50 protein-coding genes (2 of these 50 running past the window's edge) are annotated in these 57,291 nt (G+C 73.4%); 27 read left to right on the forward strand and 23 right to left on the reverse strand.

Annotation, left to right across the window (positions count from 1 at the left end; translation table 11 throughout):
• The 7 genes from ACIBCT_RS18940 to ACIBCT_RS18970 all read left to right on the forward strand — a co-directional run.
• Positions 1–88, forward strand: the final stretch of a protein-coding gene (locus ACIBCT_RS18940; protein WP_399190136.1) for a hypothetical protein. Its footprint begins 1,139 nt before the window's first position; only the last 88 of its 1,227 coding nucleotides appear in the window; its start codon lies beyond the left edge, outside the window; the stop codon is at positions 86–88.
• A gap of 62 nt (positions 89–150) precedes the next feature.
• A complete protein-coding gene (locus ACIBCT_RS18945) occupies positions 151–2,160 on the forward strand; it encodes a hypothetical protein (protein ID WP_399190138.1) in 2,010 nt (669 codons plus the stop codon).
• Complete coding sequence (locus tag ACIBCT_RS18950; protein WP_399190140.1) at positions 2,157–4,403, forward strand: hypothetical protein; 2,247 nt, start codon at positions 2,157–2,159, stop codon at positions 4,401–4,403. The genes ACIBCT_RS18945 and ACIBCT_RS18950 overlap by 4 nt, the downstream gene beginning before the upstream one ends.
• A 43-nt stretch (positions 4,404–4,446) precedes the next feature.
• Complete coding sequence (locus ACIBCT_RS18955; protein ID WP_399190142.1) at positions 4,447–5,439, forward strand: AAA family ATPase; 993 nt, start codon at positions 4,447–4,449, stop codon at positions 5,437–5,439.
• A 77-nt stretch (positions 5,440–5,516) separates the two neighbouring features.
• Positions 5,517–6,233, forward strand: a complete 717-nt coding sequence (locus tag ACIBCT_RS18960) for a hypothetical protein (protein ID WP_399190144.1) — start codon at positions 5,517–5,519, stop codon at positions 6,231–6,233.
• A gap of 19 nt (positions 6,234–6,252) precedes the next feature.
• Positions 6,253–7,929: a hypothetical protein gene (locus ACIBCT_RS18965; RefSeq protein ID WP_399190146.1), complete on the forward strand. Its 1,677-nt coding sequence runs from the start codon at positions 6,253–6,255 to the stop codon at positions 7,927–7,929.
• Positions 7,930–7,931: 2 nt separating this feature from the next.
• The gene (locus tag ACIBCT_RS18970) at positions 7,932–8,711 is read left to right on the forward strand and encodes a glycoside hydrolase family 16 protein (RefSeq protein WP_399190149.1); all 780 of its coding nucleotides are present in this window, start codon (positions 7,932–7,934) and stop codon (positions 8,709–8,711) included.
• A gap of 19 nt (positions 8,712–8,730) precedes the next feature.
• On the opposite strand, the gene ACIBCT_RS18975 is transcribed toward ACIBCT_RS18970, so the two are convergent.
• Positions 8,731–9,519 (reverse strand): alpha/beta fold hydrolase, encoded by a 789-nt coding sequence (locus ACIBCT_RS18975; RefSeq protein WP_399190151.1) that lies wholly within the window; start codon positions 9,517–9,519, stop codon positions 8,731–8,733.
• A 57-nt stretch (positions 9,520–9,576) separates the two neighbouring features.
• Here ACIBCT_RS18975 and ACIBCT_RS18980 point away from each other — a divergent pair, with 57 nt between their 5' ends.
• Positions 9,577–10,050, forward strand: coding sequence for a MarR family winged helix-turn-helix transcriptional regulator (locus ACIBCT_RS18980; RefSeq protein WP_399190153.1), 474 nt, complete (start codon positions 9,577–9,579; stop codon positions 10,048–10,050).
• A gap of 54 nt (positions 10,051–10,104) precedes the next feature.
• A complete protein-coding gene (locus tag ACIBCT_RS18985; RefSeq protein ID WP_399190155.1) occupies positions 10,105–11,070 on the forward strand; it encodes a GlxA family transcriptional regulator in 966 nt (321 codons plus the stop codon).
• A gap of 12 nt (positions 11,071–11,082) precedes the next feature.
• On the opposite strand, the gene ACIBCT_RS18990 is transcribed toward ACIBCT_RS18985, so the two are convergent.
• The 3 genes from ACIBCT_RS18990 to ACIBCT_RS19000 form a co-directional block, all read right to left on the reverse strand.
• Entirely contained in the window at positions 11,083–12,429 is a 1,347-nt protein-coding gene (locus ACIBCT_RS18990; protein WP_399190158.1) for an ABC transporter substrate-binding protein, read from the reverse strand.
• A gap of 259 nt (positions 12,430–12,688) precedes the next feature.
• The gene (locus ACIBCT_RS18995; RefSeq protein ID WP_399190160.1) at positions 12,689–13,069 is read right to left on the reverse strand and encodes an ArsR/SmtB family transcription factor; all 381 of its coding nucleotides are present in this window, start codon (positions 13,067–13,069) and stop codon (positions 12,689–12,691) included.
• A gap of 74 nt (positions 13,070–13,143) precedes the next feature.
• Positions 13,144–14,595: an MFS transporter gene (locus tag ACIBCT_RS19000; protein WP_399190162.1), complete on the reverse strand. Its 1,452-nt coding sequence runs from the start codon at positions 14,593–14,595 to the stop codon at positions 13,144–13,146.
• A 170-nt stretch (positions 14,596–14,765) separates the two neighbouring features.
• On the opposite strand from ACIBCT_RS19000, the gene ACIBCT_RS19005 reads away from it, so the two are divergent.
• From ACIBCT_RS19005 to ACIBCT_RS19025, 5 genes are all read left to right on the forward strand, one after another.
• On the forward strand, positions 14,766–15,725 hold the full coding sequence (locus ACIBCT_RS19005) for a 3-oxoacyl-ACP synthase III family protein (RefSeq protein ID WP_399190164.1): 960 nt from the start codon (positions 14,766–14,768) through the stop codon (positions 15,723–15,725).
• Positions 15,725–16,456 (forward strand): glycosyltransferase, encoded by a 732-nt coding sequence (locus ACIBCT_RS19010; protein ID WP_399190166.1) that lies wholly within the window; start codon positions 15,725–15,727, stop codon positions 16,454–16,456. Before ACIBCT_RS19005 ends, ACIBCT_RS19010 begins: the two co-directional genes overlap by 1 nt.
• Positions 16,453–17,655 (forward strand): cytochrome P450, encoded by a 1,203-nt coding sequence (locus ACIBCT_RS19015; protein WP_399190168.1) that lies wholly within the window; start codon positions 16,453–16,455, stop codon positions 17,653–17,655. The genes ACIBCT_RS19010 and ACIBCT_RS19015 overlap by 4 nt, the downstream gene beginning before the upstream one ends.
• Entirely contained in the window at positions 17,652–19,439 is a 1,788-nt protein-coding gene (locus ACIBCT_RS19020) for a class I adenylate-forming enzyme family protein (RefSeq protein ID WP_399190170.1), read from the forward strand. The genes ACIBCT_RS19015 and ACIBCT_RS19020 overlap by 4 nt, the downstream gene beginning before the upstream one ends.
• Before the next feature lie 181 nt (positions 19,440–19,620).
• Positions 19,621–20,532: an NAD-dependent epimerase/dehydratase family protein gene (locus ACIBCT_RS19025; protein WP_399190172.1), complete on the forward strand. Its 912-nt coding sequence runs from the start codon at positions 19,621–19,623 to the stop codon at positions 20,530–20,532.
• Here ACIBCT_RS19025 and ACIBCT_RS19030 read toward each other — a convergent pair.
• Complete coding sequence (locus ACIBCT_RS19030; protein ID WP_399190174.1) at positions 20,487–21,542, reverse strand: hypothetical protein; 1,056 nt, start codon at positions 21,540–21,542, stop codon at positions 20,487–20,489. The genes ACIBCT_RS19025 and ACIBCT_RS19030 overlap by 46 nt on opposite strands.
• 229 nt (positions 21,543–21,771) lie before the next feature.
• On the opposite strand from ACIBCT_RS19030, the gene ACIBCT_RS19035 reads away from it, so the two are divergent.
• Positions 21,772–23,163 (forward strand): LCP family protein, encoded by a 1,392-nt coding sequence (locus ACIBCT_RS19035; protein WP_399190176.1) that lies wholly within the window; start codon positions 21,772–21,774, stop codon positions 23,161–23,163.
• Between the two features lie 96 nt (positions 23,164–23,259).
• On the opposite strand, the gene ACIBCT_RS19040 is transcribed toward ACIBCT_RS19035, so the two are convergent.
• Positions 23,260–25,359, reverse strand: coding sequence for a hypothetical protein (locus ACIBCT_RS19040; protein ID WP_399190178.1), 2,100 nt, complete (start codon positions 25,357–25,359; stop codon positions 23,260–23,262).
• 853 nt (positions 25,360–26,212) lie between these two features.
• On the opposite strand from ACIBCT_RS19040, the gene ACIBCT_RS19045 reads away from it, so the two are divergent.
• Both ACIBCT_RS19045 and ACIBCT_RS19050 read left to right on the forward strand, forming a co-directional pair.
• On the forward strand, positions 26,213–27,178 hold the full coding sequence (locus ACIBCT_RS19045) for an ATP-binding protein (protein WP_399190180.1): 966 nt from the start codon (positions 26,213–26,215) through the stop codon (positions 27,176–27,178).
• Between the two features lie 63 nt (positions 27,179–27,241).
• Entirely contained in the window at positions 27,242–27,628 is a 387-nt protein-coding gene (locus tag ACIBCT_RS19050) for an SCO5389 family protein (RefSeq protein ID WP_399190182.1), read from the forward strand.
• A 7-nt stretch (positions 27,629–27,635) separates the two neighbouring features.
• Here ACIBCT_RS19050 and ACIBCT_RS19055 read toward each other — a convergent pair whose 3' ends face one another.
• Positions 27,636–28,739 carry an LLM class flavin-dependent oxidoreductase gene (locus ACIBCT_RS19055; protein WP_399190184.1) on the reverse strand — a complete coding sequence of 368 codons (1,104 nt, stop codon included), beginning with the start codon at positions 28,737–28,739 and terminating at the stop codon, positions 27,636–27,638.
• A 315-nt stretch (positions 28,740–29,054) separates the two neighbouring features.
• Positions 29,055–29,720 carry a ribonuclease HII gene (locus ACIBCT_RS19060; RefSeq protein WP_399190186.1) on the reverse strand — a complete coding sequence of 222 codons (666 nt, stop codon included), beginning with the start codon at positions 29,718–29,720 and terminating at the stop codon, positions 29,055–29,057.
• 581 nt (positions 29,721–30,301) lie between these two features.
• On the opposite strand from ACIBCT_RS19060, the gene ACIBCT_RS19065 reads away from it, so the two are divergent.
• Positions 30,302–33,583 (forward strand): AfsR/SARP family transcriptional regulator, encoded by a 3,282-nt coding sequence (locus ACIBCT_RS19065; RefSeq protein ID WP_399190188.1) that lies wholly within the window; start codon positions 30,302–30,304, stop codon positions 33,581–33,583.
• 317 nt (positions 33,584–33,900) lie between these two features.
• Here ACIBCT_RS19065 and ACIBCT_RS19070 read toward each other — a convergent pair whose 3' ends face one another.
• Positions 33,901–35,352 carry a methyltransferase gene (locus ACIBCT_RS19070; protein WP_399190190.1) on the reverse strand — a complete coding sequence of 484 codons (1,452 nt, stop codon included), beginning with the start codon at positions 35,350–35,352 and terminating at the stop codon, positions 33,901–33,903.
• Positions 35,353–35,488: 136 nt separating this feature from the next.
• On the opposite strand from ACIBCT_RS19070, the gene ACIBCT_RS19075 reads away from it, so the two are divergent.
• Positions 35,489–35,803, forward strand: coding sequence for a hypothetical protein (locus ACIBCT_RS19075; protein ID WP_399190192.1), 315 nt, complete (start codon positions 35,489–35,491; stop codon positions 35,801–35,803).
• A gap of 33 nt (positions 35,804–35,836) precedes the next feature.
• Here ACIBCT_RS19075 and ACIBCT_RS19080 read toward each other — a convergent pair whose 3' ends face one another.
• Positions 35,837–36,433, reverse strand: a complete 597-nt coding sequence (locus ACIBCT_RS19080) for a TetR/AcrR family transcriptional regulator (protein WP_399190194.1) — start codon at positions 36,431–36,433, stop codon at positions 35,837–35,839.
• Positions 36,434–36,654: 221 nt separating this feature from the next.
• Positions 36,655–37,338 (reverse strand): GNAT family N-acetyltransferase, encoded by a 684-nt coding sequence (locus tag ACIBCT_RS19085; protein WP_399190196.1) that lies wholly within the window; start codon positions 37,336–37,338, stop codon positions 36,655–36,657.
• Positions 37,339–37,424: 86 nt separating this feature from the next.
• Here ACIBCT_RS19085 and ACIBCT_RS19090 point away from each other — a divergent pair, with 86 nt between their 5' ends.
• Positions 37,425–37,940 (forward strand): winged helix-turn-helix transcriptional regulator, encoded by a 516-nt coding sequence (locus ACIBCT_RS19090; protein ID WP_399190198.1) that lies wholly within the window; start codon positions 37,425–37,427, stop codon positions 37,938–37,940.
• Between the two features lie 136 nt (positions 37,941–38,076).
• Here the strand turns inward: ACIBCT_RS19090 and ACIBCT_RS19095 are convergent, their stop codons facing one another.
• Entirely contained in the window at positions 38,077–38,742 is a 666-nt protein-coding gene (locus ACIBCT_RS19095) for a VC0807 family protein (protein ID WP_399190200.1), read from the reverse strand.
• 217 nt (positions 38,743–38,959) lie between these two features.
• Here ACIBCT_RS19095 and ACIBCT_RS19100 point away from each other — a divergent pair, with 217 nt between their 5' ends.
• Positions 38,960–39,949 (forward strand): SURF1 family protein, encoded by a 990-nt coding sequence (locus ACIBCT_RS19100; RefSeq protein ID WP_399190202.1) that lies wholly within the window; start codon positions 38,960–38,962, stop codon positions 39,947–39,949.
• A gap of 148 nt (positions 39,950–40,097) precedes the next feature.
• Positions 40,098–40,379 carry a hypothetical protein gene (locus ACIBCT_RS19105; protein ID WP_399190204.1) on the forward strand — a complete coding sequence of 94 codons (282 nt, stop codon included), beginning with the start codon at positions 40,098–40,100 and terminating at the stop codon, positions 40,377–40,379.
• A 185-nt stretch (positions 40,380–40,564) separates the two neighbouring features.
• On the opposite strand, the gene ACIBCT_RS19110 is transcribed toward ACIBCT_RS19105, so the two are convergent.
• A complete protein-coding gene (locus ACIBCT_RS19110; RefSeq protein WP_399190206.1) occupies positions 40,565–41,263 on the reverse strand; it encodes a hypothetical protein in 699 nt (232 codons plus the stop codon).
• Positions 41,264–41,309: 46 nt separating this feature from the next.
• Here ACIBCT_RS19110 and ACIBCT_RS19115 point away from each other — a divergent pair, with 46 nt between their 5' ends.
• Both ACIBCT_RS19115 and ACIBCT_RS19120 read left to right on the forward strand, forming a co-directional pair.
• Positions 41,310–42,050: a tyrosine-protein phosphatase gene (locus ACIBCT_RS19115; protein WP_399190208.1), complete on the forward strand. Its 741-nt coding sequence runs from the start codon at positions 41,310–41,312 to the stop codon at positions 42,048–42,050.
• Between the two features lie 234 nt (positions 42,051–42,284).
• A complete protein-coding gene (locus tag ACIBCT_RS19120; protein WP_399190210.1) occupies positions 42,285–43,481 on the forward strand; it encodes an amidohydrolase family protein in 1,197 nt (398 codons plus the stop codon).
• Here the strand turns inward: ACIBCT_RS19120 and ACIBCT_RS19125 are convergent.
• The 3 genes from ACIBCT_RS19125 to ACIBCT_RS19135 form a co-directional block, all read right to left on the reverse strand.
• Positions 43,462–43,812 carry a YkvA family protein gene (locus ACIBCT_RS19125; RefSeq protein WP_399190212.1) on the reverse strand — a complete coding sequence of 117 codons (351 nt, stop codon included), beginning with the start codon at positions 43,810–43,812 and terminating at the stop codon, positions 43,462–43,464. The genes ACIBCT_RS19120 and ACIBCT_RS19125 overlap by 20 nt on opposite strands.
• Before the next feature lie 238 nt (positions 43,813–44,050).
• Positions 44,051–45,457: an amidase gene (locus ACIBCT_RS19130; protein ID WP_399190616.1), complete on the reverse strand. Its 1,407-nt coding sequence runs from the start codon at positions 45,455–45,457 to the stop codon at positions 44,051–44,053.
• Between the two features lie 13 nt (positions 45,458–45,470).
• Entirely contained in the window at positions 45,471–46,439 is a 969-nt protein-coding gene (locus tag ACIBCT_RS19135) for an LLM class F420-dependent oxidoreductase (RefSeq protein ID WP_399190214.1), read from the reverse strand.
• A 1,273-nt stretch (positions 46,440–47,712) separates the two neighbouring features.
• Between ACIBCT_RS19135 and ACIBCT_RS19140 the strand changes: the two genes are divergently transcribed.
• Positions 47,713–47,973: a hypothetical protein gene (locus ACIBCT_RS19140; protein ID WP_399190216.1), complete on the forward strand. Its 261-nt coding sequence runs from the start codon at positions 47,713–47,715 to the stop codon at positions 47,971–47,973.
• Positions 47,974–48,039: 66 nt separating this feature from the next.
• Here the strand turns inward: ACIBCT_RS19140 and ACIBCT_RS19145 are convergent, their stop codons facing one another.
• The gene (locus ACIBCT_RS19145; protein ID WP_399190218.1) at positions 48,040–48,807 is read right to left on the reverse strand and encodes a hypothetical protein; all 768 of its coding nucleotides are present in this window, start codon (positions 48,805–48,807) and stop codon (positions 48,040–48,042) included.
• Positions 48,808–48,887: 80 nt separating this feature from the next.
• Entirely contained in the window at positions 48,888–49,562 is a 675-nt protein-coding gene (locus tag ACIBCT_RS19150; RefSeq protein WP_399190220.1) for a TetR family transcriptional regulator, read from the reverse strand.
• Positions 49,563–50,330: 768 nt separating this feature from the next.
• Here ACIBCT_RS19150 and ACIBCT_RS19155 point away from each other — a divergent pair.
• Positions 50,331–51,464 (forward strand): hypothetical protein, encoded by a 1,134-nt coding sequence (locus ACIBCT_RS19155; RefSeq protein ID WP_399190222.1) that lies wholly within the window; start codon positions 50,331–50,333, stop codon positions 51,462–51,464.
• An 84-nt stretch (positions 51,465–51,548) separates the two neighbouring features.
• Here ACIBCT_RS19155 and ACIBCT_RS19160 read toward each other — a convergent pair whose 3' ends face one another.
• The 5 genes from ACIBCT_RS19160 to ACIBCT_RS19180 form a co-directional block, all read right to left on the reverse strand.
• On the reverse strand, positions 51,549–52,616 hold the full coding sequence (locus ACIBCT_RS19160; protein WP_399190224.1) for an aspartate-semialdehyde dehydrogenase: 1,068 nt from the start codon (positions 52,614–52,616) through the stop codon (positions 51,549–51,551).
• Complete coding sequence (locus tag ACIBCT_RS19165) at positions 52,613–53,887, reverse strand: aspartate kinase (protein ID WP_399190226.1); 1,275 nt, start codon at positions 53,885–53,887, stop codon at positions 52,613–52,615. The genes ACIBCT_RS19160 and ACIBCT_RS19165 overlap by 4 nt, the downstream gene beginning before the upstream one ends.
• A 91-nt stretch (positions 53,888–53,978) precedes the next feature.
• The gene (locus tag ACIBCT_RS19170) at positions 53,979–54,512 is read right to left on the reverse strand and encodes a DUF5063 domain-containing protein (protein ID WP_344892581.1); all 534 of its coding nucleotides are present in this window, start codon (positions 54,510–54,512) and stop codon (positions 53,979–53,981) included.
• Positions 54,505–55,104 (reverse strand): recombination mediator RecR, encoded by a 600-nt coding sequence (gene recR, locus ACIBCT_RS19175; RefSeq protein WP_399190228.1) that lies wholly within the window; start codon positions 55,102–55,104, stop codon positions 54,505–54,507. The genes ACIBCT_RS19170 and recR overlap by 8 nt, the downstream gene beginning before the upstream one ends.
• Positions 55,105–55,107: 3 nt before the next feature.
• Positions 55,108–55,461 carry a YbaB/EbfC family nucleoid-associated protein gene (locus tag ACIBCT_RS19180; RefSeq protein WP_344892575.1) on the reverse strand — a complete coding sequence of 118 codons (354 nt, stop codon included), beginning with the start codon at positions 55,459–55,461 and terminating at the stop codon, positions 55,108–55,110.
• Positions 55,462–55,809: 348 nt separating this feature from the next.
• Here ACIBCT_RS19180 and ACIBCT_RS19185 point away from each other — a divergent pair, with 348 nt between their 5' ends.
• Positions 55,810–57,291, forward strand: partial view of a GAF domain-containing protein gene (locus ACIBCT_RS19185; protein ID WP_399190230.1) — the 5' portion only. The gene runs 54 nt beyond the window's last position; 1,482 of the gene's 1,536 nt are visible here — the first part of the coding sequence; its start codon is at positions 55,810–55,812; its stop codon lies off the right edge, out of view.

Consider the following 57,291-nt stretch of genomic DNA (forward strand, 5'->3'; position numbering starts at 1 on the left):
CGTGACACATGTCCCCCCCGCCGGTTCGAACGAGCCCGCTCGCGTACTCGGCGAGTGGAGCGACGTCCTGGAAAGCCACGGCGACTGACGTTTCACCGGAAGAAAAGGAACCTTCAGATGACGCCCTCACGTAAGCCATCACGTGCGACGGTGATCACTGCGAGTGTCGCGATCGGCGTCTTCGGCGCCGGCGCCGGACTGGGAACCGTCGTCGCCCTCCGCCCCGACACCGGTGAGGGGCAGGTGATGCGGCTGGCGGCGGGGACGTACCTTCTGGACGACCAGGCGGGAGCCTGGACGTCCAGCGCGTCGCCCGGGGGTGATCAACCGCTCCCGCTCTCCGGCGCGGACGCGGGCAGCACGATCTCGAAGGGCTCGGCCGCGGGCGACGCCGCGGGCCAGCGGGTCTGCCTGACGACCACCGTCGACGGGCACGCGGTCGGGACCGCCGCGGAGGGCTGCGTCGCCCTGCCGGTCCTGGCGGCGGCCGCGGCCGCGCCGCTCGCGCAGCGGCCGGGCAACCCCAAGAGCACCCCGGCACCGCCCGCCAAGTCCTCGGCCCCGGAGAAGGAGAAACCGAAGGAGAAGCCGAAGGCGGCCCCGGCCAAGCCGTCCGCGGCCCCCAGGTCGAACGCCCAGGCGGCCAGGCGCACCTCGGCGCCGCTGCAGCCCGCTCCCGATCCGGCTCCCGTGGCACGGCCCCCGGTCGCGCCCCCGGTGGTGAACGAGCGGCCCGCCAAGCCGGCCCCGACCCCGACCAAGAAGGTCAGCGGCGACATCACGCAGAACGAGAAGCAGAGCGAGAAGGAGAGCGGCAGCGTCATCGAGCGCCCGGCGGAGACCGTGGTCGCGCCGCCCAAGCCCGCTCCCGAGACCGGCGGGACGAGATCGTCGGATCCCTCCCGGCCGTCCGAGCCCCGGCCCACCGCCGACCGGCCCTCGCAGCCCCGGCCCGGCCCCACCGCCGACCGGCCCTCCCGGCCTCAGCCCGGCCCGACCGCCGACCGGCCCTCGCAGCCGACCGGCGACCCGCAGCCGCAGCCTCGCCCCACCGGCGACGGCCGGCCGTCCCAGCCCCGGCCCACCACCGGTGACCGGCCCTCGCAGCCGGGCGAGGGTCCCCGGCACTCCCGGCCGACCGGCACGCTGAAGCCCGCGATCCGATCCGGCCCCGGCGGACCGGTCGTGCCCACGGGCGAGGTCGCCCCTCCCGAGACGAGGCCGACGGACGACGCGCGCCCGCCCTCGAGGAGGGCCCGGCCCGGGGAGACGGCGGCTCCGGCCCCGGTACCCGCCCCGCCGACCGCCGAGCCCGCCGAGCCCGCGGAGCCCGGTGAGCGCTCGCAGGAACGCGACCCGTCCGGCGCGCAGCCCTCGACCGGCCCCGGTGCGAACACGTCGCAGGGCCCCGACGGGACCGTGCTCATGCCGGCCACCCCGCGGCTCCCCGGTGGCGGCCCGGACGGCGGCGTCTCGCTGCCGATCTTCGAGGACCCCGAGCTGCTGCGCCGCGCCCACGAGGCCCTCGGCCTGGACCGGGGGATGCGCTACACCGACGAGAACGGCGTGTGGGACCTCAACATCGCCCCTCCGGGCACCCCGCCGTGCCGTGACTACACCGCCGAGGAGATCGACGCGCTGAGCTCCTCCCGCGCAGAGGGCGCGGCCAAGGGACGCCAGGCGATCCCCCGCGACTCGTGCGTGTGGCCCGCCTTCGTCCGCTGGCTCTACGCCGCACCCGCCCCGGGCGAGGTGAGCAACTGGACGAAGTTCACCGGGCTGCCGCAGCGCAACCTGGAGCTCGTGGTGACCGACCCGCCGCCCGTGCCGCTCCCGCGCCCGATCCCCGGCGGGGAGGAGCCCCTGCCCGCCGAGCCCGAGCAGGACGTCCCCGGTGACTCCGGGAACGACCGGGAAGGCGCCGAGCGGTCCGGCCAGGACGAGGCGAATCCCGCTCCGCCCGCCCCCGACCGGCAGGGCCAGGACCGGCCCGACCCCGCGCAGCCGGGTCCGGTCCAGCCGGACCCCGGCCGTCCCGGTCCCGCCGAGGGTCAGCAGGCCCGGCAGGACTCCGGCTGGAACACCGGGGAGCGGGGCGCGCCCCTGCCGCCCGACCAAGGCCAGGTCGAGCCGGACCCGGACGAGTACGACGGCCGATGAGCACACCCACCGGATCCGGGCGCCCCGCGCCCGGCCCCGGCCAGGAGGCGGCCTGGGTGCGCGAGCACGGCGCGCACCTGGTGGACTACGCCGCCTCCCACCTCGAACCCGGCCGGGTCCACGCGGCGGTCGTCTCCGCGCTGGCGGCCGGCCGGGCCGGGGACGTTCCCGGGAACGTCACGGTCCGGGGGCGGGCGCTGGCCGTACTGCGCCGTGACTGCCGTACCTCCCCGGGACACCGGGAGCGGTACGTGCCGGGTTCCGGGCCCGGCATGCCCGACGCCCCTCTGATCGAGCGGGTGTGGACGATCGTCGACCCGCTGGGCACGGAGACGCTCAGGCTGATGTACCGCCACGCGCTGGGCATGGACGACCTCTCCCACGTGCTGGCGATGCCCGCCGAGGAGATCGGCAGGCTCGCCACCCGTACCCAGGACCTGATCGAGACGCTGGTGAGCGGGCTGGACGCGCTCACCCACGGGCGGCGTACCTGCCCCGAGCTGCCCCCGCTGGTGGAGGCCGTCTTCCCGGGCGCCTTCCCGGCCGGCCTGCCCGGGGGGCCTCCCGGTGGCCATGAGCCGCCCTCGGGCATCGGCTCGGAGGACGACCGGTCGGCGCTGCTCTCCCACATGATCAGGTGTTCGGTGTGCACCCGGCCGATCAACATCCGCTACACGGTCCCGCAGATGATCTCGCACCCGCCGGTCGCGCCGCTCCCGGCCGAGGAACGCCGGCGGCTCACGGACGCCCTGTCCACCGGCGCGTCCCCGGGCACGTCGCCTCCAGGCGTCGCGTCCCCCAGGGTCGCGTCCCCGGGCGCCCCGTCCACCGGTGTCGCGTCCCCCGGGGGGCGCTCCTCGGGGGGCGTCCCGTACCCGCCCCTTCCTCCGGGAGGTGGCCCGTCCACCGAGGCGCCGCCACCGGTGTCGCGTCCGCGCGGCAGGTCCCCCGTGCTGTCCGCCCCTCCCGCGGGCGGGCGGCCTCCGGCGTCCACGCTCCCGCCGCAGGAACGGTCCCTGACCCCGGCGGTCCCGCCGGGACGGGACGGCGTACCGGCACCCCCGGCGACGCCGCCCGCGCCCAGACCGGGCGCGTCCCCCTATCCGCCGGTGGCGTCCAAGGCGCCGGACACCGGAGGGCGGGAGCGGAGGCGGCCGGGCACCGGCTCCCCGGGGACGGCGTCACCCGGCACGACACCGTCCGGGACCGCCTCACCCGATGCCGCCCCGCCCGGGACGACCTCTCCGGGTGCGGTGTCACCGGCCGCGTCCTCACCGTCCTCACCGTCCTCACCGTCCTCACCGTCCTCACCGTCCTCACCGTCGCCGTCGGCGCCGACGGCGCCGTCGTCACCGGCGAGCGGGCCGGCGACGGGATCCCCCGTCTCCTCGGGGCTGCCGCCGCTGCCCGCCCTGCCGCCCCACCGGACCCGGCCGTCCCGCCCGCCGGTCGCGCCCCCGGTCACCGGGCACGACACCCCCCTCTACGACGCCCTGCTGACCCAGGCCTGGGCACGTGAGGTCCTCGCGCAGAGCGAGGAGATCACCGGCACCATCCCCCGGCAGGCCCCCGTCCCCGAGCCCCCGGTCAGGAGCGAGCCCGTCGTCATCGTCGGGCAGCACTCCGTCGAGATGCGCACCCCCGCCCGGACGCGCGACGACGACCAGATCCCGGCCCTGCGCTTCCACACCGAGCCCGACGACCGTCCCGAGGAGGAGCGGATCGGGGCGTCCGTCCAGGTGCTGGAGGCGCTCAGCTGGGCGGGGACGCGGATCAGGAACACGACCGTCAAGGTGGTCATCATCGTCGTGGCCGGCGCGGCGGGCACCCTGACGGGGATGAACTTCCTCGGCCCGGCGATCGGATCCGAGGAGCCCGCCAGGTCGCTGCAGTCCTCCACCAGCCAGGCCACCCCGGAGCCACCGGCCGCCGGGACGCCTGGGCGCCGGGACGGGCTCGCCTCCCGCCTGCGGGTGCCGCCCGTCGTGGCGCTGGACGAGTTCGGCCAGGGGAGCCTGGTCCTCACCCTGTCGGGGGAACCGCTCGGCTGGCGGATATCGGCTCCCGGCCTGGCCGTGAGCCCCTCCGAAGGCACCCTGCGGGAAGGGGTCACGCAGGTGATCAACCTACGTGCCCACAGGACCCGTAGCTGGTGCGGCAACCCGGCCTCCGTCACCGCCCCGCTGACGGTCCACGGCCCCGACGACTCGATCAGCACCACCGTGCGCTGGCGGACCTGCTGACAGCCCCCACCCGCGCTCGCTCCCTGCGAAAGGAACCTTCGCAATGACGGATACCTCCCCCCACATTCGTAAATCGCCGTCCCCCCCTCCCGACCAGTTCCAGGAGAGCGTCCCGCTCACCGCGGAGCACCTGCTCACCAACCGCCGCCCGGAACCCGCCGGAGGGTGGCGCCGGCTCGTCTGGCAGCTCTCCGGCAAGCGGATCATCCCGGCGGAGTCGGCCGCGGAGCTGGAGCGCCGCACGCTGATCGCGCAGGCCCAGACCCCCGTGGCGAGCGGGCACCACCGGATCGCGGTCATGAGCCTCAAGGGCGGGGTCGGCAAGACCACCACGACCGTGGCCCTGGGCAACACCCTGGCCTCGCTCCGCGGTGACCGGGTCATCGCGATCGACGCCAACCCCGACCGGGGGACCCTCGGCATCAAGGTCAAGTCCGAGACGGCCGCGACCATCCGCACCATGCTGGCCGAGGCCCCGCACATCGTGCGCTACGCCGACGCCCGCGCCTTCACCTCCCAGTCGCCCGCCCGCCTGGAGGTCCTGGCCTCCGACACCGACCCGGCGGTGAGCGAGGCGTTCAACGCCGAGGACTACCGTACGGTCGCCGGTCTCATCGAGCGCTACTACTCCATCTGCATCACCGACTGCGGGACCGGCCTGCTGCACGGGGCCATGGGGGCGACGCTGGAGCTGGCCGACCAGATCGTGCTGGTCAGCCTGGTCGCGGTGGACGGGGCCAGCTCGGCCGCCGCGACGCTGGACTGGCTGACCGCCCACGGCCACGCCGACCTCGTCAAGAACGCCATCGTCGTGCTGAACGCGGTGGAGCCCAAGTCCGACGTGGACCTGGACCTGCTGGAGCGCCACTTCAACTCCCGCTGCCGCGCGGTGATCCGCATCCCCTACGACCCGCACCTCAAGGAGGGCGCCGAGGTGGACCTGGTCCGCCTGCGCCCGACGACCCGGGGCGCGTACCTGCGCCTGGCCGCGGCGGCCGGGGTGGCGTTCGGCCAGCGTCCCGACCGGGGTCACTAGTGCGGCCGGCCGCCGAGGATCCCACGCTGGACTGGGATCTGGGCCCTCCGCCGAGCGCCCGGCGAAGGATGCTCATCGTGGTCGTCTCGATCGTGGGGGCGATCCTGCTGGCGGCCGGCGCATGGCAACTGCTGCGGCCCGTCTTCGATCCCGTGGACGTCTCGGCCTCGCGCGGCACCGAGAACGCCGGGACCACCGGGGACGCCGGGGAGACCGGGGACACCGTGCGTCTGGCCGCGCCGTCCGGCTACGAGGGCGCGGCCGGCTACCCCGTCGGTTTCCCGCGTAACGAGCTGGGCGCGGCCTCGGCCGCCGCCGCCGCGCTGGAGGCGGCCTGGACCCTGGACGCCGAGCAGGCCGAGCAGGCGGCGGTGCTGTACGCCCCGCCGGACCAGCACGAGGCGGCACGGGCCGGTGCCCGCGAGGCCGCCGCCGGATGGAGGGAGATCCTCGGCCTTCCCAAGGAGGGAGCGCTCCCCGACGGGGCCGCCATGCGGACCCGGACGATCGGCGTCCAGTGGCGGTCCCGCACGCGCGACCAGATACACGTCTCCGTGCTGGTCCAGGTGACCGCCACCAAGGGCGTCGGGGACACCGACCCCACCTACTCCAGCCCGTACGCCATGAGCCTGCTCATGGCCTGGCATCCCGACCTGCGCGGTACGAACCGGGGTGACTGGGTCAACGTCCCCGACCCGCTCTCCGCCTCGGTGCCGCCCGTCGCCCTGCCGGGCACCCCCGAATTCACGGCCGCGGGCTGGAAACCCGTCTCCGGCCCAGAGCCCACCCCATAGATCCAGGAAGAGCCCCCCAATGCCCCCACGCAGCTCATCCCGGCGTGTCACCCTGGTCTCCGGCCTTCTGCTGGCCGCGGTATCCGCGACGACGAGCGCGGTCATCGCCCAGCCGTGGGCCGCCGTGGCCGACCCGGGCGTGAACACCGGCGCGCCCTCGCAGGAGTACGCCGCGCCTCCCCCCGACGAACCTCCTGCCGGGCGCGAGGAGGTCGCCCCGGAGGAGGAGAGCGCCCCCGAGGCCGAGGCCCCCTCCAGACCGGACGAGAACCCGCCCGCCGAGGCCGAACCGCCGAAGAGGTCGGCCCCGAGGGCCCCCGCGGAGGAGGCCGAACCACCCGCACGATCGAACCGCAGAGCCCCCGCGGAAGAGGCCGAACCACCGGCACGATCGAACCGCCAGGCCCCTTCGGAGGAAGCCGAACCACCGGCGCGATCGAACCGCCAGGCCCCTTCGGAGGAGGCCGAACCACCCGCACGATCGAACCGCAGAGCCCCCGCGGAAGAGGCCGAACCACCCGCCAGGTCCCGTCGGAACGCCCCGCCGGAGCAGGTCCCGGACGAGCCGTCCCGGACGCCGCAGCGGAAGGAGGCCGCGCGGGAACCGGTACAGCCGAGGCGCGGCGAGACGACGGCCCCGCGTTCCGAAAGGACGCCTCCCGCCGAGGAACCGTCGCGGAACAGGGCGACGAAGGCCCCCGAGAACGGCGGACGCGAGACGCGGCCGCAGGCCGAGCCGAAGTCGTCCCAGGCGGCTCCCAAGAGCGCCGCGCCCGCGAACCCCGGTGACAGGGGACCGGAGACCAAGCCCACCCCCGGGCCGTCGTCCAGTGCCTCCACCGCCCCCGAACCGAGCACGGTCCCCACCGCCTCCACCACGCCGGGGCGGCCGGGCGCGACACCGCGTCCCGAGCCCTCCGGGACGGCCACGAAACCGGCGCCCGAACCGAGCGCCACCGGTTCGGCCAAACCGACCACGTCGACCCCGCCCAAACCCAGCCCCACCGCCACGGCCAAACCGACCGCGTCGCCCGCGCCGAGCGCGACCACCTCCGCCGAACCGACCGCGTCCACCCCACCCAAACCCAGCCCCACCGCTTCGGCCAAGCCGAGCGCGACCGCCTCGGCCAAACCGAGCACCACGGCCTCGGCCAAGCCGAGTGCCACTCCCTCACCGACCAGGACGGCCACCTCCAAGCCGGCCCCGCCGAAGCCCTCGGCGAGCTCGTCCCGTAAGCCCGCCTCGCCGTCCGTCACCCCGTCGCGGCGGCCGTCGCGCGTACAGCGGCCCGTCACCGAGCCCACCCTGCGGGCCGAGTGGACGAAGCCCGTCCGGTCCCCGATGGCGGCGCCGTCCCCGACCCCCTCGCCACGGGTCGTCGTGCCGCTCCCCCCGCTCAGGCGCTCCCTGGACCCCTGCGGTCCCGGGGATCTCGCCTCGTGCTGGAGCATGGCGCCCTGGCTGAGCCGTGGCCCGGAATCCGGTGTCCTGCTGATCGCCGGCCATGAGGCGCCCACGTCGGGGACATCGGCCGCACCGGCCGCACCGGCGGCACCGCGCTGGGTGTTCGCGCCGCCCGCCTCTCCCGCCCGGCCGTCGCCGAGCGCGGCGGCGACCCCGGCCCCGAGCCCGACGAGCGTCGGCTGCTGGAGCTTCAGTCCCTCCACGCTCTGCGCCAGATCCTGGGAGGAGTAGCCATGATCACCCGATCCCACGTGCGGGTGGCCGTACTCAGCATGGTGGCCGCGCTGGCGGTGAGCACGCTCAGCTCGGCCCAGGGAGAGGTGGCCTCGGCGGCGCCCTGCGCCCCGGCCGCGACCGGCGAGACGAGTGCCGCGCAGGCCCTCGGCTGGGGCGCGCCGTCCTGGTGCGCGGAGTTCGACGACTACCTCGACGAGTCCGACTGGGTCTTCTACGACTCCGCCGGGCACGCCGGCAACGGCCGCCGTTCTCCCGGGCAGCTCTACCTGGGCAACGGGGCGCTCTACCTGCACGGCCGCGAGGACGGGACGACGACCGGGCTGGCCGCCCGTCACGCCCAGACCTACGGGCGCTGGGAGACCCGCGTCCGGCTGTACCCGGGCGCCGGTTCCTACCACCCGGTCGCGCTGCTCTGGCCCGAGAACGGCGGCGGCAACGTGCAGAGCGCCACCGGGGAGGAGGTGGACTTCCTGGAGGTCATCGACGACCCGCAACGGCAGCGGCCGAACTTCTTCCTGCACACTCCCCAGGGGCAGGAACAGGCCCACGCCGACATCGACATGACCACCTGGCACACCTACGCCGTGGAGATCACCCCGTCCGCCGTCGTCGGGTACATCGACGGCAAGGAGTGGTTCCGCTCCGGCAACGCCACCCGCAGCTCCATGTCGGTCTGCCTGCAGCTGGACTGGTTCCCGGGCCAGGGCAGCGCGGGAGAGGCGTGGATGGAGGTGGACTGGCTCCGCATCTACCCGGCGTCGGGTGGCGCGGGCTGACCCCGTACCGGCGGTGCGGTCACAGCGGTGACCGCACCGTACGGAGGAAGTCGTCGAGGATCTCGCCGAAGACCTCCGGGCGCTCCATGTTGGGGTAGTGCGCGGCCTTGTCGATCGAGACCGCGCGGCCGTCGGCGACGACGCCGGCGAGGCGTTCGGCCATGCCGATGTGGTCGGGCGAGTCCGCGGCGCCGTTGATCGCCAGCACGGGGACGCCGATCGTGGCGGCGCGCTCCCAGGTGTCGCGCACCGGGACGAGCCGGTCGGGCTCGCCGGCGGTGTGCTTGGACATGGTGGCCCTGGCCATCCGGCGCAGCCGGTCCACGACCTCGGGATCGAGGTCGTCGAGGGTGCGGTGCGGGCCCGTGGCGAGGAGCACGAACCCCTCGACCGAGGCGTCCAGGTCACCGGCGGCCATCGCCGAGTGCCACGTGGCCAGTGCCCGGGTGGTCCAGGGGTCGGTGAAGTACGGCTCGCTGGTGCCGGCCCCGCTGACGACCACGGCGGCGACCAGCTCGGGGTGCTCCAGGGCGGTGTCGACCGCGATGCCCGCCCCCATGGAGACGCCCACCAGCGTCACGGGCCCGGTGTCCAGGTGGCGCAGCAGCGCGGCGAGGTCGTCGGTGAGCCGGTACGGCCCGGTGGCGTTGGCGGACCGGCCGTGACCGCGGGCGTCGGGTGCGATGACGCGGTGACGCGAGGCCAGGGCCGGGATCTGGTCGTCCCACATGTGGTGGTCCAGGAAGCCTCCGTGCAGCAGGACGACGGGGCGTCCGGTGCCGGAGTCGAGCCAGAAGAGATCTTTCATGACACCTAAGGTGTCATCTTTGCTCGACGATGACAACTCAGGTGTCATCATGGTCCCGTGGACGAGACAGGCCGCGGCCCGGCGACCGGAGCATCGACCGACCGCCTCACCGAGGTCTTCGACCTGGTGGGGCCGCTGTACCGGCGCGCCTGGCGCAGGGTGGAGCAGGACGTGGCCCTCGAAGGGCTCTCCGTGGGGACGCGGGCCGTGCTCGTCATGCTCCGCGGACACGGCCCGATGACCGTCCCCCAGATGGGCCGCGCCCAGGCGCTGAGCCGTCAGTTCGTGCAGCGCATGGTCAACGACGCGGCCGCGCGCCACCTGGTCGAGATCGTCCCCAACCCGGCGCACAGGAGGTCCTCGCTCATCCGGCTGACCACCGAGGGCGAGGCCGCCGCCACCGGCGTGGTGGACCAGGAGCGCGCGATGCTGCGCGAGGTCGGCGGCGACCTGACCGACGCCGAGATCACCGCCTGCCTGAAGGTGCTCTCACGCCTCCTGCGGCTCCTCGACGACGTCGACATGGACTGACCGGACCGGACCCGTGGCCCGTGGCCCGTTTCCATCGCGTGCCAGAATCGGGTCATGCACAGGGTCGTCATGTTCGCGATGGACGGTGTGATCCCCTTCGAGCTGGGCATCCCGCCACGGATCTTCGGCGGTGCCCGCGGGCCGGCCGGTGAGCGGCTCTACGAGGTGATCACCTGTAGCGTCGACGGCGGCCCGGTGCGCTCCGACGCCGACTTCTCGATCACGGTCCGGCACGGCCCCGAGGCCCTGTCGGCCGCGGACACCGTGGTGATCCCGGCCACCTACGGGCTCGGTCCCATCTCCGCCGAGGGGCGGCTGCCCGAGCCCCTGAGCGACGCGCTCGCGCGCATCCGGCCGGGCACGCGGCTGGTCTCGATCTGCACGGCCGCCTACGTGCTCGCGGCGGCCGGCCTGCTCGACGGCCGTCCCGCGACCACGCACTGGAGCAGCGCCGAGCACTTCCAGCGGCTCTTCCCCCGGGTCAGGGTCGATCCCGACGTGCTCTTCATCGACGACGGGGACGTGCTCACCTCGGCGGGGGTGGCCGCCGGCATCGACCTGTGCCTGCACATCGTCCGGCGCGACCACGGCACCGAGGTGGCCAACCGGGTGGCCAGGCGGTGCGTCGTCCCGCCGTGGCGCGACGGCGGTCAGGCCCAGTTCATCGAGCACCCGCTCCCCGCCCCGGCCGCCAGCACGACCGCCGCGACCAGGGCGTGGGCGCTGGAGCGGCTGCACCGGCCGCTCCCGCTCAGCGAGCTGGCGGCGCACGCCCGGATGAGCCGGCGCACCTTCACCAGGCGGTTCCGCGACGAGGTCGGCCTCAGCCCGGGGCAGTGGCTCGTCCTGCAGCGGGTGGAGCTGGCCAGGCGGATGCTGGAGACCAGCGACCTGCCGATCGACGGCGTCGCCCTGCGGGCCGGGTTCGGCACCGCCGCCTCGCTCCGCCAGCACCTGCAGTCGGCCATCGGGGTCTCACCGATGGCCTACCGCCGTACCTTCAGGACCGTGGACGCCTGAGCCGCGCGGGTGTCACTGGCCGCGTGCCCACTCCTTCTGCAGGCGGTCGGCGGCCTTGCGGGCGGTGAGCCGTCCGTGGGCGACGTCGAGGATGATCGCGCCCTCGGCCCGCTTCAGGAACACCTCGTCGGGGACGTTGGCCGAACCGCCGTCGCGGACGAGCTCCTCGATCGCGGCGTGGCCCTTCTTGCCCTCCGGGGTGGCGAAGACGGACGACTCCGGCCGGAAGTCCTCGCGCGCGGGGATCATCGTGAGCCTCTTCGCCCAGATCGGGACGCCGTCGCCCACGGTCAGGAACTCGACCAGCGCGGCCGCCTCGGCCACGTGCTTGGAGCTCTTGGTGACGGCCAGCCCCACCTCGGGCGTGCTGCGGACGGCCGGCTCGGCCTCGGGCAGGATGGTGGGGAACGGGCCGGCGCCGACGTTCTTGACGGAGATCTTGGCGGTCTTGCGGTGGGACGCGGACAGCATCGGGCTCTGGCCGGAGTCGTCCACCAGGAACAGCGCCTTGCCCGAGCGGAACAGCTCGGCCGGGCGGTCGCCCTTGAGCTTCAGCGCCGACCTGGCCAGCACACCCCGCTCGAAGAGCGACCTGTAGGCGGTCAGCGCGGAGACCGCGTCGGGGCCGTTCCACGCCTTCCGGCCGGCGAGCAGTTCGTCGGAGAGCGTCGGGTGGCTCTGGCCGGCGATGGTGAACAGCAGTTCCTCCTGCCCGCGCGGCTCCCCGGAGAAGACGACCGGCTGCACGTCGGACAGTTCCTTCTTGACCCGCCTGACGATGGTCTCCAGGTCGGCGGCCCGCTCCGGGAAGGACATCCCCAGCTCGGAGAGCAGCCCGGCGTTGTAGTACATGACCGCGCCGCCGCTGGAGCCCATCGGAACGGCGTAGAGCTTCCCGTTCCCGGCGGCCTTCTCGGTACGGTCGATCGCGGCCTCGTCGAGCTCGTCGATCCAGCCCGCGGAGACCTTGTCCTTCCATTCGGCGACCGGGCGGAGCAGGTCCCTGATCTCACCGGTCATCGCCGGGATCCGCAGGCCCACGACGTCGGCCGCCTTGTCCGCGGCGAGCTCCTTGGGCAGCCGCCCGTGGTAGCCGGACTCGTCGAAGGAACGCAGCTCGACCTTGACACCGGGGTGCGCCGTCTCGAAGGCGGTGATCGCCTCGCGCAGCGTCGCGTCCGGCAGGAACGAGGTCCAGTACGTGAGGGTGACCGGCTTGGCGGACTTCTGGCCGCCCGTCGGAACGGCCTGCTGGACCGGCCGGCCACCGTCGGCCGTCCCGCCGGGGCTGCAGGCCGCCAGCCCGAGGGCGAGTGCGGCGGTGGTGGTCACGGCGAACACGCGAGTCGTACCGCGCATGCATACCTCCAGCGGAATCGTGGTGCGGACGGCGACATCAAGCCCGGGGAGGCCTACCGCGAAAAACGATCTTATGGGTCCACTGCCACCACACGGGGGGATCAAACACCACGATCACCTCGGACGCCTCGTCCGTCCCGCGCGCCCCTCGCCGGGGCCGCCGTCGGCCAGGCTCCGGGTGGCCGGTTCGCACGAGGCGCGTGGACCCCGCCCGACCGGGCCCGCTGTCAGCCCGGCCGGGCCCGCCGCCGACTCGCGGTCAGCCCGCGACGATCTCGTGGCGCAGGTGCTCGCGGCTGAGGTCGAGGAGCATCCGGACGTGGGAGTCGGCCAGGCGGTAGTAGATCATCCGGCCGGAGCGGCGACCGGCCACGATGCCCGCGGTCCGCAGCAGCCTCAGGGCGTGCGACACGGCGGTGTCGCTGACCTCGACCGTCTCGGTGAGGTCGCAGACGCACATCTCCCCGGCCTCCAGCAGCGCGTACAGCAGCTGAGCCCGGGTCTGGTCGCCCAGCAGCCGGAACAGGTCGGCGAGCCGGGCGGCCTCCTCGGGGGTGACGAGCCGGTCCCGCGTCGCCGCCACCCTGCCCTCGTCCGGCTCCATGGTCACGCAGGTGTCCAGGGGGGTGACGGCTTCCATGACGACTCCTGAACAGATGCTCAATGATAACGACTATCGTACCAAGGTCATCGGGTGCCCGGACGGCGCCGTGCTCAGCTCGACGTCGTACCGGGCGCGGTGCTCAGCGGCGCGGCGATGTCCTCCAGGCCCTTGCCCTCGGCCTTGACGCCCAGGAAGACCTCCACCAGACCGGCGGCGATCATGAGGGAGGCGCCGATGGTGAAGGCCAGCGCGGTGTCGGCGGGCCTGCCGCTCTCCACGAGGTTGGCGAAGATCAGCGGACCGGCCACGCCGCCGACGAAGGTGCCGATCGCGTAGAAGAACGCGATGGCCATGGCGCGGGTCTCCATCGGGAAGATCTCGCTCACGGTCAGGTAGGCGGAACTCGCCCCGGCGGAGGCGAAGAAGAGCACCGCGCACCAGCACGCGGTCAGCGTGACCGCGGTCAGCATCCCCTGGTTGAAGAGCCAGGCCGTGCCCAGCAGGAGCACCCCGGACCCGATGTAGGTGCCGGAGATCATCGGGATGCGGCCGACCGTGTCGAACAGCCGTCCCAGCAGCAGCGGGCCCAGGAAGTTGCCGACCGCGATGACCGCGAAGTAGTAGCCGGTCTCGGTCTCGATGCCGAAGAAGGTCGACAGGATCTGCGCGTACCCGAAGGTGATGGCGTTGTAGAGGAACGCCTGGCCGATGAAGAGCGACAGGCCGAGAACCGTGCGCTTGGGGTAGCGGGCGACCATGGTGTGCGCGATCTGGCCGAACCCGATCGCCTTGCGCTGGTGGATGGTCATCGACCGCGACGGCTCGTCGAGCCGGACGCCCTTCTCCTGCTCGATCCGCTTCTCGACCTCGTCGACCAGGCCCTCGGCCTCCCGGTCGCGGCCGTGGATGAACATCCAGCGCGGGCTCTCGGGCACGTGCCTGCGGACCAGCAGGATGGCCAGGCCGAGCACCACGCCCAGGCCGAACGCCACCCGCCAGCCGATGTTCAGCGGCAGGTTGTTGAGCAGCGGCACGGTCAGCAGCGCGCCGCCCGCGGCGCCGAGCCAGTAGCTGCCGTTGATGATGATGTCGATCCTGCCCCGGTGACGGCTCGGGATGAGCTCGTCGATGGCCGAGTTGATCGCGGCGTACTCGCCGCCGATGCCGAAGCCCGTCAGGAACCGGAACAGGAAGAACCACCAGGCGGAGAACGAGAACGCCGTCGCGGCGGTGGCCACCAGGTAGACGACCATGGTGATGATGAACATCTTCTTGCGGCCGTACCTGTCGGTGAGCCAGCCGAAGAACAACGCTCCCAGGCACGCCCCGGCCACGTAGAGGGCCGCGGCCGTGCCCGCCACCTGGGTCTGCGTGATCGCAAGCCCGCTGCCCTCCTTGGCCAGGGTGGCGGAGAGGTTGCCGATGATCGTCACTTCGAGACCGTCGAGGATCCAGACGGTGCCGAGGCCGATGACGATCATCCAGTGCCAGCGTGACCATGGAAGCCGGTCCAGGCGCGCGGGGACCTTGGTGGTCACCGCCTTCGTCCGAGCGTCGTTCATGACGCACCGGATTACCCATGTGAGCCCGGCTCATGCGGCGCGGGGGACCCCTTTCCGCTCGGCCTTCCCCTGCTCGGCGGCGCCATGACGACACCCCAGATCAGGACAAATCCCAAGCTTTTAGATACATTGCGCGAACAGATGGATACGTGACCCGTTCAGGGGGATCAATGAAGGCCCGGATCACGGGCGTGGCGGCGTACCTGCCGGAACGGACCGTGTCCAGCGCGGACGTGGAGCGGCGGATCGAGGGCTACGCGCCCCATCGGGGCGTCGTCGAGCGCCTGACCGGCGTCAGGCGACGCCACGTGGCCGGTGACGACGAGCAGGCCTCCGACCTGGCCGTCCACGCGGTACGGAGGCTCGACCACTCCGAGGTCGACCTGCTGATCTTCGCGTCGGCCTCGCAGGACATGATCGAACCCGCCACCGCGCACATCGTGGCGGCCAAGCTGGGCCTGTCCTGCCCGGTGTTCGACGTCAAGAACGCCTGCAACAGCATGTTGAACGGGATCCAGATCGCCGAGGCGCTGATCCTGTCCGGCGCCCACCGCAAGGTGGTGGTCTGCGCCGGGGAGATCCCGTCGCGGGCGATCCGGTGGCGGGTCAGGGACCGCGCGCAGTTCGCCGACTCGTTCGCCGGCTACACGCTGTCGGACACCGGCGCCGCCGTGACGGTCGCCGCGGATGTGGAACGTGGCATTTTCTACCGCGACTTCGCGGCCGACTCCACGGCCTGGCCGATCGGCACCCTGCCCGGAGGCGGTTCGGCGCACCCCCGCGACCTGGAGTACTCCTACTTCCGCGGCGACGGGCGCGCCCTGAGGCGGGCCTTCGAGGCGGTGGGCCCGGACATCTTCCTCAACGCCCTCAAGCGCACCGGCCTGACCTGGGACGACTTCGCCGTCGTGGCGGTGCACCAGGTGGCCCTGCCCTACCTGCACTTCCTGGCGCGGGTGCTGGACATCCCCGAGGACAGGCTGGTGGTCAGCCTGACCGAGCACGGCAACTGCGCCTCGACCACGCTGCCGCTCCAGCTCGCGCTGGGCGGCGTCCGTCCGGGCGACCGGGTGGCGATGCTCGGGCTCGGCGGCGGGATCAGCACCGGCGTGATGCTGGCGGAGATGTGATGGACCTGTGGGTGATCGTCCCCGCGTACAACGAGGCCGCGGGCATCGAGGGGACGCTGGCCGCGCTGGCCGCGCAGGACGACGCGGACTTCACCCTGCTCGTGGTGGACAACGCCAGCACCGACGGCACCGCCGAGATCGTCCGGCGGCACGGCGTCCAGGTGATCGTCGAGACCCGCAAGGGCACCGGCGCCGCCTCCGACACCGGGATGCGGCACGCCATCGCGCACGGCGCGACCCACCTGGCCAGGACCGACGCCGACTGCCTGCCCCGCCCGGACTGGGTCCGCAACATCCGGCGGGCGTTCGGCGACGGGCTGGAGATGGTCGGCGGGCAGCTGCGGCCCCGGACCGACGAGTTCCGGCTGAAGCTCTGGGAGCGGCACCTCATCCCGTTCGTGATCGGGGTGGCCGCGGCCTTCGGACGTTTCCGGCCCGGCAACAGGGACCCGCGCTACCGGGGGCCGTACGTGATGATGCCCGGTGCGACGCTGGCCATCACCGCCGGCCTGTACGTGCGGGCGGGCGGTTTCCCCAGGACCGCGATCGAGGAGGTCCACGAGGACCGTGCCCTGGTCAACCGGGTGCGCGCGCTCACCCCGGCGTACGCCTCGCGCCGCGACGTGGTGGTCTTCGGGTCGGTGCGCAGGCTGCGCGCGTACGGCCTGGCGGGCACCCTCGCCTGGTACGCCGACCACCACTACCGGCCCGACGTGGTCGACGTCCGGTGAACCACGAGAGCAGGCTCCAGTTCGCCGCCCATCCCGTCGCCTACCCGCTGATGCGGACGCTGGCCCGTCTCGGGCCGGTGGTCCGCGTCCCCGGCCTGGGCGTCGTGGTCAACGACGCGGCCGTGGCGCGTGCCGTGCTGACCGACGAGCGGTTCCGCAAGGACGGCCCCGGATCGCCCGGTGACCTGTGGACCCCCGTGCTCGGCCCCTCCGTGCTGCTCAACATGGAGGGACCCGGCCATCTCGCGCTGCGCAGGAAGCTGGCGCCGCTCTTCGCCCCCGCGCATGTCTCCGCGCTGGTGGACGACGTGCTCCGCGGTCCGCTGGCGGACCTGGAGGCCCGGCTGGGACGGGGTGAGACGGTCGACGTGGTGGACGCCATGCGGCTGATGGCCGGGGCGGTGATCTGCCGGGTGATCGGCCTGGGCGAGGTCTCCGAGGCGCGCGCCAGGGAGCTGTTCGCCGACGGCGAGCGGGTCGTCTCGATGGTCTCGCTGCGCTCGCGGCGGCTGTCGGACCGGCAGGTGGCGGCCGCCCGGCGGGTGCTGGACCGGATCGGGGACATCGCGCAGGCCGCCTACGAGGCCGGGGACGAGTCCACGGTGATGGGCCGGATGCGGGCGCAGGGGCTGTCGGCGGCCGAGGCCAGGGGCGCGGCCGGGGCGTTCTTCCTGACCGGTACCGAGACGGTCGCCACGTTCGTCCCCCGGCTCGTCGCCCTCGTGCACGACCACCGGCCCCCGGCCGGCGACCGCGGCTGTCCCGGTGGCCTCGACGGCCCCGGTGGTCCCGGTGGTCCCGGTGGCCCCGGCGACGTCGGTGGCCTCGGTGACCTGGACGCGCTCGTCGAGGAGGCCATGCGGGTCACCACGCCGACCCCGGTGATGCTGCGCTCGGTCTCCGCCCCCGCCCGCGTCGGCGGGGTCGGGGTGCGGCCCGGTGACCGGGTGTTGATCGTCACCCACAACTGCGCCAGGGCGTACGGCCCGTTCGACCCCTCCAGGCCCCACCCTCCCGAACTGCGCAGGCTCTGGTTCGGCGCGGGACCGCACTTCTGCATCGGCTACCCGCTGGCCCTGGCGGAGATCCGGGCGGTGGCCTCCGTCCTGCTCTCCCACCGGGTGCGCGTGGTACGGCGGCGCGCGGCCAGGCGGGTCCTCATCCCCACCTACGAGCGACTGTGGGTGAGCGCCTCGTGAACGACATCGTCGCCGGGATCATGGCCGTCGCCGCCCGGGAGCCCGCACGGGTCGCCATCGTCGACGGCAGGGGCCGCGAGATCACCTACGGCGAGCTCGGCCGCCGGGTGGCCGCGGTCCGCGACGCCATGGTCGCCCCTCCGCCACGGCGGGAACGGCCCGGCCTCCGGTCCGGGCCCCGATCGGGGACTCGGCCGGGGACTCGGTCGGGGACTCGGTCGGGGACGGGGACGGACACGCGGCCCGGAGCGGAGGCCCGCCCTGGAGCGGAGAGCCGGTCCGAGGCGGGGACCCGGTCCGAGGACGGGCCGGTGGCCGGAGCGGTGCGGCCGGGTGACGGGGTGCTGTTCGCGGTGCGCCCGGGGGTGGACGCGGTGGCGCTGGCCCTGGGGGCGGTGGCGGCGGGCGGGACGCTCGTCCTGGCCGACCCCGGACTGGCACCCGACGTGCTCGCCGCCCGCATGACCGCGGCCCGGCCCGCCTGGGTGGTCGCCGAGTCCCTGCTGTACACCCTGAGCGGCCCGCTCAGGGGGCTGGCCCGCCGACGCGGGCTGCTCCTGCCGGACCTCGCGGACCCGCTCCCCGGCCGGCCGGTCCGTCACCTGTACGCGGGCCCCTGGCTGCCCGGGGTCCCCCGCGGAGCGCTGCGGCTCTCACGGATCCTGCGGCCGTCCGGCCGTTCCCGGCCCGGGGAGCGGCCACCCGCCCCGGCCGCCGCAGGGACGTCCGCCGACCCGTGCCGGGCGGAGGCGTACGGCCCGGACCCGGCCGGCGAGGGGGCACGGCACCCGGAGCGGGCCGACGGAACGGCGTACGGCTCGGACCCGGACCGGCCTGCGGCCGTGATCTTCACCTCGGGGACGACGGCGCGCCCGCGCGGGGTCGTGCACACCCGCGGGTCGCTCGCCGCCGGGCTGGAGATGTTCAGGAGCGCGTTCCCGCTGGAACCCGGGGACGTCGTGCACACCGACCAGCTGATGCTCGGGCTGCCCGCGCTGCTGGCCGGGGCGACCTGGTCGCTGCCCGGCGGCGGGGACCTCGCCACCGAGCTGGCCGAGCGGCGGGCCACCCACACCTTCGCGGTCCCGGTACGGCTGGACCGGCTGCTGCGCGAGACCCCCCGGCTCCCGGCGACGCTCCGCTACCTGCTGCTCGGCTCGGCCCCCGCCCCGCCGGGCGTGCTGCGCCGGGCGATCGAGGCCGGGCCCGAGGTGCTGTCGGTCTACGCCATGACCGAGGCGCTTCCCATCGCGATCGCGTCCGCGGGCGAGAAGCTCGCCCACGACGGAGGGGACCTGCTCGGGACGCCCCTGCCCGGCGTCGGCGTCCGGATCGCCGAGGACGGCGAGCTGTTCGTCTCCGGCCCCCACCTGGCCCGGTGCTACCTCGGCGAGGAGCCGCTGAGCGAGATCGCCACCGGCGACCTGGTCCGCCTCGACGGGGACCGGCTGGTACTGCTCGGCCGGAAGAAGGACATGATCCTCCGCGACGGGTTCAACATCTACCCGGGCCTGTACGAGCCCGGCATCGCGGCACTGCCCGGGGTGGCCGAGGCGGCGATCGTCGGGCTCGCCGACCCGGAGACCGGGGACGAGGAGGTCGTGCTGGCCGTCGTCCCGGACGGCGGCTACGACGAGGCCCGGCTGCGCAGGGCGCTCCCCGGGATCGTCGACGCCGCGGCCCTGCCCGATCGGATCGAGCCGCTCGACGCCTTCCCGCGCTCGGGACGGTCCGACAAGCTCGACCGGGCCGCCCTGCGGGACCTGGTCACCCGCCGTGCCTGACCCCGCCGTGCCCTCCGTGCCCGCCGTCCCCCGGCCCGTCGAGCCTTCCGTGTCCTCTGTCCCCGGGTCCGCCGCCCCCTCCGAGCCCTCCGTCCCCGGGTCCGCCGTGACCGGGACCGTCCCCGAGGCCGAGGACCGCCCTCTCCTTCCCGTACGCACCCGGGCGGGGAACGGGCGGAGGATGGCGGTGACCGGGGCGTCGGGGTTCGTGGGGGGCGCGGTCTGCCGGGCGGCCGTGGCCGAGGGCTGGACGGTGTCGGCCTTCGGCAGGCGGCCGGCCGTGGCCGGGGAGCACGTCGGCGGTGCCCCGTACACCTCCTGGGATCTCCTCGACGCCGCCCCGCGGTCGTACGAGGTGGACGTGGTGGTCCACTGCGCCGGGAGCGTCACGGACTGGGGCCCGGCGCGCGCCATCTGGGCGGTCAACGTGGACGGCACCCGCAACGCCGCCGCGGCCTTCCCCGGCGCCAGGTTCGTGCACGTCAGCACGGCCAGCGTCTACGACCCGTTCCGGCCGACCGTGATGGCCGCCGAGGACGCCGCCCCGGTCCGGCGGTACGCCAACGCGTACGGCGCCTCGAAGGCGGCGGCCGAGAGATGCCTGGACGGGGCGGTCGTCCTGCGGCCCCACGCGGTCTACGGCAGGGGGGACACCACGCTGCTCCCCCGGATCCTGGGCGCGGTCAGGGGCGGCCGGGTGTTCGCGGTGGGCGACGGGCGCCAGCGGGTCAGCCTGACCTCGGTGGACAACCTGGTCCGCGCCTGCCTGCTCGCCGCGGCGGGCCCGGTGGACCACGGCGTCTTCAACGTCACCGACGCCGAGCCCGTGGTGCTCGACGAGGCCCTGCGCGCGCTCCTTCGGGAACGCGGCCTGGACGCCGAACCGTACTACCTGCCACCGGGACCGGCCGGTCTGCTCGCCGCCGTGGCCGAGACCGCCCACCGGTCGCTCCGCCGCCGGTACCCGCCCCGGCTGACCCGGTACGCCGTGGGGCACCTGGCCGTCGAGCGGACCCTCGACATCACCGCCGCCCGGCTCCGGCTCGGCTACCGGCCGTCGGCGACGTCCTTCGCGGGTGCCGCCGGCTGGTGAGGAAGGACCGCGAGGGACGCGGCGGCGGGCGCCGCGGAGGACCCGGGGGAGGCCGGGGACGCCGAGGGCTTCGGGACCCCCGGTGCCTCGGGGGCGGGACGGCTGAAGCCGCTCCCGGTGAGGAAGGTCGCCGCCGCCACCGAGAGGCCCAGCCCGAAGATCGCCCTCAGGCCGTTCCTCAGCGACGTCGTCAGCGTGTCGAACATCGTGAGCACGGCACCGATCCGCAGGCCGTCCCGCGGCATGGACTCGGGCAGGTACACGTTGCGCAGCGCGGACAGGGCGATCGCCAGGGCCAGCATGCCGACGGCCGTCCCGATGCCCGCGCCGATCAGCCCGACGCGCCTGTCGCGGATCAGGAACACCCCGGCGGCGATCAGGAGTGGCGAGGCGCCCGCCAGGCCCCACCGCAGCGAGGCGAGCCCGTGGCAGACGAGGTGGGCGTCGGCCGCGGCGGAGGCCGGGATCAGCCGGGCGGTGGGAGGGGTGTCGGGCAGGCGGGTGGCGGCCTCCACGCCGGCGCGTTGCAGCCTCTTCTTGACCAGCTCGTACATCGGGGTGAAGTCGTACTCGACCCCGCCGCGTACGGCGCGGTCCGTGCCACCGGTGCCACCGGTGCCGCCCTTGTCGCCCCTGTCGCCCCTGTCGCCCCTGTCGCCCCTGTCGCCCTTGTCGTCCGCACCGCCCGGCACGGTGGTGAACCGGTGGTGCGCCGCCCTGTTGATCTCCACCCAGACGGCGGCGAAGTCGTCCCCGGTACCGGTCTCGGCGGTCCGGCGGACCACCTCCGCGCGCGCCGGGACGCCCAGCCCGCGCAACCGCAGGGTGACCTCGTCGGCGACGTGGTCGGTGACGGCGTCCCGGACGACGGAATGACCGGCGAGCGGAGCCATGGTCCGCAGATATCCCGCGGGATCGGCGACCTCGCTCGCCGCCCACCCGGCGAGAAGTGCCAGGGGGGCGAGGAGACAGCCGAGCGCGATCACCAATGAGCCGATCACGGTGCGCACGGAAACCCCCTCTCCGCTTTACCTGCAAATCCCCCGTTTTGCCTGGTAAAACCCCACAAGCACGGTTTTTGACGATAATTTGGGACTCGTTGTCAACTTGATGGTGAGATCGGGTCTACAAACCTTGACCGACCCCCCTCAGCGCGTCGAACGACCACATAGCTCATTGACCCGAAAACCGTTATTAACCTGCGATGTAGTGGGGTGACGGACGGCAGAAGCAGGGGCTATGACGCGCGATGCGGGGCGGACGGACGTGGGATCGAGCCTGGCCCTCGCACTGGGATCCGCCGTCCTGTGGGGTCTGGCGCACCTGTGGGTCGGCCGCAGGCTGACCGGTGCCCTGCTGATGGGCATCGAGCTGATCCTCGCCCTCGCGGCCATGACCGCGATGCTGACCGCCGGGCCCGCCCTGCTCGCCCTCGCGGTCCAGCCGGCCTGGCTGTGGGCCTTCGCGCTGACCGCGTTGCTGCTCGCCGGGGTGATGGTGACCGTGACCATCCGCTCCTACCTGCTGGTCCGCCCCAAGGGGGCGTCCCCGACGGCGCAGTACCTCTCGGCCGCCGCCATCGGCCTGCTCTGCGCGCTCATCGTCGCCCCGCTGGTGTACACGGCCCGGCTGGCGTACGTCTCGCAGACCGTGGTGACCTCGGTGTTCGCCGAAAGTGTCACGCCCATCCCGGTCGACGACCCGTGGAAGGACATGGAGCGGATCAACATCCTGCTCATCGGCGCCGACGCCGCGGCCAACCGCGTCGGCGTGCGCACCGACAGCATGACCGTGGCCAGCGTCGACACCCGCACCGGTGACACCGTGCTGTTCGGCCTGCCGAGGAACCTGGAGAACGTCCCCATGCCGCCCGGCCCGGCCCGCGACCGCTTCCCCTACGGCTTCGAGGGCCAGCCGCCGTACACGCCGGGCATGCTCAACGAGGTCTACCAGTACGCCGAGGACTACCCCGAGATGGCCCCCCGGCTGGGCAAGCGGCAGCGCGGTCCCGCCCTGCTGAAGAGGACGGTCGGCGGCATCCTCGGCCTCGACGTCCCCTACTACGCGATGGTCGACATGCGGGGGTTCACCGAGATCGTCGACGCGATGGGCGGCGTGCGGGTCCGCGTCAAGGACCCGATCGTCTACGGCCTGCGCAACGAGGGCCGGATCGAGCCGGGCAGGCGCCGGCTCTCGGGCGAGGAGGCCCTCTGGTACGGCAGGTCGCGCACCTACAGCGACGACTACGTGCGAATGAGCCGCCAGAAGTGCCTGCTGAACGCGGTCGCCAAGCAGGCCGACCCGATGACGGTGTTCAAGAGCTTCGAGAGGCTGGCCCGCGCCGCGGTCGACGCGATCTCCACCGACATCCCGCGCGAGCTCCTGCCCGATCTGGTGGAGCTCTCCGAGAAGGTGAAGCACTCCAGGATCAGGAGCCTGCAGTTCGTGCCCCCGCTGATCTACTCGGGCGCGCCCGACTACAACCTGATCAGGCGCGAGGTCGCCGCGACCCTGGCCGCGCCGCCCCCCGCTCCCCGCGCCGCCCTGCCGGCCGTACCGACCGGGAACCGCAAGAACGCGGGCGGCCGTGCCGGTACGAGGGCCGTCGTGCTCGACTCCGCCTGCGACTGACGTCCGGCACACCCGGACCCTCCGGGACGTCCAGGGCGTCCGGAAGGGTCCGGGGTACCGGGCGGACCCGGCCGGGGATACGGCGTCCGGGTCGGATCAGGGGGTCTCGCGCCGGGTGCGCGACCGCAGGGCCAGGCCCAGGAGGACCAGCAGCACCCCGGCCAGGAGCGGGCCGAGCCGCGACCCGGTGAAGGGGAGGACCGGAACGGCCGGCCGGGCACAGGGCCCGCCGACGCGGCAGGCGTCCGGGAAGGGCTCTCCCGTGCCCGGCTCCCGGAACCCTTCGACCGCCTCGCCGGGACGCTCGCCCGCCTCCCACGAGGGGGCGGGAACGGCCGTCGTCCCCTCCTCGGCGGCCGGGCCCTGCCCGAGCGCCGAATCCCGTGCGAGCACCGAGTCCTCATCGAGCACGGCGTTCCCCTCGCTCACCGCGGGCCGATCCGGTGCCGCGGCGCGGTCAGGTACCGAGGGCAGGTCCGGTGCCGGGGCGCGTCCGGGGACCGGCTCCTGCCCGGGGACCGGTGCCGGGACCAGGGCAGGGGCCGGGGCCTCCGCCGAGTCGGGACCGAGCGCCCGGACCGGGGCGAGGGCGACGTCGGGAGCGGGAGCGGGGGCGTAGGCATGGGCGGTTGCGGGGACGGGGGCAGGAGCGGGGGCGATCCTCACCGGGGACCTCCCGCAGGCGGGATCGGCCGACTCGGCCGGGCAGTTGGACTCCGGCCGCACCCCCACCACACCACCGCGAAGCGTCGAGTCACCCGCGGGCGGATCGCCCACCGTGACGGCGTAGGTGATCGTCACGGTGGACTCGGCGGGAACGTCCCCCCGCCAGTCGAGCACCGGTCCGGCGTGGGCGACGGTGCCCGAGGAGGCCACGACGTCGCCGAGGGCCGCGTCGTCGAGGATCCCCGACAGGTCGTCCCTCAGGTGCGCCCCGGGGTAGGCGTCCCGGCGCGGGTTGGTGACGGTGATCGTGTAGTTCACCACGTCGCCCGGCCGGGGAACCTCGGGCACCTGCTTCTTGGTGATCGTCACGCCTTCCACGGTGACCCGCTGGCCGCAGCCGAGGTTCGTCCCGGGGACGGGCCCGGCGAGCCTGGCGGCCCCCTCCGCGACCCCCTCCACGGACCCCGGCGCGGACCCGGCCCCGGATCCCGGCGTCGACCCGGACCCGGGCACGGGCCCAGGTACGGGCACGGCACCCGGGGCGGTCGCGCGTACGGGAGCGGGGGCCGGGCAGTTCGTCCCTCCTCCGAGGGTCTGGACGGCGCTGTCCAGCACGCGGTCCCCGGTGTCGGGAGCGTCGACGGTCACGCTGTAGGTGATCGTGACCGTCTCGCCCGCGGGTACGTCGCCGGTCCACGCCAGCCTGGGCGCGGTGTAGGTGACCGTCCCGCGGGTGGCCCGCGCGTCGCCGTTGTAGGCGGCGTCGTCGAGCACCCGGGAGAGCTGTCCGGTGAGGGAGGCGTCCGGGTAGGCGGCGGTCCCGACGTTTCCGACGGTGACCGTGTAGGTGACCACCTCACCCGGCGCGACCCTGTCGTGGTCCGCGGTCATCAGGACGTACAGGAGCGGCAGGCCGGGGGCGCCGGGATCGTCGCAGGCGGGATCCCCGGAGCCGGCCTGGCAGCCGGGTCCCCGGGAACCGGCCGGTTCCAGGGACAGGCGCAGGTCTCCGGCCGGAGGGTCGTTCACCGTGATGTCGTAGGTGACCGTCACCGCCTGGCCCGCGGCCAGGTCACCGGTCCAGGTCACCTCGGGCGTGTCGAAGGAGACCGTGCCCGAGGTGGCCGACAGGCCGGGGCCGAAGGTCGCGTCGTCCAGCAGGCCCGACAGGTCACGGGTGAAGGTGAGGCCGGAGCGGGGGACGTCACCGGTGTTGCGCAGCCGGACGGTGTGGGTGACCTTCTGGCCGGGCCTGGCGTGGACGGGCGAGGCCGACGTGACGACCTCGATCTCCGGCCCGAGGTTCGCCCGGGGCTCGTCACCGGCCCGGGATCCACCGGCGGCTTGAGGTTCGTCGGACGCCCGGGACCCACCGCCCGCCCGTGGGCCACCGCCCGTCCGGGACCCGTCACCGGCCCGGGACTCGTCGCTCGTCCGGGACCGGCCTGCCTCGGACTCGTCGTCCGTCCGGGACTCGTCGTCCGTCCGGGACTCGTCGTCCGTCCGGGACGTGCCGGGAGCGTCCCTCACCCCCGCGGGCGCCGCGGGCGCCGTCCCCGGCCCGGTCCCCGGCCCGGTCCCCGATCCCGGGCTCGCCTCCGGGCCCGCTCCGGGACCCGCCTCCGGACCCGTTTCAGGGGCCGCTTCGGGACCCGCCTCCCGACCCGCTTCAGGGGCCGCTTCCGGGTCCGCCTCCGGTGGCGGCACGGCTTCCCGGGACGGTGCCGTCCGCGCGGATGACACCGCCCGCGCGGACGGGACCGCCGTCATGGACGGGGTCGCCTGCCGGAACGTCACGCCCCCCGGAGACGGTACGACCACTTCTCCCGTCTTCACCGAGAGCTCGGGCCCGCCACCCTTGCCGGCCGTCGCCGGCCGGGACGCCGCGGGTGCGACCGACGGTGTGACGAGCACCGCGAGTGTCGCGAGCACCGCCCCCCACGCGGCGACCCCGCCGGATCTCCCCCTTCGAACAGGACGCGACCAGGTACCGGTACGCAACACCGCAAGCCCCTTGCTGACCCTTGTCCACGATCTCGCCGGGGGGCTCAAGATCCATTGATTCGGAGGGGGATACCCGTACCGGCGGCACCTGATCGTCGGCCAGGGCAAACTTCTGCCCCGCCGGCCCCCAAGCCGGTCGCCGAGCCCGTACAGGAGACCGCGAAGCGGGAACGGAGGATCTTCCGGACCGGTCATGACAGGGCACGCGTTTCTCCCTCCGGTTTCGTGGCCGATGTCAGCAAAGATCACCTTTGTCCGCATATCCGGCCTGGTCAGGGACGCGCCACCCGCGGCCGTAATCGCCCCGCGCCCCGCGCGGCCGTGGCATGATGTTCCCCGAACCGACTGTAATGATTTTCATAATCAGATGGGAACGTCCGTGAGGGTGGCATTCGTCGGCAAGGGCGGCAGCGGCAAGACCACGCTGTCGGCGCTGTTCGCGAGGTACGCGGCGAGCCGGGGCGGCTCCGTCGTCGCCGTCGACGCCGACATCAACCAGCACCTGGGTATGGCACTGGGGATGGAGGACGGGGCGTTACCGAGGCCGATGGGCTCGCACCTGACCGAGATCAAGGAGTACCTGCGGGGCGACAACCCCCGCATCTCGTCGGCCTCGGCGATGGTGAAGACCACCCCGCCGGGACGCGGCTCGAGACTGCTCCACCTGGACGGGGGTGACGACCCGATCCATTCCCGGTTCGCCGTCACCACGCCCGAGGGGCCCCGGCTGATGGTCACCGGGCCGTTCGACGAGGACGACCTCGGGGTGGCGTGCTACCACTCCAAGGTCGGCGCGGTCGAGCTCTACCTCAACCACCTGATCGACGGCGCGGGCGAGTACGTCGTGGTCGACATGACGGCCGGGGCCGACTCCTTCGCCTCGGGGCTGTTCACCCGCTTCGACATGACCTTCCTGGTGGCCGAGCCGACCCGGCAGGGCGTGGGCGTCTACCGCCAGTACCGCGACTACGCCGCCGACTACGGGGTGCCGATCGCGGTGGTGGGCAACAAGGTGCACGGCCCCGGTGACGTGGCGTTCCTGCGCGACGAGGTCGGCGACGACCTGCTGGTCTGCCTGGAGCACTCCGCCGCGATCCGCGCGATGGAGCAGGGCCGTCCCTTCACCCTCCGCGACCTCGAACCGGCCAACGCCCTGGCGCTGGGCAGGCTCCTCGACCGTCTCGACGCCCAGGAGAAGGACTGGACCCGCTTCGGCGACCAGGCCGCGCTGTTCCATCTGCGCAACGCGAAGGCGTGGGCGAACAGGGCCACCGGCGAGGACCTGGCGGCCCAGATCGATCCCGGCTTCGTCTTCGGGCCCACGCGAGTGTCGCTCTCCGGCTAGGTGGAGCGATCACCGCCCCCCAACTACTGTCTCAATGATCCCCTTTTGAGAGGAGAACGCAGCATGTCGCTGACCGTTTCGAACGATCTTCTCGACCAGGCCAAAGCCGGAGAGGTGGACGACGCGGCCTTCGTCACCTGTGTCAGGGACTCCCTGCCCTACGCCTGGGCCCTGATCACCGGCCTGGTCGAACAGCGGGAGAACACCGGCGCCGAGTTCGCCGACAACACCGTGCCCCCGCCGGACGAGGCCGCCCGCGGTCAACTCCTGCGCGCTCTCGCCAGCGACGCCATGCGCGGCGCCCTGGAACGTCACTTCGGGGTACGGCTCGCCTTCCAGAACTGTCACCGGGTCGCGGTCTTCGACCCGGCCGCCACCGACGCCCACGCGAGGTTCATCACCGCGAGGTCGCAGATCCTGAACCAGACGCCCGAACTCGTCGACTGCTGACGGCCCCTCATCCCGGGGTCGTGCCCGCCCGCGCCTGACGGGCACGGCCCCGGATCCGGGGCAGCACCTCCGCGCCGAGCCGCCCGATGTTCTCCAGGGTGCGCGCGCGGTCGCCCGCCCCCTCCACCAGCAGGATCAGGTGCCGCAGCCCGGTGGCCGCGGCGGTCCGCTCGATCATCTCGACGCAGCGGCCGGGCGAGCCGACCGGATGCGTCCGGCACAGGAAGTCCACGTATCCCGGCACGTCCCGCGCGGGCCGCGACCGCCCGTCCACCGGTACGTAGCCCGCCAGGCCCGGTTCCAGCCAGCGCGGCATGGCCTCCCGCAGCTCCCGTACGGCCTGCTCCGTCGTGTCGGCCACGTGGCCCACCGCCGCCGCGACGTGCCGGGGCGGTGCCGGCCGGAACGACGCGTCCCGGTCCCGATCCCGGGACGAGGCCGATACCCTCGGGGCCCCGTTCGCCCGCGCGCCCGGCACCGGCGCCGCGGCCACCTCCTCGTACCCGCGCAGCAGGGCGGCCTTGTCCTCGTCGCCGATGTGCATGCCCAGCAGCATCGGCAGCCCCCGCTCGGCCGCGAGCGCCACGGTCCGCGGCGAGGTGCACGCGACGACCGGCCGCAACCTGGCCGCGGGGACCATCGGCACCTTCCTGAACCCGAAGAACTCCCCGTCGGCGGAGACCGTGTCCTTGGAGAGCGCCTCGCACAGCAGGTCGAGCGACTCGGGGAAGCCGCGCTCGAACCTCTCCAGCCCCGTGCCGAACACCTCCAGGTCCACCCACGGCCCGCCCCTGCCCACCCCCAGGGTGAACCGCCCCTCGGACACCCGGTCCAGGATGGCCGCCTGTTCCGCCAGGTCCACGGGGTGCCGGGTGGACAGGACGCTCACCGCCGTACCGAGCCCGATCCTGGTCGTGCGGCCCAGCGCCACCCCGGCCAGCGTCGCCGCCGACGGGCACACCCCGTACGACATGAAGTGGTGTTCGGCGATCCAGGCGTCGTCGAACCCGGCCCGTTCCGCCGCGACGACCGCCTCCACCGTGTCCCGCAGCACCTGTCCCGGCTCCCGTCCAGGGAATCCGGCGGCGACCAGGAAGACTCCGATCCGCATGTTCCGATGATGTCCCCGGCGAGCGGCATCCGGTACCCGGCCCGCCGCGCGAGTCCGTACGGCGAAGCGAACCAGGAGGGCGGAGAGGGCGGAGAGCAGGGGAGCACCCCGGGCGATCTGCTCGGCGCCCGGGTGCGGTGACGGTGACCACCGGTTCCGAGGCCGCCCTGGTCCCGGGTGGCGCCCTGATCCCCCGGTGGCGCCCTGGTCCCCCGGGTGGCGCCCCGGTCCCCGGTGGCGCTCTGGTCCCCGGGTGGCGCCCGGCGTCCGTCCTCGTCCCGGCGATCGTGACCGCCGCCTCCGGGCAGGCGTCCGTCAGAAGAGGTCGAGCTGGCCCTCCCCGGCCAGCGGGTTGCGGTGCCTCTTCAGGTGCCGCCACCGGGGCAGGTCGTCGAGGTAGGACCAGGACAGCCGGTGGTGCTCGGTCGGGCCGAGCTCGGCCAGGGCCGCCTGGTGGACCGGCGAGGGGTACCCGGCGTTGGCCGCGAACCCGTACGCGTCCGGTCCCAGCGAGGCCATGTGGGCGTCCCTGCGGACCTTGGCGATCACGGACGCGGCGGCCACGGAGACACAGGACAGGTCGGCCTTGATCTCGCAGCGCACCGCCCAGGGGGCGCCCAGGTAGTCGTGCCTGCCGTCGAGGACGACCACGTCGGGCCTGACGGGCAGTTCGGCCAGTGCCCTGCCCGCCGCCCTGCGCAGCGCCTCGGTCATGCCCAGCTCGTCGATCTCCCGGTGGGACGCCTCGCCGTAGCCGATCCCGGCCGCCCAGGCGGTGATCTCATCGGCCATGGCGGCACGGCGGGCGGGGGTGAGCAGCTTGGAGTCGGTGAGCCCGGCGGGTGGCTCCGACAGGTCGGTGACCACGGCGCAGACCGCCACCGGACCGGCCCAGGCCCCGCGCCCGACCTCGTCCACCCCGGCGACCAGCTTGGATCCGCCGTCGTTCAGCAACCGTTCGAGCGCGTAGGAGGGAGGCACGTGCCGACGTTACCGGGAGAGGGGCCGCACGGGCGCGGCGTTCCGTGGCGTTCCGTGGCGCGGAAACGCCGGAGGACCGGGCCACGACAAAAAGGATGAATATCTTTAATCATGCATATAAAGGAAAAACAACTGCTCGGGTGACTTGAGGGCGTGAAACGCCCTGCGATATCCGGGTACGGATCCGATGCGCGCCCGCGCCGTTCCCTGACACGCGCCCTCCGGGTCGCGCGCCGTTCCGGATACGCACCGGTCCCCGGCCACATGCCGTTCCCGGATACGCGCCGTCCTCGGCCACGTGCCCTTCCGGAGACGTCCCGCCCCCGCGTACACGCCGTTTCGGGATACGCACCGTCCGCGTCGCCGGTTTCGCGCCCGTCCGGAGAACCGTCACGGCATGCCGGGCATGGCCGCCCCCGTAGGGACCATGCCCGACGTGTTCAGCATGACGAGTGCGACTTGACAACGGATCAACGTGTAATCAACGGGAGGGAGAACAAGCAAGCCTCTACCCGCGGGGTAAGCAAGAAAGGACCTATCATTTGCCCATAAAACTTTCGGGTGGGGCGGAGATTCAGGAAATGGCTGTTCAGGACGGCGAAGACGGACTGCGGTTCGCCGTACTGGGTCCCGTCCGGGCCTGGCGTGGGGGAACCGAACTCGATCTGGGCACCCCCCTGCAACGTTCCATTCTGGCGATGCTCCTGCTGCGGGAGAGCCGGGCGGTGACCCCGGCCGAGATGATCGACGCGATCTGGGGGGAGGACGCCCCGCCCCGCGCGCTCGGCGCGCTGCGCACCTACGTCTCCCGGCTGCGCTCGGTGCTGGAGCCGGGCAGGTCCCCGCGCACCCGTCCCGAGCTGCTGACCTCCGTCGGCAGGGGGTACGCGCTGCGCGTGGACGGGAGCACCCTGGACCTGCTGCTGTTCGAGCGGGGCGTCTCCGAGGCCGAGTCCGCGCGCCGCGCGGGGAACCTGGCCGGGGCCGCCGAGAGCCTGCGCGCGTGCCTGGCGCTGCACACCGGCGAACCGCTGGCGGGAGCGGTCGGCCCCTACGCCGAGCACCAGCGCGGCCGGCTCACCGAGCGCCGGATGAACGTGCTGGAGGTCCTGATGGACCTCGACCTGGAGCTGGGCAGGCACGCCGACGTCCTGTCCGACCTGATCGCGCTGGTCGGCGACCACCCGCTGCGCGAGCGGCTCCGTGCCCAGCTGATGCTGGCCTACTACCGCTGCGGGCGCAGGGCCGAGGCGCTGGCGGCCTTCGCCGACACCCGCGCCACCCTGATCGAGGAGCTGGGCATCGAGCCCGGCCCCGACCTGACGAGCATGCACCGGAGCATCCTCAACGACGACCCGTCCCTCATGCCCGTCCGCGCCGGCCGGTCCGCGTCCGCCCCGGCGGGCCGTACGGACGAGACCCGCGAGGCGCGCGGCGGCGGCGCGTCCCGCGGCCCCGAGCCGGGCACGACGAGGACGGCGGCGACGGCGGGGACGGCGGCGGGACGCGCCTCCGGGGACCGCGGGGACGGTCTCCCCACGGCGACGTCGGCGGACCGGGCGGTACCGGAGGCGAGACTCGCGTCGCCGATCGCGGAGCTGCCGCGCCCGGCGCAGCTCCCCGCCGCCGCGAGCGACTTCACCGGGCGCCGCCAGATCATCGCCCGGCTGCGCACCCTGCTGTCGGCCCGGGACGGCTCCGAGGGCGTGCCGGTGGCGGCCATCTCCGGTATCGGCGGCGTGGGCAAGACGGCCCTGGCCGTGCACGTCGCCCACACCGTGCACGACCTGTTCCCCGACGGGCAGCTGTACGCCGACCTGCGCGGGTACGGCGAGGCGCCCGCCGCGCCCGACTCGGTGCTGGCGGCCTTCCTGCGCGCGCTCGGCCTGCCCGGTGACGCCCTCCCCGACGGCCTGGCCGAGCGGTCGGCGCTGTTCCGCTCGCTGCTGGCCGACCGGCGGATGCTGGTGCTGCTGGACAACGCCCGCGACGCGGCCCAGGTGAGCCAGCTCCTGCCCGGTTCGACCGGGTGCGCGGCGATCGTCACCAGCCGCGGCAAGCTCGCCGACCTGGCCTCGGCCCGGCTGGTCGACCTGGACGTCATGGAGCCGGAGGAGGCCCTCGCGCTGTTCGGCACGGTCGCCGGCGCGGACCGGGTGGAGGCCGAGCGCGGCTCGGCCATGGACGTGGTGGCCGCCTGCGGTTTCCTGCCCCTCGCGGTACGGATCGTCGCGGCCCGGCTGGCCTCCCGGCCGTCCTGGACCGTCGCCTCGCTGGTGGCCCGGCTGGCCGACGAGCGCCGCCGACTGGACGAGATGCGGGTGGGCGACCTGGCGGTGGAGGCGACCTTCGCCCTCGGGTACGGCCAGCTCGCCCCCGCCCAGGCCCGCGCGTTCCGGCTGCTCTCCCTGCCCGGCGGGACGGACATCTCGGTGCAGGCCGCGTCCGCGCTGCTCGACCTGGACCCGATGGACACCGAGGACCTGCTGGAGTCCCTGGTGGACGCCAGCCTGCTGGAGGCCCCCACCCCCGGCCGCTACCGCTTCCACGACCTGCTCAAGCTCTTCGCCCGCCGTACCGCGGAACGGGTCGCCGACGCGACCGAGGAGAGCTGTGCCGGGGGCGAGGTGGAGCACGGGGGGCGGCGCGGCTCCGAGGTGAGCGTGACCATTGGCGGCGAGGGAGAGAAGGCCCTGCGCCGGCTGCTGGAGTTCTACCTGGCCTCCGCGCGCTCGGCGCACCGCCTGGCCTACGAGGGCAGCACGGTCGCCGACCGGATCGAGGTCGGCGGGTCCGGCCGCGTCTTCTCCTCCGCCGACGAGGCGGTGGCCTGGCTGGCCGTGGAGGCGGAGTCGCTGTTCGCCGCGATCGCCCAGGTGATCTGCACGGACGAGCCCGGCGAGCTGCTGCCCGGCGCCGACCTGCTGCTGGCCATGGAACCGCTGCTGGAGTCGGGAAGCCACGTCCGCGAGTTCGAGAACCGGGCCCGGGAGATGCTGGCCGTCGCGCGCAAGCTCGACGCCACCCCCTGCGAGCTGCGCTGCCGGTACGTGCTGGGACGCGTGCTGTTCGGGGCGAACCGGCTCACCGAGGCCGAGAGGGAGTTCCGGCTCTCACTGGAGCTGTCGGACGGGGGCGACCGCATCGTGGCCGGCGAGGCGCTCAACGCGCTGGCCGTCGTGTCCGGGCGCATGCGGCGGCACGGGGAGGCCCTCGCCTGGTTCGAGGCGGCGCGCGAGGAGTTCCGCAGGGCAGGGGCGCGGGGCGGGGAGGCCCTGACGCTGAGCTACTCCGCCCGCGACCACCTCTTCCTGGGTCAGCCGGAGGAGGCGATCGCCGCCGCCGAGCGGGGACTGGCGCTGTTCATCGAAATGGGCTCCAGCGCGGGCACCGCCAGGGCCCGCTACCACCTGGGGATGATCCTGTCGCGGGTCGGGCGGCTCAACGAGGCGGTGCACCATCACGCCGAGTGCCTGGCCTTCTTCCGCGCCAGCGACCAGCGCGTCTGGGAGCAGCGGGTCTGCTCCCGGCTGGCCGAGACGTTCATCCACGCGGGCCGCTTCTCCGACGCGGTCCGCTACGCCGAGCAGGCGCTGGCCGTGAGCCGGGAGATCGGCCACCCCTACGGCGAGGCACAGGCCCTATGGGTGCTCGGCAAGGCCATCGGCGGTGCCGTCGGCGCCGGCGCCCCCGGAACCGCCGACGCCGGGCGGGGTCGCGACTGCCTGGAGCGGGCCCACCACCTGTTCACCAGGCTCGGGGCGCCCGAGGCCGAGGACCTGCGCCTCCTGCTGGAGCGCGACCGCGTCGAGCACGGCCGGATCGAGCACGACGGGGTCGAGCACGATCGGGTCGAGCGCTGACTGCAGGTCGTCGTACAGGTCGTCGTCGAGACGTGTCATCCAGACGTGATTGATCAACGGCTCTTCCCTTGACGTCAGGCCGTACGGCCCCCGATGGGCGTGGGCGTCCGGCCGGCCGTCTGGACCTCGGGCGACGTGTAGGGGGCCCGGTTGTCCGGTACGTCGCCCGCGGATCGGCCGCCTCACTGGGACGGCCGGCCGAACGTGGCACGGACCCCTCACCCCCCGGGTCCGTGCCCCACGACGAACAGACTGCCCGGCCGCGGTCAACGTTCGATTGCCAGACGTTAGCCGCGATATCCACAGCCTGTGGACGATCACCCTGTGGATATGTGGAAAAACCCTTCCGCGATCAGCGGGCGGAGCGCCGCCGGAGCCTTGGCCCGCAGGTCGGAGGGGTCCTCGCCGGTGAGTTCCGCGATCGCGGCGAGCAGCGGGCCCAGTGGATAGTCACCGTCGCAGACCCCCGCGAGGGCGGCCTCGACGGTTCCGACCCGCACGCTGCGGCACAGCCCGGCGGTCTGCCTCAGCACGATCCGCGCCGGGTCCTCGGCGCCGGGCGGGCCGATCCGCTCCTCCACCACCCCGTCGGCGAGCGCGAGCCGGGCGTCCAGCAGCTCGGCGTCGGTCAGCCGGTGCGCCGTGGTGACCGCCTCCAGCACCCGGTCCACGTATCCGCCGACCGGGAGCTCCACCGGCAGGGCATACTCCTCCACCCGGACGACCGGGTCCAGGCTCCCGGAGTCGTTCAGCGTGATCCAGCCGAAGCCGACCCCGGTGACGTTCTCGGCCTCGAACCACGCCAGCCATTCGTCGTAGAGCTCGCGGTGGCGCGGGGTGCCCTGCTCGGCGGCGTCGCGCAGCCACAGCTCCACGTACTCGGCGGGGTCCTGGACGTCACGCTGGACCGCCCAGCCGTCGCAGCCGGTCCCGGTGAGCCATCCGCCCACCCGGTCGCGCCAGTCCTCGCCGGCGACGTGCAGCCAGTTGGCCAGCAGGTGGCAGGTCCCGCCGGGGGCCAGGTGGCGCGGCGCCCGCCGGACCAGCTCGCGGCAGAAGTCGTCGGCGTGCAGGCCCGACTCGCGGTAGGTGAACCGTCCCGCGGGGGAGATCACGAACGGCGGGTTGGAGACCACCAGGTCGAAGCGGTCGCCCTCCACGGGCTCGAACAGGGAGCCCTGCCGCGCGTCGACCCCGTCGATCCCGGAGATCGCCCAGCTGAGGCGGGCCAGCTCCAGGGCGCGCGGGTTGACGTCGGTGGCCGTGATCTCCTCGGCCCTGCCGTCCAGGTGCAGGACCTGCACCCCGCATCCGGTGCCGAGGTCCAGGGCGCGCCCGGCCGGGCGGCGGGAGGCGAGCTGGGCCAGGTTGGCCGAGGCTCCGCCCGCGCCCACGACGTGGTCCGGGCGCAGGGCCGGGTCACCCGGCCTGACCTTGCGGTCGGAGACGAGGTGGCCGCCGGTCTCCCAGGGCTGCAGGTGCACCGTGGAGGTGACCCGGCCGTCCTCGACCCGGACCAGGCCCGCCGCGGCCAGCTCCTCCACCGAGGGCCCCGCGGGCATCGCGCGCCCGTCGACGGGGACGCCGAGCCACCACAGCCGGATCAGGGTGCCCAGCGGGTCGCCGTCGGCGGTGGCGCGCAGGGCGGGCACCGTCTCCTCGCGGGCGAGGGCGCCGGCCGCGACGTCGCCGAGGCGCGCCCGGACGCCGTCGATGGTGTAGCCGGTTTCGAGCAGGAGTTCTCTGAGCCGGATCGGCAGATCGTTCACCGGCCAATCCTCGCACCGGGCGCGTCCGCACGACGCGGTGACGAGACCGTTACCCACCCGGACAAGCGTTCTGCAAGCGCGGTTCAAGTGCCGGGGAGTACTCCTGTATGACCGCGTCACCCGTTCCAAAGGATCCATGATGCTGATCCCCTGCTTCGCCTGCGAGTCCCGCTTCCGGCCCGACGAGTACTTCCGCGCCTGCCACAACTACCACCGCGGCAAGGACGTGGTCGCCTGGACCTGCCCGCGGTGCGGGAACCAGGACGAGCTGCGGGTCTTCACCGGGGAGCTGGGGTTCGGCTACGCGCGGCACGGCGGGTTCGACGTCTCCGACCGGGTGCGCGTCCCCGGCCTGCGTCGGCGGCGCGAGGACCTGCGGCTGGACATCTCGCTGGACGAGGCGGTCTGGCGGGTGCCGACGGGGACGCGCCGGCTGGTGGGCGCCCACTGACCCCGGCACCGGCCGGGAACGTTCCGGCCGGGGTCAGGCCCCCTGCTGCCGCAGGCTCTGCCAGGCCGCCTCGCACAGGCCGGCGATCTCCTCGGACGTGGGCTGGTGCGCCCCGGCGAACCACAGGCGGCACATCTCGGTGGCCGGTCCCAGCCACAGCACGTAGCACATCGTCGGGTGGACGGGCTGGAGCAGCCCGTCCTTCATGTGCGGGCGCCACCAGTCGGCGACCTTCCGGAAGAACGCCCTGCGCGACTCCGACACCTCGGTGCCGCCCGGCTCCTCACGCCGGGGCGGCCGCTCGCTGATCAGCAGGTGCGCCCGCTCCCGGTGCTCGCCGCACCAGGACATGTGCAGCGCGACGATGGCCTCGATGCCGTCCCTGGCGGCCTCGTGGCGCTGCAGCTCGGCCAGGAACGCCTCCTGGTACATGTTCAGGGTCTCGGCGTACAGGACGCCGAAGACGTGTTCCTTGCTGGCGAAGTGGTGGTAGAAGCTGCCGACGCTGACGCCGCTCTCCTCGCGGAGGCTGGCCAGCGTGGTGGCCGAGACCCCGTCCTGGCTGAACCGGCGGAGGGCACCCTCGACGATCCTGGTGCGGCCGTCACGGCCGTTCTTGGCGGTCTTCACGTTCCAATGGTGGGGTAACAGAACCTTGTTCCGCAAACTCTCCGGGGAACGGCGTGGACCACGTCGATCGTACCGTCGTGATCGTCGTATCGCGCCCCCGCCCCCGGCCCCGGCCGGGGATCGCCACGCCCCCGCCCCCGGCCCCGGCCGGTCGCGGGCGGTGACCGACGGCCCGGGGGCCCACCACCGGCCCGGCCCGGCCTGACCCGGCCCCGGCACGCTCAGCCCTGGACGCGGGCGGTCACCTCCACCGTGCCCGAGGAGGCGCGCATGGCCGCGTCCGGCCAGATGCCGCGGATCATCGCCAGTACCGTGTGGTTATCCCCGAGCACGTCCATCCCCACCGTCGTGGCGCCCCTGGCCGCGGCCCGGCGCATCAGCGTGCGGACGAGGCGGGAGCCGAGCCCCATGCCCTGCCACTCGTCGCTCACCACCACGGCGATCTCGATGTCGGTCTCCTGGCCCCGGTAGCTCATGGCGTGCCCGACGAGCAGGTCCCCGTGCAGGGCCAGCAGCGCGTCGCGTCGCTCGTCCACCGCCAGGAGCGCCCTGACGAACCCGGCGCCGGGGTGGTGCACCTCGGTGAAGAACCGCCGCATCCGGGTGCGGGACGACAGGCCGGCCAGGAAGCGGCGGATCCGCTCCTCGTCCTCAGGGCGCGCGGGCCGGATCCCCACGGCCGCCCCGGGCACGGTCGTCACGTCCCCGGACGCGATCGTCACGTGCTGCGGCGCGGTCGTCACGACTCCGGACACGGTCGTCATGCCCGCGGGTGCCGTCGCCGCGTCCGGCCCGCACCCCGCGGTCGCCTCCTGGCCGGGCGGTGCCACGACGGCCGCACCGGCACCTTCGGGGGCCGCCGTCGCGGGGGCGTAACGCGGGGACACCGGCTGAGTTCGCATCATGGACTCAGAGTTCCGCGAAGGGCTGGGTATGTCAAGTAGACTTAGCGATAATTGGAGGTGGCGTGATGGCGACCTACGATGCGCACATGAGCGAGGTGACACCCGGCGGCTTTCCCCTGCGGCTGGAGAACTGTTCGATCGAACGCGCCCTGGGTGTCGTCGGGGAGAAGTGGACGTTCCTGGTCCTGCGCGAGGCGTTCGCCGGGGTGCGGCGCTTCGCCGACATGCAGCTCGCCACCGGAGCGCCCCGGCAGGTGCTCAGCGCCAGGCTCACCCGGCTCGTGGAGGCGGGACTGCTGCGCAAGGTCCCCTACCGCGAACCCGGCCAGCGGCAGCGCGACGAGTACCGGCTGACCCAGATGGGCCTGGACCTCTATCCGATCCTGGTGAGCCTGATGCAGTGGGGCGACCGGTACCTCAGCGACAGCGAGGGCCCGCCGGTGCTCCTCACCCACCGCGACTGCGGCGCGCCGATCGAGCAGTACTTCCGCTGCGCCGAGGGACACGAGGTCGCCGGCCCCAGGCAGGTCACCGCGCTTCCCGGCCCCGGGCTGCGTACCGCCCCGGCCCCGGCGGGCACGTCCGCCGAGGTCGCGCCGTGAGGAGTCGCCTTGGGAGAGGCCCGTCGGCGGCGGTCACCCGCGAGGGGGGCACCCGCGAGGGGGGCACCCGCGAGGGGGGCACCCGCGAGGGGTCACGCTCTGAGGGATCACACCGGGAGGCGCCCGTCGGCGGGGGTCACGCCGCGAGGGGCTCCGCGTCCGCCGGACGCGGAGCGATGCCGTCCAGCCTGCGCAGGCAGTGCCGGAAGCTGAGCACCGAGACGAGCGCCGCTCCGCCCAGAAGCACCGCGACCACCGAGGTGCGGACCACCAGGTAGGTCTGCAGGCTCTGGCTGAGCAGCAGCCACAGGCTCAGCACCGCGTTGAGCAGCTGCGCGCCCCCCCACAGCACCGACTGCCGTACGAAGAAGCGCCGCATCCGCGGGTGCTCGGTCACGTGGTCGGGCAGCGGCACCAGGTCGGCCACCACCCGCCGGATCAGCGGCCGCCGCAACGGCGCGGTGAGCAGGAAGCCCATGCTCACGCAGAACACGCCGAGACAGGGCTGCAGGAAGAACACGATGGGGTTGCCGGTCGCCACGGCCAGCCCCACCCTCACGGTGATCGTGCCGGCCGCCAGCAGCAGCGTGCCGGGCGCCTCGCCGCCCCTGACCAGCCGCCAGGCGACCCCTCCGTACACCCAGGCCGCCGCCACGCCCAGCGCGACACCGGCGTCGGCGAAGAGCAGCGCGACGTAGAAGACCAGGACGGGAAGGATCATGCTCTCGAACACCCTGGGGGCGGCGTGCCGCAGCAGGGGGCCGATACGGGGAAGGACGAGCGGAGTCACGGGGGCGGACATGAGCACGGTCATCAGGGGCGGACTCCGGAGGTGATGGAACGTCCCGGGGGAGATCTCACCCGACCGTATGTGATGTCCGGAGTGTCCGGCGAACCTTTCCATGACATCCAACGATCCAGCGATTCCGGGCACCCTACTACGCCCTACGGCACACCCGGTCGCCCCAAAGGCCCACGCGAAGGACAGGGCGGTGCCCGCGGTGCCTACCCTTGGGTGCGTGTACCGGTTCCTGCTGACTCCCCGATGGCTGGCTCTCCACGTGGTGGTGCTGCTGGTCATCCCCGCTTTCCTGTTCCTGGGCCAGTGGCAGTTCGGGCGCTTCGAGGAACGGTCCGCCAGCAGCGACCGGACCACCGCCAACCTCACCGCCCCTCCGGTCCCCGTACGGGAGCTCACCTCACCCGGCGGTACCGTCGCGGCCCGGGACCGCCACCGCGCCGTCACGGTCCGGGGAACGTACGACACGGGCGCGTCGCTCCTGGTCAGGCGCCGTACCCAGGACAGGATGGTCGGTTTCTACGTGCTGACCCCGCTGGTCGTCGGGGACGGCACCGGCGTGCTGGTGAACCGGGGCTGGATCAAGGCGGGCGCCACGGCCGACTCCGTCCCCCCGGTGCCCCCGCCGCCCCCGGGTGAGGTGACTGTCACCGGCAGGCTACGTCCCGCCGAGTCCGAGGAGAGCTCGGGCATCCGCGACCGGGCGGGGCTGCCCGCGGGCCAGGTGCTGCTGATCGACACCGCGGCGATCGGCCGCCGCCTGCCGTACCGGCTCCTGGGCGGGTACGTCGAGCTGGTGGAGCAGACGCCCGGGGCGGCCTCCGCGCCCGCGCCCGTCCCGCCGCCGGACGTCGGCGGGGGAGGCGGGCTCAACCTCGCCTACAGCGTGCAGTGGTGGCTGTTCATCGGGGTCGCGGTCGGCGGCTGGGCGCTGCTGATCCGCAGGGAGGCCGCCGACCTCAAGGCCGCGGCCGCCACACCGACCGGCCCCGGCCCCGGCCCCGGCTCCGGCTCCGGTCCTGCCTCCGGCTCCGGCTCCGGTCCTGCCTCCGGCTCCGGCTCCGGTCCTGCCTCCGGCCCCGGCTCCGGTCCTGCCTCCGGCTCCGGCTCCGACGGCCCCGAGTCCGGCCGGGACGCCGGGACGGGGCGGGATCCCGCGCCCGGGGGAACCGGCCGGGACTCCGCGTCCGAGACGTCTCCGGTGCCGTAGGAGAGCGCCCGTCCGGGGCTTTTCCCGCGCGTCGGGGCCCCTGTTGGGAAAGCCCTTTCCAAGGTAACGGTCCAGCCTCTTGCGGGGTAACGGAATCTTCCATTCAATGAATGGATCAACGATGGCCGTACCCCAGGGAGGTCTTCCAGTGAGAACCCGTATGCGCGCGCTGGCGGTGGGAGTGGTCGCGACCGCGGCCCTGGCGCTCACCGGTGGAGTGGCGTCCGCCGCGCCGGCCGGCCAGGCCGCCGCAGGCACGACGGCGAAGGCGATGGACTACTGGCAGTACCACGGCCACTACCGCGTCCACGCCGAGTGCGTCGCCGTGGGCGAGGAGTACCTGTGGCCCCACAACCCCGGCGGGGCCGACGACTACCGGTGCCAGGCCAAGAACGGCGGCTGGGACCTGTACCTGATCTTCGGGAGCTGATCGTCACGGCACGATCCCGTCCGGGCGGATCCGGACAGGTCCCGTGACGAGGCCGGTCGATCGCGCGGCCGGGGTGGCTCCGCTGCCGCCATCCCGGTCGCGGTGCCGCCGCTCCTCTCATCGGGGACGGCGGCCGATCGACGACCTTGCCCTCGATGAGAGGACCGGGCCCCGGCGGGCCGCGGTCAGGCGTTGACCATCGCCGTCCCGAACAGGACCGCCACCGCGATCGCGAACCCCCGTGTCCCGTCGAGCCTCTCCGGCGCGGATGACGGCATCTCGTACGGTCCCCGCCACAGCGGGCGCGGCTCCAGCAGGACGTACAGGAGCGAGCCGCCGGTGAGGAACATCCAGAACCAGGCCCAGCGGCTGGCGTAGCGCGGGTTCGGCCGGGCGAGCATGAGCAGCCAGGTCAGCGCCTCGGCCGTCACCGCCACCGGCGCGAAGGGCTTCCACCACCGCTCGTAGGCGGGCGAGCCCGCCAGGAGGGCGGCTCCCCGGGACCCCTCGGTGCGCACGATCTCCACCGACGGGTCGGCGGCGGCGCGCACCCGGGCCAGGAACGCCTCCTGGCGGCGCTGCAGGGCCTCGCGGTCCAGCCGGGTGGTCTCGGGGTCCCAGACGTCGTCGGGCTGGTCGAAGCGGGCCTGGGTCCAGGACAGCGGCCCGTGGGACCAGGTCAGCGTGCCGTAGGCGGGCCAGTCGCGGTCGTGGACCACCTTGCTCACCCCGCCCGCCCGCAGGTCGGAGATCAGCTCCTCGGCCGGGCGCAGCACGGGCGCCTGGTTGAGGTGGACGATCACCGTGGAGAGGGCGAGCACGAACAACAGCGCCAGGCGGACCCCGAAGGGCACGTCCTCCCGTACCGGAACCACCACGCGCATCCGCCGCCCCCGTCCCCGACACCCGCCGTTGAATAGGTTAGGGGGCGTGACCCGGCATATCGAGTTCGCGCGGCTGCACAACTTCCGCGACGTGGGCGGCTACCGGACGGACGAGGGGCTGCGGGTGCGCTGGCGGCGGCTGTACCGGTCCGCCTCCCTGCACCTGCTCTCCGGCGAGGACCTCGACCGCTTCCACGCGCTCGGCGTGCGCACCGTGATCGACCTGCGCCACCCCGAGGAGATCGAGCGCCGCGGCCGGGCCCCGCACGGCCCGCGCTACCACAACCTCTCGGTCGAGCACCGGTTCTGGAACGTCCGGGACGACTACAGCCCCGAGGCCGGGATCGCCAGGTTCTTCGCCGACCGCTACCTGGAGGTGTCCCGGGACGGGCGGGCCGAGCTCGCCACCGCGCTCGAGGTCATCGCCGACGCGGACAACGCGCCCGTCGTGGTGCACTGCGCCGCGGGCAAGGACCGCACGGGGGTGCTCGTCGCGCTGGTCCTGCGGCTGCTGGGGGTGCCCGAGGAGGACGTGGTCGACGACTACGCGCTGACCGGGCTGGCCAGATCCCAGATGGTCGCGTACTGGGAGCGCGAGCACCCGGGCGAGCCGCTGCCCTGGGACGGGTACGGCCACGCGCCCGCCGAGGCGATGCGCCTTTTCCTGGCCGAGCTGGGTCCGGTGCCGGACTACTGCGCGCGGGCCCTCGGGATGGACGACGGTGTCGCGCCCGCTCTCAGGAGGCATCTTCTGGAGGATCCGGATGTCCGGGAGATCTCCGGGTAGTCCGCGATCAGGGCCCGCCACGGGCAGCACCCTCCGGCGGGCCCGTCCCCCCGGGGCCGCCGCCTTCTGCGTGCGGTGGTCCCGGGGACCTCCGGCGGGCCCGGCGGGACGGCTCGCGAGGACCTCGCGGGGACCTCGCGGGGACCTCGCGGGGACCTCGCGAGAAGGACAGAGATACCAAGCGGAGACCTTGCGGCTTGATGAGTGTTATTCCAGCGTCATACGGTTGACCGCGTGACTACGCCGCTGCTCCCCGACCCCGAGCCGAGGCGGCGGGACTATGTGATCATCTCGGCCGACGACCACCTGATCGAGCCGCCCGACATGTTCGACGACCGGCTGCCCGAGAAGTACGCCGAGTTCGCCCCCAAGGTGGTCGAGACCGACTCCGGCCACCAGGTCTGGCGCTACGGCGGGGCCACCTACCCGTGCGCCGGGCTCGACGTGGGCGCCGGCCTGCCCCGCGAGCAGTGGACGCTGGACCCGGTCCGGTTCGAGCACATGCGTCCCGGTTGCCATGACGTCGAGGCCCGGATCGAGGACATGGACCGCGCCGGAGTCTGGGCCGCGCTCTGCTTCCCCGGCATGCTGGCCGGGCAGGCCGGCATGGTCTTCGCCAAGACCCGCGACCAGGAGCTGGGCCTGTCGGTCATGCGCGCGTGGAACGACTGGCACGTGGAGGTCTGGGCGGGCACCTACCCGGAGCGGATCATCGCCCTGCAGCTGCCCTGGCTGACCGACCCCGAGGTGGCCGCGAAGGAGATCCGCGACAACGCGGCCCGCGGGTTCAAGGCGGTGCTCTTCCCGGAGTTCCCCACCCGGCTGCGCCTGCCGTCCATCCACGGCGACCACTGGGACCCGTTCTTCCAGGCCTGCGAGGAGACCGGCACCGTGATCTGCCTGCACGCCGGCGCGGGCTCCTGGGCACCGGTCCCGTCACCGGACACCCCGATCGAGGCGATCACCACGCTGATGCCGGCGAGCGCGATGTTCGCCTGCGCCGACTGGCTCTGGTCGGGCATCCCGCTGCGCTTCCCCGCCCTGCGCATCCTCATCGTCGAGGGGGGCGTGGGCTGGCTGCCGATGCTGGCGGAGCGGGCCGACTACGCGCTCGACCACCCGGTCGCGGGCGAGGCCTCGTGGGAGGGCGGGCTCAAGCCCAGCGAGGTCCTGCGCAGGAACTTCTTCTTCGGCACGCTCAACGACCACGCGCTGTCCGGCGTGCGGCTGGCCGTCGGGCTGGAGCACGTGCTGCTGGAGAGCGGCTACCCGCACTCCGACTCCACCTGGCCCGACACCCAGCAGGCCGTCGCGACGAACCTGGGCAGCCTGCCGCCCGCCGACATCGCCCGGGTGGCCTACGGCAACGCCGCCCGCCTGTTCGGCCACCCGCTGCCCTCGCGGGCCTGGCTCAGGATGGAGCGACTGTGACCTGCCGGTGCACCTGCTCGCGCTCCCAGTCGACGTAGCGCCCGCCCTCGCCGAGCAGGGAGCCCATCAGCCACAGGAAGACCCCGAAGTCGTCGGCCACCCCCAGGAGCAGGAAGAACTCCGGGATGACGTCCACCGGGGAGAGGATGTAGAGCACGCCCATGCCCATCATGGCCAGCTTGCCCTTGCTCATCCCCGGGTACTGTCCGTGCATGACCGCGCCGATCATCCTGGGCAGGGCCTTGAGCCGGTCGCCGAGCCCCGGGGAACCCGGCTGCGACACACTCCGGTACGTCCGCCACACCTGTGCCGCGCGCGCCGCCTTCACCATGGGAAGTCCTCCTTGGAAGCACGTTCGCCTGGCGGCGTACTACCCCGCCATTTCACGATATAACGCGTGACTTTCCCGGTGGGTTCCCGGAGCGCGCGTCGCCTGTGGCGTCCCCGGGAAACGGCCCGCCCGGCCGGTGCCGGGCGCGCGTCGGCCCGGTGCCGGGTGCACCGGCGTCGGGCGCCCTCGTCACAGGCCGGCACGGGGTACGCCACCGTCAGGTGACCGGGGCTGCCCGTCAGGCCGACGCCGGGTGCGCGAAGGGACGCTCCGCCTCGACCTGGGCTGCCACCCGGACGAGCAGGTCCTCCCGCCCCGCGGCGGCGACCAGCTGCACGCCCACCGGCAGGCCGTCCGCGGTGTGGTGCAGCGGCAGCGAGATCGCGGGCTGCCCGGTCGCGTTGACGGGCGAGGTGAACGCCACCGCGCGGCGGGTGCGGCCCGGCGCGGTGCTGACGTCGTCGGGCGGCAGCCAGCCCAGGCGGAACGGCGCCACCCCCAGGGAGGGCGTGAGCAGCAGGTCGTGGGCCTCCCACCAGGCGGCCATCCGCCGCCGGAAGGCGTCGATCCAGTCGCGGGAGGCCAGGTAGCCGACCACCCCGAGCCCCCGGCCCGCCGCGCCCAGGATCCGGTTGCGCTCCTCCATCTCCTCCGGCTCCACCGGCCTGCCGCGCCAGCGTCCGACCTCGTCCAGGTCGGCGGCCACGTGCGCGGCCACGATCGTGCCGAAGTGCCGGGCGAAGTCCTCGTCGGCGAGCGCCGAAGGCCCTCCCGGCTCGACGTGGTGGCCCAGCGCCTCCAGCAGCCCGGCGGCCCCGGTGACCGCGGCCACCAGGTCGGCGTCGGGCGGGGCGCTCCCGTCCGGGTGCGCCGTCAGGAAGCCGATCCGCAGCCGCCCGGGGTCGGCGCCGACCTCCTCGGCGAGCGGGCGCCGCCAGGCCGGTGCGCCGTACGGGTCGCCCGGCATCGTCCCGGCGATCACGTCGAGGGTCGCCGCGGCGTCCCTGACCGTACGGCAGAGCATGCCGGAGGCCGAGAACCCCGCCCAGGGCTCGCCCGCCGACGGACCGGAGCTGACGCGGCCCCTGCTCGGCTTGAGGCCCACCAGCCCGCACATGCTCGCCGGGATCCGGATGGACCCGCCGCCGTCGCTGGCCGCGGCCACCGCGACCATGCCCGCCGCCACGGCGGCGGCGGACCCGCCGCTGGACCCCCCGCTGCTGTAGCGCGGGTCGTGGGGATTGCGGGTGGGACCGGAGACCACCGGTTCGGTGGTGATCGCGGTCCCGAACTCCGGGGTGTTGGTGCGCCCCAGCACGACGAAGCCCGCCCGGCGCAGCTTGGCCACCGCGTACCCGTCCCGCCTGGTCGTCATCCCGTCCAGGACGCGCGAGCCCGCGCGGTAGGGCTCCCCCTCCATGGCCCAGCCCAGGTCCTTCAGCAGCGTCGGCACCCCCGCGAAGGGGGCGCCGGGCGCGACGTCGTCCGCCTCCTTCAGGGCCCGCTCGAACCTGCGGTGCACCACCGCGTTGACGGCGCCGTCACGGGACTCGATCCGGGCGATCGCCGCCTCGACGAGCTCCCTCGCCGAGACCTTCCCCTCCCGTACGGCGCGCGCCTGCCCGGTCGCGTCCAGCCTCAGCACCTCGTGCAACGCCTCACTCCTTCGCGGGGGCCAGATCTCGTACGGCCTGCGCGATCGAGACCTCGCCGCCGGGGATGGGGGCGAGGACGGGGGTGTTCAGGCCGTTGCGCACATACTCCCGGATCCTGGCCCGGCAGGTGGCGGCGTCCCCGTGCACGATGAGGTCGTCCACGACCTCGTCCGGGATGGCCTTGAGCGCCGCCTGGCGGTCACCGGCCGCCCAGGCCTCGTGCATCGGCCGCAGCACCTCGCCGCGCCCCAGCCAGTCGTGGAAGGCCGCGTACACCGGGACGGTGAGGTACCCCGCGAGCATCCGGCGGCCGAGCTCGCGCACCTTCGCGGCGTCCTCGCTGACGCACACGAACAGCCGGGCGATCAGCTCGGTCTCCGGGCCGATCTCGGCCCGGACCTTCTGCACGTCCTGCGGGGAGAGCCAGTTGGTGATCGCGCCGTCGGCCTCCTCGGCGGCCAGGCGCAGCATCCGGGGGCGCAGCGCGGCCAGCACGATCTTCGGGGGTATCCGGGGCGCCCGCTCCAGCCTGAAGCCCTTGACCTCGAACGTCTCGTACCGCTCGGTGACCTTCTCGCCCGCCAGGGCGCTGCGCAGGAACCGCAGCGTGTCCCGGGTCCTGGCGAAGGGCTTGACGAACTCCCCGGCGTTCCAGCGCTCCACGATGGCCGGGGAGGAGGCCCCGATGCCCAGCACGAAGCGTTCGGGGGCGAGGTCGGCGAGGGTGGCCGCGGACATGGCGAGCAGGCCGGGACCGCGGGTGGAGACCGGGACGATCGCGCTGCCGAGCCGCAGGCCGGGGGCCCACTCTGCGGTCATCGCCAGCGGCACGAAGCCGTCGACGCCGTTGACCTCGGCGGACCAGGCGTCGGTGTACCCGAGCCCCGGCAGCTCGCCGACCAGGTCCCTGGAGTCGGCCAGTGAACGGTCGTAGAAGGGGATCGTCATCCCCCAGCGTGGGCCCGTGGTCATCGTGCCGCCTCCCGGTCGGTGGTCGCCGTCCGGGAGCTGCCTCCCTAGAACGACATTCTGGTCCAGCTTGCCGCACCCGCTCCGGGGGACGTCAAGGGGATCACCGTACCAACCGGACGGTATGACGACCGATCCGATACGGAGAACGGACCAGCCGCTTACCCTCCCATCACTCTCCGTATGATGTTAGAAACGTCGGGTGATGAAGCATCGGCGGAGGAACCAACGGCGTGGCCTGCTCAGCGCGGCCGGTCTCGCGACCTGCGTGGCGGTCCCCCTGCTGGCCGGGGCGGCCCCCCTCTTCTCGACCACGGCCCTTTCCGGCCCGGCTGTCCCGGCCCCGGTCTCCCGGGCCGGGGACGGCACCGGACCACCCCGCCCGCAGGTCACCCGGTACGTCGGACGGGCCGGGCACGCCGGGCGGCCGGTCGCGGTGCCCCCGCGCCACGGAGGGCCCCCGCTCTCGGCGCCCACCCCGGGGAGCGCGTCCGGTCCGGACGGCACTCCCGGTCCGGACGCCGGGCCCGCCGGGGAGCGGGAGGCGGGACGGCATGGGCCCGGACGGGGCACGGAGGCGGGCGCGGGGATGAGACCGGCCCGCCGCGGGGCGTCGTCGCGGGTGGCGGGCGACCTCTCGCACCCGGACGCCGGACGGCGGCCGTCCCGGACGGAAGGGGGGCCTGAACGGTCCGCCACCGCCCACGGGACGCGGTCGGGACCCGGCCACCCCGTCGCGCCCGCGCCGACGGGAACGGCCGCGCCCCGGCCAGGAGGGCAGGGGCATCTTCCCTGGAGAACGCGACCGGCCGGTCCCCTCAAGGACCTGGTCGGCGACCCCTTGAAGGACCTGGTGGCCGGCCTGTCCGGGAAAGGCCTGTCCAGGAAAGGCCCGACCGGGAGGGACCAGGCCGGGAGGGACCAGGCCGGGAAGGGCGCCGTCGCGAACCGGCCGTCGGTGAACGGACCGGCCGTCGCCGCACCGAAACCGGACCTCGCCCCCACATCCGGCCCCGGCCTCGACCCCCGAGCCGACCGCGGAGCCGACCCCGAGCCCGACCTCGACACCAAGCCCGGCCCCGACCCCGACACCAAGCCGGACCTCAAGCCCGGCCTCGTCCCCGACCCGAAAACCGGCCCGAAAACCGAGCCGAAGCCCGAACCGGAGCCCGAGCAGAAGCCGGGGCCTCCCACGGCGTCACCGCCGGCGCCCTCCCCGTCCCCCTCCTCCTCCCCTCCGCGATCCTCCTCACCCGCGCCGGTCCCGTCCCGGCCCGTGCCCGTGCCCCCGGCCGCGCCGGTCTCGGTCGTCCCGGAGGCCTCCGCCACCCCGACGCCGTCCAGGACCCGTACGCCCCGTCCCAGGCCCTCGGCCCGGACGCCTTCGCTGCCCCCTCTGGTACGGCAGCGGCTGGTGCTGGACCGCTATGCCGCGCGGCGCAAGGGCACCGACCGCACGCTGGTGCTGGTGGTCATGTTCACCGGCGTGATCTCGGTGACCGCCGTCGCCGCCCTCAACGGCAGAACCCACAGGTAACACCCGGCCGGGCCCGCGGGAGGAGACGATCCTCCCGCGGGCCCGGAGAGCGCGGGGCACGTCCGGTCACGGCTGGGCCGGGAAGCGCCCGTCGATGTGGTCGTACTCCCGCTGCGCGGCCTGGAAGGCGTCGGGCCCGACGGCGCCGAGACCGCTGAACGGGTGGCTGATCAGGATGATGAAGCACACGCCGATGACGACCACGCTCACCCGCACCACATCGGCGATGATCGACGAGGACGAGGGCCGCACCCCGAGCGTCCAGGGCAGGGCGATCACCAGCAGGCCGGAGACGATCAGTGAGATCACGAAGATGCTCTCCAGACCGGTGCCCGCGTCGTCACCCCTGATGATCCGGGCGTGCGAGATCTCGGAGACCCTGTCGAGCGCGTCCTGCTGCAGGTTCCTGCCCTCGTCGCCGACCGGCCGGAGCCGGAGCAGCGTGGTCCGCGCTTCGGCGAGCGTCTGCCCGGGGATGGGGGACATGGTCTTCCCGGCCATGAGCGGCCAGTCGAGATCGATGCTCTGCGCGGTGTACTGCCGTATCTGCGTCCTGACGGGCGCGGCCTCGGGAATGGGCGCCACCGCCCAGTACATCTCGGTGAGGCTCTCGGCCTCGGCCTGCACGTCGGCCTCCGTGACCGACAGGCCGTCCCTGCACAGGACGGCCGCGTAGGCCAGCACCAGCAGGTAGACGGCGAGGGCGAGGTTGGCCGAGAAGCCGACGGACGACGCCCCGTGCTCCTCGTCCTCCCGGCCCTTTCTCCTGAGAACGCGGAACGCGATCAGCGTGAGCGCGACGGACAGAACCACCAGCACGGCTACCCAACCCATGGGACTCCCTTGAACCCGTCATCGAACCGACCACTCAGGGTAATCAGTCGGATACGGTTCTTCCTGGGTTCTCCCCGGATTCACTCGCGAAGTTCGTGGAGCCCCGCGATGAAGTCACGCGCGACCCCGCGCAGGCCGGGCAGGTGCGAGAGTCCGACCAGGCGGTCGACCAGCGGCACGGTGAGCTCTATGAGGCGGTACGTCCTGCGGCATCCCTCGGAGTGGTCGTGCACCCAGAACAGCACGACGCCCATCGACATCAGCCAGAGCAGTTCTGGCAGCTCCGCCCTGAGCTCGGCGTCGATGCGGTCGGAGGAGCCCTCCACGACCCGCCGGTAGATCCCGATCGACGCCTCCCTGGAGGGCGAGGACTCGGCGCTGAACGGGTTGAGCGGATTGTCCGGCTCGGCGGCGTGCTTGAAGAACTTCACCGCGAACTCGTGGTACGGCTCGGAGACCCGTACCCACTCCCGCAGCACCCCTTCCAGCCGCGCGGCGAACCTGCGCTCGGTGGCCAGGAGCTTCTCGCACGCGGCCTCGTGCTCGGTCTGCGCCCGGTCGTAGTACGACTGGACCAGGATCTCCTTGGAGGCGAAGTAGTAGTAGGCGTTGCCCACCGACACTCCGGCCTCGGCGGCGATGGCCCGCATCGTGGTCGCCTCGTACCCTCGCTCGCGAAAGAGCCGCAGGGCCGTCTCCACGATGACCTCACGGGTCCTGTCTGATCCACGGGTTCTCGGGGTCGGCTCGGTCATAGGGCGCTTGTCACCTGTCGGTCAACGCTGGCAGACGGGCTCGGCTGATCTCTCCACGGGACGAACCCTAGGTCATCCGTCCTGTGCCATCCGGGAGAAGCCCTTGTGAACGACCCTAAGCGCGTCACATCGCCCCCGCCACTGATATCGGTGATTGCCACGTCACCCTCTGCCCGCCACGCCCGCCCCGTCCCCGCGCTCCCCGCCCCCCGGCATCCCCCCGTCGCCCCGGATCCTTTGCGCCTGCGGCCTCACCAGGTCATCAACCCGCACGATGATCGCCATTACCGGGCAAAATTCGCTCTTCGGGAGGGATCATCCGGCTTCGGAAGTGGGATTGATCCATCTGGTGGAAGGGCTCCCGCGACAAGGGATACATAAATGGGGATACGTCCCTGTAGACGGCGGGCTACCCGGTTCATCACGGGAACACTGCTCGCTCTGCAGATAGCCGTCATCGCGTCGACCCCCGACGCGGAGGCGAACGCGGAGAGCCGACACGCGCCGGACAGCACCGTGGCCCGGGGCCGCCCGGCCTCGGGCACGGCGGACGCCCGCGGACCGCTGTCCGTCGCGCCGTACGCGACCGGCCCGTGGAAGGTCGCCCGGCACCGGTCATCGGAACTGTACCGCCAGGCGGCCGTCCGGCACGGAGAGCTGAAGGGAGAGGCCGTGTCCTCCCTCGCGGTTCCCCGGACATCGGCACGGAACCGCCGGGACCGGTCGAACCGGCCGGATCGTCCCGGCCGGACGAGACAGTCCAAACCGGTGGCCCGGACGAGCGGGCCCGGCAGCGACGGGGCCGCGCCGCGCGCGGGCGGCGGAGCGCCGAAGACCTCCTCGCCGGAACGGAAGGTCCCTCCGGTCGCGAAACAGGCACCGCGCGAACAGGCGCCCTCCGGCACGACCGCACCCGACCGGCGGACGGCCGCCAAGGGCACGCCGCCCGCGGGGACCACCCCGTCGCAACGACGACCGGCCGTCGTCCCGGTCGCCGCGCAGGCCCAGGCGCCCCGGGCACGGCAGGGCGAGCCGGCCGCGGCCCCGCCCCCCGCGGTCACGGTGAAGGAACCGCCCGCCGCCGGGAAGGCCCCCGCCGCCGGGAAGGCCCCCGGCAAGACCACCGCGAAGAGCGCAGGCAAGGCCACCGCGAAGGCCACCGGAAAGAGCGCCACGAAGAGCGCCGGGAAGACCACCGCGAAGGTCCCCGGGAAGACCTCCGGCGCGACCACCGCGAAGACCACCGGCGCGGTCGCCGCGAAGACCACCGCGAAGATCACCGGCGCGGCCACCGCAAAGACCACCGGGAAGACCTCCGGCGCGGCCACCGGGAAGGTCGCCGCAAAGACCACCGGCGCGGCCACCACGAAGACCACCGGTAAGACCAGCGGGAAGGTCGCCGGGACCACCGCGGCCACGGCCGCCGGGAAACCCGCTCAGGCCGCCGGGAAACCGGCCGAGGCCCAGGCCTCCGAGGCGCAGCAGGTCCAGCGGCAGCGTTCCCTGAGGCTCCAGCAGACCGATGCCGAGCAGCTGCTGCGCCAGGCGGGCCTGCGCTGGACCTCCTCAGGGGGGTGCTCGAACCGCCAGGGGCGCAACTGCACCTCGTTGCAGGCCGTGCGGAGCGGCACCATCTCCAGCGCCATCGACCTGAAGCGCCGTAGCGGCTGCCGCCTGGTGGTCACCGGAGGCACCGAGGTGGGCCACGCCCCGGGACCGTACAGCCACTTCGCCGGTTACAAGCTGGACATCAAGCCCAACGCCTGCATCAACCGGTACATCAAAAAGAACCACCCGAAGCAGGGGGTCCGGGGCGACGGAGCACGCCTGTACGGCGAGGAGGGAGCGTCAGAGCCCCTGTACGCCCGCGAGGCGGATCACTGGGACATCCTGTTCCGCTGACCCGCGCCGGCCCGTCGGTCCCGCGAGCCGCGCCTCACGCGAGGGCCGTGCGGCGGCGCCGGGTGCCGCCGCACGGCCGGGAGGTCACGCGAACTCGGCCGCGACCAGCTCGGCGATCTCCGCCGCGTTCAGGGCCGCGCCCTTGCGGAGGTTGTCGCCGCAGACGAACAGGTCGAGCGTGTTGGGGAAGTCGAGCGCCTGGCGGATCCGGCCCACGTAGGTGGGGTCGGTGCCGACCACGTCCGCCGGGGTCGGGAAGACGCCGTTGGCCGGGTCGTCCATCACGACCACGGTCGGGGCGGCCTCCAGGATCCGGTGGGCGTCGGCGACCGTGATCTCCCGCTCGAAGGTCGCGTGCACGGCCAGCGAGTGGGTGGTGATCACGGGGACGCGGACGCAGGTCGCCGAGACCTTCAGGTCGGCGATCCCGAGGATCTTCCGCGACTCGTTGCGGAGCTTGAGCTCCTCCGACGCCCAGCCGTCCTCCTTGAGCGAGCCCGCCCACGGCACGACGTTGAACGCCACCGGCGCCGGGAAGGGCGACTCGGCGTCCCCCAGCCTGTTCTGCAGGGCCTTGCGCACGTCCCCGGCGCTCTGCCCGACCGTCCGGTCGCCCGCCAGCGCCTCGACCTCGTCGTAGAGGCGGGCCGAACCGGCCACGCCCGCGCCCGAGACCGCCTGGTAGGAGGCGACGACCAGCGCGTTCAGGCCGTACTGCTCGTGCAGGGCACCCATCGCGGCCATCATCGACAGGGTCGTGCAGTTGGGGGTGGAGATGATCCCCAGGGGCCGCGTCCGGGCCGCCTCCGGGTTGACCTCCGGCACCACCAGGGGGACCTCGGGGTTCATCCGGAAGGTGCCGGACTTGTCGATGACGACGGCGCCGCGTCCGGCGGCGATCGGCACCCACGTCGCGGAGACCTCGTCCGGCACGTCGAAGATCGCGATGTCGACGCCGTCGAAGACCTCGGGGGTCAGCTCCTGGACGACGACGTCCTCGTCGCGGACCCGCAGGACCTTGCCGGCCGAGCGGGCGGACGCGACGAGCCTGATCTCGCCGTACACGTCGTCGCGGCTGGAGATGATGTCGCGCATCACGGTGCCGACGGCACCGGTGGCGCCGATCAGGGCGAGGGTCGGCTTGCGGCTCATCGTCCGGTACCTCCGTAGATCACGGCTTCCACCTGGTCGGCGTCGAGGTCGAACGCGCGGTGCGCGGCGCCGACCGCCGTGTCCACGTCGTCCTGTCCGACGATCACCGAGATGCGGATCTCCGAGGTGGAGATCATCTCGATGTTCACCCCCGCGTCGGCGAGGGCGGCGAAGAACATCGCGGTCACGCCGGGGTGCGAGCGCATGCCCGCGCCGATCAGCGAGACCTTGCCGATCTGGTCGTCGAAGAGCAGCGACTCGAAGCCGATGCGCTCCTGGATCTTCTTCAGTGCGGTGAGCGCCGTCGAGCCGTCGCTGGTGGGCAGCGTGAAGGAGATGTCCGTCCTGCCGGTCGTGGCCGCCGACACGTTCTGCACGATCATGTCGATGTTGACCTCGGCGTCGGCGAGCGTTTTGAAGATCGTCGCAGCCTCACCGACCTTGTCGGGCACCCCGACAACAGTGATCTTGGCCTCGCTCCGGTCGTGCGCGACGCCGGAGATGATCGGCTGCTCCATCTCTTTTCCTTCGCTGTCGGGGTCGGAGACGACCCACGTGCCTTCCTTGCTGCTGAACGAGCTTCTGACGTGGATCGGCAGGCCGAAGCGGCGAGCGTACTCGACGCAGCGCAGGTGCAGGATCTTCGCCCCACAGGCCGCCATCTCCATCATCTCGTCGTAGGAGATCCTGGGGATCTTACGGGCCGCCGGGACGATGCGGGGATCGGCGGTGAAGACGCCGTCCACGTCGGTGTAGATCTCGCACACGTCGGCTTCCAGGGCGGCGGCCAGGGCGACCGCGGTGGTGTCGGAGCCGCCCCTGCCGAGGGTGGTGATGTCCTTGGTGTCCTGGGAGACGCCCTGGAACCCGGCCACGATCGCGATCTGGCCGTTGTCGAGCGCCCCGCGGATCCGGCCGGGCGTCACGTCGATGATGCGCGCGCGGCCGTGCGAGGAGTCGGTGATCACGCCGGCCTGGGACCCGGTGAAGGAGCGCGCCTCCTGGCCGAGGTTGGCGATGGCCATCGCCAGCAGGGCCATCGAGATGCGCTCGCCCGAGGTGAGCAGCATGTCGAGCTCGCGGCCCGGGGGCAGCGGTGAGACCTGCTGGGCGAGGTCGAGCAGTTCGTCCGTGGTGTCGCCCATGGCCGAGACGATCACCACGACGTCGTTGCCGGCTTTTTTCGTCGCGACGATCCGCTGGGCGACCCTCTTGATGCAGGACGCGTCGGCGACGGACGAACCACCGTACTTCTGAACAACGAGCGCCACGAGATGTCTCCGAAGCAATCTAGGGCTGTGGAGCTCACAGTCTACTGGCGCCCTACCGGGGGGCTCGTGATTTAGCCCAGCATGTGGACGATCAGACGGTTGTGCGCTCCTCGGCCACGTCCAGGCGCGTATGGGCGACAAGCGCCTGGAGTGCCCGCATCGCCGCTCCGGCGTGGTTGCCCCAGGTGTTGAAGTAGGAGTACTGCCACCACCACAGGGCCTCCAGCGGACGGCCGGCCTTGTAGTGCCGCAGGCCGTGCAGCAGGTCGGCGGCCACCGCCGTCAGGTCGTCGGAGAGGCGGTAGGGGGTGACCACGGTGTCCTTGTACGGGTCGAAGACCTCGGCGTAGTCGTCGACGGGGCCCAGCCGCTCGGCGAGCGCCGTGCGGACGGCGTCGACGTCCGGGTCCTCGCCCAGGTGCGGTTCCCAGTTGCCCGACAGGATGACGTCCCGGCTCGCTCCGAGCTGTGCCCCGGCCGAGCTGACCTGGCCGACCTCCACCAGCAGCAGCGGCAGGATGGCGTCACCGCCCTCGCCGCCCGCCAGGCGGGTCAGGCCGTCGATGTAGTTCTCCGCGTGCTCGGCGATCCGTTCCGCGAGAGCGCTCCAGGGGTCGTCAGACATCGAGGAGCCTCCTTCCTTCGAAAGCGCGGCCCAAGGTGACCTCGTCGGCGTACTCGAGGTCACCGCCTACCGGCAGACCGCTGGCCAGTCGTGTCACTTTCAGTCCCATCGGCTTGACCAGACGGGCGAGGTAGGTCGCCGTCGCCTCCCCCTCGAGGTTGGGGTCGGTGGCGAGGATCAGCTCGGTGACCTGGCCGTCCGCCAGGCGGGTCATGAGCTCCCGGATGTTCAGGTCGTCGGGGCCGATGCCGTCGATCGGGCTGATCGCCCCGCCGAGCACGTGGTAGCGACCCCGGAACTCGCGGGTCTTCTCGATGGCCACCACGTCCTTGGACTCCTCGACGACGCAGATCACGTGGAGATCGCGCCTGGTGTCGCGGCAGATCCGGCACTCCTCCTCCGCGGCGACGTTGCCGCAGACCCGGCAGAAGCGGACCTTGTCCTTGACCTCCAGCAGGGCGTGCGCGAGCCGTTTCACGTCGGCCGGTTCCGCGGCCAGCAGGTGGAACGCGATGCGCTGCGCGCTCTTGGGACCGACGCCCGGCAGCATGCCCAGCTCGTCGATCAGGTTCTGGACGACCCCTTCGTACATGACCTAGAACCCGGGAAGCTGGCCGAGCCCGCTCCCACCGCCCAGCCCCTGTGCCAGGGGACCGAGCTTCTCCTGCTGAAGGTCGGCCGCGGCGCGCACGGCGTCACGGATGGCGGCGATGACCAGGTCGGCGATGGTGTCGGCCGTCTCCTGCGGATCGCCGGGATCGACGGCCTCGGCACTGATCTTGAGTTCGAGCAGCTCGCCCCCGCCGTTGACGGTGGCCACCACCAGGCCGCCGCCCGCGGTCCCCTGGACCTCCGCGTCGTTCAGCTCCTGCTGGGCGCTCACAAGCTGCTGCTGCATGAGCTGTGCCTGCTCCAGCAGCTGCTGCAGGTTGACATCCCCTGGGTTCACCGTGGTGTGCTCCTCGTCCGTGGCATCGGTCGTCACGAGCCTACGGGGTCCGGGCCCGGTGTTGTACTGGAGGCCACACGCCTTCCCGGGGAGGAGAGGATAAACCTCTGTCGGGCCCCGGCCCCCCTCCAGACGTCCGGGACCCGACGGCGCGCCGCCGGAGCGGCCGCACACGGCGACGCGCGATCAGAAAGCTAACGGGTCGCACGTTGCACACACGTTGCGATCGTTCACTCACCCTTCGCACGCCCTGTTCGGCCGAAACGGTTGCGGGCGCGCGCCGGAGCACCGATGCTTCGGCCATCGGCTTGTTCCGGGGGGACCATCGGCTTTTTCCAGGGGGGATGTGTGGGCCACGGCCATCCGAGAGCCGTCCAGACGGCCGGACCCGACTCCTACGCGGCGCGGCTGCGGCGCCTGCACGAGGCCGCGATGGCCGCCCGGGCGCGGGCGGACGAGCAGGCGGGCAGGGGGACGGGGCGGGGGCCGCAGGACGGCACGACGGACCAGCGGCCCAGAGGGGTGATCTCCGCCTCCTGGCGGCGCTGCCTGGCGGCCGGCATCGACCCCGAGGCCGGATCGGCCCCGCTCGCCTTCGAGGGCGAGGACATCCGGCAGGTCCGCTCCGCGCATCCGATGAGCAGGCTGCTGCCGGTGATCACCGAGACCCTCCTGGAGGCCGTCACGGCCGACGACCAGATCCTGCTCGTCACCGACGCCGCCGGCAGGGTGCTCTGGCGCGACGGGAGCCACCGGACGATGGCACGTGCCGACGAGGTGGGGCTGTCCGCGGGTTTCGACTGGAGCGAGAGCGCGATCGGCACCAACGGTCTGGGCACCGCGCTGGCGGCCCGGCGCCCCCTCTACGTCTTCTCGGCCGAGCACCTGGTCAGGGCGCTGCACGTCTGGTCCTGCTCGGCCGCGCCGATCATCGATCCGGACAGCGGCGAACCGCTGGGCTGCGTCGACGTCAGCGGCATGACGCGGGCCATGCGCCCGGCGAGCGTCGCGCTCGTCGAGGCCACCGCCCGGCTGGCCGAGAGCCGGCTCACGCTGCGCATGCTCGAACGCGACCAGCGGCTCAGGCGCCGCCACGACAGGCACCTGAGCGCGCTGCGCGGCGAGCCGGGGGCCCTGGTCACCGCGACCGGGCGGATCATCGCCGGCGACGACGCGCTGCAGTGGGCGGGCCACCGCGTCCTGCCGCCGGAGACGGGTGACCGGGTGGTGCTGCCCGACGGGCGGAGCGCCTTCCTGGAGGCGCTCGGCGACGGCGGTTTCCTGCTGCGTCTGGCGGGCCGGGGCCGCCCCCCCGTGCTGACCCTGTCCTTCCTCGGTGCCGACCACCCCTCGGCGTACCTGGACGGGACGCGCCTGCCGCTCTCCCTGCGTCACGCCGAGATCCTCGCGATGCTCGTCCTCAACCCCGGCGGGATGACGGCCGACCAGCTCTCCTTCCACCTGTACGGCGACGCCGGGAACCCGGTGACCGCGCGCGCCGAGATCCATCGCCTGCGCGCGCAGCTCGGCCGCGCCATCGTGGCCAAGCCCTACCGGCTGGACTGCGCGGTCGAGGCCGACTTCGTGGAGCTCAAGCGGCTTCTCACGACGGACGAGACCACCGCGGTCGCGCGGGCCTACCGCGGCCCCCTGCTGCCGCGCTCCGAGGTGCCCGCGCTGCGCCGCGAGCGCGAGGAGCTGGAGGGTCAGGTACGGGCCCGCCTGCTGCGGTGGGGCGGGCCGGACGCCCTGTGGGCGTACGCCGAGACCGAGCGCGGCAGGAACGACGTCCAGATCCTGGAGCGTCTCGTCGCCATGCTGCCCCGTCAC

This window comes from Streptosporangium sp. NPDC050855, from assembly GCF_044456585.1.
In the GTDB taxonomy this organism is placed as follows: Bacteria; Actinomycetota; Actinomycetes; order Streptosporangiales; family Streptosporangiaceae; genus Streptosporangium; species Streptosporangium longisporum.

Bases quoted from the DNA above. Each gene is read 5' to 3' on its own strand.
- ACIBCT_RS19065 (WP_399190188.1), top strand. From the start codon at position 30,302: ATGGCTGTTCAGGACGGCGAAGACGGACTGCGGTTCGCCGTACTGGGT.
- ACIBCT_RS19160 (WP_399190224.1), bottom strand. From the start codon at position 52,616: ATGAGCCGCAAGCCGACCCTCGCCCTGATCGGCGCCACCGGTGCCGTC.
- ACIBCT_RS19025 (WP_399190172.1), top strand. From the start codon at position 19,621: ATGGCGGTGACCGGGGCGTCGGGGTTCGTGGGGGGCGCGGTCTGCCGG.
- ACIBCT_RS18985 (WP_399190155.1), top strand. From the start codon at position 10,105: ATGCACAGGGTCGTCATGTTCGCGATGGACGGTGTGATCCCCTTCGAG.
- ACIBCT_RS18955 (WP_399190142.1), top strand. From the start codon at position 4,447: ATGACGGATACCTCCCCCCACATTCGTAAATCGCCGTCCCCCCCTCCC.
- ACIBCT_RS19095 (WP_399190200.1), bottom strand. From the start codon at position 38,742: ATGTCCGCCCCCGTGACTCCGCTCGTCCTTCCCCGTATCGGCCCCCTG.
- ACIBCT_RS19010 (WP_399190166.1), top strand. From the start codon at position 15,725: ATGGACCTGTGGGTGATCGTCCCCGCGTACAACGAGGCCGCGGGCATC.
- ACIBCT_RS18995 (WP_399190160.1), bottom strand. From the start codon at position 13,069: ATGGAAGCCGTCACCCCCCTGGACACCTGCGTGACCATGGAGCCGGAC.
- ACIBCT_RS19135 (WP_399190214.1), bottom strand. From the start codon at position 46,439: ATGACCACGGGCCCACGCTGGGGGATGACGATCCCCTTCTACGACCGT.
- recR (WP_399190228.1), bottom strand. From the start codon at position 55,104: ATGTACGAAGGGGTCGTCCAGAACCTGATCGACGAGCTGGGCATGCTG.
- ACIBCT_RS19035 (WP_399190176.1), top strand. From the start codon at position 21,772: ATGACGCGCGATGCGGGGCGGACGGACGTGGGATCGAGCCTGGCCCTC.
- ACIBCT_RS19055 (WP_399190184.1), bottom strand. From the start codon at position 28,739: ATGCGGATCGGAGTCTTCCTGGTCGCCGCCGGATTCCCTGGACGGGAG.
- ACIBCT_RS19000 (WP_399190162.1), bottom strand. From the start codon at position 14,595: ATGAACGACGCTCGGACGAAGGCGGTGACCACCAAGGTCCCCGCGCGC.
- ACIBCT_RS18990 (WP_399190158.1), bottom strand. From the start codon at position 12,429: ATGCGCGGTACGACTCGCGTGTTCGCCGTGACCACCACCGCCGCACTC.
- ACIBCT_RS18950 (WP_399190140.1), top strand. From the start codon at position 2,157: ATGAGCACACCCACCGGATCCGGGCGCCCCGCGCCCGGCCCCGGCCAG.
- ACIBCT_RS19005 (WP_399190164.1), top strand. From the start codon at position 14,766: ATGAAGGCCCGGATCACGGGCGTGGCGGCGTACCTGCCGGAACGGACC.
- ACIBCT_RS18965 (WP_399190146.1), top strand. From the start codon at position 6,253: ATGCCCCCACGCAGCTCATCCCGGCGTGTCACCCTGGTCTCCGGCCTT.
- ACIBCT_RS19170 (WP_344892581.1), bottom strand. From the start codon at position 54,512: ATGTCTGACGACCCCTGGAGCGCTCTCGCGGAACGGATCGCCGAGCAC.
- ACIBCT_RS19150 (WP_399190220.1), bottom strand. From the start codon at position 49,562: ATGACCGAGCCGACCCCGAGAACCCGTGGATCAGACAGGACCCGTGAG.
- ACIBCT_RS19125 (WP_399190212.1), bottom strand. From the start codon at position 43,812: ATGGTGAAGGCGGCGCGCGCGGCACAGGTGTGGCGGACGTACCGGAGT.
- ACIBCT_RS18970 (WP_399190149.1), top strand. From the start codon at position 7,932: ATGATCACCCGATCCCACGTGCGGGTGGCCGTACTCAGCATGGTGGCC.
- ACIBCT_RS19050 (WP_399190182.1), top strand. From the start codon at position 27,242: ATGTCGCTGACCGTTTCGAACGATCTTCTCGACCAGGCCAAAGCCGGA.
- ACIBCT_RS19075 (WP_399190192.1), top strand. From the start codon at position 35,489: ATGATGCTGATCCCCTGCTTCGCCTGCGAGTCCCGCTTCCGGCCCGAC.
- ACIBCT_RS19145 (WP_399190218.1), bottom strand. From the start codon at position 48,807: ATGGGTTGGGTAGCCGTGCTGGTGGTTCTGTCCGTCGCGCTCACGCTG.
- ACIBCT_RS19110 (WP_399190206.1), bottom strand. From the start codon at position 41,263: ATGCGCGTGGTGGTTCCGGTACGGGAGGACGTGCCCTTCGGGGTCCGC.
- ACIBCT_RS19085 (WP_399190196.1), bottom strand. From the start codon at position 37,338: ATGATGCGAACTCAGCCGGTGTCCCCGCGTTACGCCCCCGCGACGGCG.
- ACIBCT_RS19090 (WP_399190198.1), top strand. From the start codon at position 37,425: ATGAGCGAGGTGACACCCGGCGGCTTTCCCCTGCGGCTGGAGAACTGT.
- ACIBCT_RS18975 (WP_399190151.1), bottom strand. From the start codon at position 9,519: ATGAAAGATCTCTTCTGGCTCGACTCCGGCACCGGACGCCCCGTCGTC.